At 70.3% G+C, this 57,671-nt stretch carries 45 protein-coding genes, 1 tRNA gene and 3 pseudogenes (1 of these 49 only partly in view); 17 read left to right on the top strand and 32 right to left on the bottom strand.

Translation table 11 applies throughout. The features are described 5' to 3' along the window. Positions 1 to 12: 12 nt before the first annotated feature. The 6 genes and pseudogenes from ACIQD6_RS14310 to ACIQD6_RS14335 form a co-directional block, all read right to left on the bottom strand. The gene (locus ACIQD6_RS14310) at positions 13 to 1,242 is read right to left on the bottom strand and encodes a beta-ketoacyl-[acyl-carrier-protein] synthase family protein (RefSeq protein WP_401881856.1); all 1,230 of its coding nucleotides are present in this window, start codon (positions 1,240 to 1,242) and stop codon (positions 13 to 15) included. Positions 1,243 to 1,385: 143 nt separating this feature from the next. Next, positions 1,386 to 1,610: pseudogene (locus ACIQD6_RS14315) on the bottom strand (acyl carrier protein); the annotation flags it as partial. An 87-nt stretch (positions 1,611 to 1,697) separates the two neighbouring features. Continuing rightward, positions 1,698 to 3,956, bottom strand: coding sequence for an acyl-CoA dehydrogenase (locus tag ACIQD6_RS14320; protein ID WP_401882857.1), 2,259 nt, complete (start codon positions 3,954 to 3,956; stop codon positions 1,698 to 1,700). Between the two features lie 147 nt (positions 3,957 to 4,103). After that, a complete protein-coding gene (locus ACIQD6_RS14325) occupies positions 4,104 to 5,468 on the bottom strand; it encodes a beta-ketoacyl-[acyl-carrier-protein] synthase family protein (protein ID WP_401881858.1) in 1,365 nt (454 codons plus the stop codon). Next, the gene (locus tag ACIQD6_RS14330) at positions 5,465 to 6,688 is read right to left on the bottom strand and encodes a beta-ketoacyl-ACP synthase 3 (protein WP_401882860.1); all 1,224 of its coding nucleotides are present in this window, start codon (positions 6,686 to 6,688) and stop codon (positions 5,465 to 5,467) included. Before ACIQD6_RS14330 ends, ACIQD6_RS14325 begins: the two co-directional genes overlap by 4 nt. A 203-nt stretch (positions 6,689 to 6,891) precedes the next feature. Continuing rightward, positions 6,892 to 9,150 carry a family 2 encapsulin nanocompartment cargo protein terpene cyclase gene (locus ACIQD6_RS14335; protein WP_401881860.1) on the bottom strand — a complete coding sequence of 753 codons (2,259 nt, stop codon included), beginning with the start codon at positions 9,148 to 9,150 and terminating at the stop codon, positions 6,892 to 6,894. A gap of 157 nt (positions 9,151 to 9,307) precedes the next feature. Between ACIQD6_RS14335 and ACIQD6_RS14340 the strand changes: the two genes are divergently transcribed. The 5 genes from ACIQD6_RS14340 (at position 9,308) to ACIQD6_RS14360 (ending at position 13,266) form a co-directional block, all read left to right on the top strand. After that, positions 9,308 to 9,931: an HhH-GPD-type base excision DNA repair protein gene (locus ACIQD6_RS14340; RefSeq protein ID WP_401881863.1), complete on the top strand. Its 624-nt coding sequence runs from the start codon at positions 9,308 to 9,310 to the stop codon at positions 9,929 to 9,931. Further along, a complete protein-coding gene (locus ACIQD6_RS14345; protein WP_401881865.1) occupies positions 9,928 to 11,457 on the top strand; it encodes a M28 family metallopeptidase in 1,530 nt (509 codons plus the stop codon). The genes ACIQD6_RS14340 and ACIQD6_RS14345 overlap by 4 nt, the downstream gene beginning before the upstream one ends. Before the next feature lie 182 nt (positions 11,458 to 11,639). Then, a complete protein-coding gene (locus tag ACIQD6_RS14350) occupies positions 11,640 to 12,026 on the top strand; it encodes a hypothetical protein (protein ID WP_401881867.1) in 387 nt (128 codons plus the stop codon). A gap of 202 nt (positions 12,027 to 12,228) precedes the next feature. Next, complete coding sequence (locus tag ACIQD6_RS14355; protein WP_401881870.1) at positions 12,229 to 12,531, top strand: type II toxin-antitoxin system VapB family antitoxin; 303 nt, start codon at positions 12,229 to 12,231, stop codon at positions 12,529 to 12,531. A 135-nt stretch (positions 12,532 to 12,666) separates the two neighbouring features. Continuing rightward, positions 12,667 to 13,266, top strand: coding sequence for a LytR C-terminal domain-containing protein (locus ACIQD6_RS14360; RefSeq protein ID WP_401882862.1), 600 nt, complete (start codon positions 12,667 to 12,669; stop codon positions 13,264 to 13,266). Between the two features lie 61 nt (positions 13,267 to 13,327). On the opposite strand, the gene upp is transcribed toward ACIQD6_RS14360, so the two are convergent. Then, positions 13,328 to 13,963, bottom strand: a complete 636-nt coding sequence (gene upp, locus ACIQD6_RS14365; RefSeq protein ID WP_401881873.1) for a uracil phosphoribosyltransferase — start codon at positions 13,961 to 13,963, stop codon at positions 13,328 to 13,330. Between the two features lie 260 nt (positions 13,964 to 14,223). Here upp and ACIQD6_RS14370 point away from each other — a divergent pair, with 260 nt between their 5' ends. The 4 genes from ACIQD6_RS14370 to ACIQD6_RS14385 all read left to right on the top strand — a co-directional run bounded on the left by ACIQD6_RS14370 (position 14,224) and on the right by ACIQD6_RS14385 (position 15,941). Further along, positions 14,224 to 14,466, top strand: a complete 243-nt coding sequence (locus ACIQD6_RS14370) for a hypothetical protein (RefSeq protein WP_401882865.1) — start codon at positions 14,224 to 14,226, stop codon at positions 14,464 to 14,466. Between the two features lie 257 nt (positions 14,467 to 14,723). Beyond that, the gene (locus ACIQD6_RS14375) at positions 14,724 to 15,284 is read left to right on the top strand and encodes a hypothetical protein (protein WP_401881874.1); all 561 of its coding nucleotides are present in this window, start codon (positions 14,724 to 14,726) and stop codon (positions 15,282 to 15,284) included. Positions 15,285 to 15,337: 53 nt separating this feature from the next. Beyond that, positions 15,338 to 15,766: a tRNA adenosine(34) deaminase TadA gene (tadA, locus tag ACIQD6_RS14380; protein ID WP_401882868.1), complete on the top strand. Its 429-nt coding sequence runs from the start codon at positions 15,338 to 15,340 to the stop codon at positions 15,764 to 15,766. Between the two features lie 90 nt (positions 15,767 to 15,856). Then, positions 15,857 to 15,941: transfer RNA gene (locus tag ACIQD6_RS14385), tRNA-Ser, on the top strand. Between the two features lie 426 nt (positions 15,942 to 16,367). Here the strand turns inward: ACIQD6_RS14385 and purU are convergent. The 4 genes from purU to ACIQD6_RS14405 form a co-directional block, all read right to left on the bottom strand. Beyond that, a complete protein-coding gene (gene purU / locus ACIQD6_RS14390) occupies positions 16,368 to 17,273 on the bottom strand; it encodes a formyltetrahydrofolate deformylase (RefSeq protein WP_401881877.1) in 906 nt (301 codons plus the stop codon). Between the two features lies 1 nt (position 17,274). Beyond that, complete coding sequence (locus ACIQD6_RS14395; protein ID WP_401881880.1) at positions 17,275 to 18,147, bottom strand: methylenetetrahydrofolate reductase; 873 nt, start codon at positions 18,145 to 18,147, stop codon at positions 17,275 to 17,277. A gap of 91 nt (positions 18,148 to 18,238) precedes the next feature. Then, positions 18,239 to 19,573 (bottom strand): aminomethyl transferase family protein, encoded by a 1,335-nt coding sequence (locus ACIQD6_RS14400; protein ID WP_401881883.1) that lies wholly within the window; start codon positions 19,571 to 19,573, stop codon positions 18,239 to 18,241. 193 nt (positions 19,574 to 19,766) lie between these two features. Then, complete coding sequence (locus ACIQD6_RS14405) at positions 19,767 to 21,422, bottom strand: MFS transporter (RefSeq protein WP_401881885.1); 1,656 nt, start codon at positions 21,420 to 21,422, stop codon at positions 19,767 to 19,769. A gap of 222 nt (positions 21,423 to 21,644) precedes the next feature. Between ACIQD6_RS14405 and ACIQD6_RS14410 the strand changes: the two genes are divergently transcribed. Further along, positions 21,645 to 22,637, top strand: a complete 993-nt coding sequence (locus ACIQD6_RS14410; protein ID WP_401882870.1) for an Lrp/AsnC family transcriptional regulator — start codon at positions 21,645 to 21,647, stop codon at positions 22,635 to 22,637. 7 nt (positions 22,638 to 22,644) lie between these two features. Here ACIQD6_RS14410 and ACIQD6_RS14415 read toward each other — a convergent pair. The 4 genes and pseudogenes from ACIQD6_RS14415 to ACIQD6_RS14430 form a co-directional block, all read right to left on the bottom strand. Next, a pseudogene (locus tag ACIQD6_RS14415) lies at positions 22,645 to 23,204 on the bottom strand (site-specific integrase); the annotation flags it as partial. Positions 23,205 to 23,624: 420 nt separating this feature from the next. After that, complete coding sequence (locus tag ACIQD6_RS14420; protein ID WP_401881887.1) at positions 23,625 to 24,203, bottom strand: TetR/AcrR family transcriptional regulator; 579 nt, start codon at positions 24,201 to 24,203, stop codon at positions 23,625 to 23,627. Positions 24,204 to 24,370: 167 nt separating this feature from the next. After that, complete coding sequence (locus tag ACIQD6_RS14425; RefSeq protein ID WP_401881890.1) at positions 24,371 to 25,762, bottom strand: amidase; 1,392 nt, start codon at positions 25,760 to 25,762, stop codon at positions 24,371 to 24,373. Further along, on the bottom strand, positions 25,749 to 25,958 hold the full coding sequence (locus ACIQD6_RS14430; RefSeq protein ID WP_401881892.1) for a hypothetical protein: 210 nt from the start codon (positions 25,956 to 25,958) through the stop codon (positions 25,749 to 25,751). The genes ACIQD6_RS14425 and ACIQD6_RS14430 overlap by 14 nt, the downstream gene beginning before the upstream one ends. Before the next feature lie 139 nt (positions 25,959 to 26,097). Here ACIQD6_RS14430 and ACIQD6_RS14435 point away from each other — a divergent pair, with 139 nt between their 5' ends. The 3 genes and pseudogenes from ACIQD6_RS14435 to ACIQD6_RS14445 all read left to right on the top strand — a co-directional run. Continuing rightward, positions 26,098 to 27,213 (top strand): MFS transporter, encoded by a 1,116-nt coding sequence (locus ACIQD6_RS14435; protein ID WP_401881895.1) that lies wholly within the window; start codon positions 26,098 to 26,100, stop codon positions 27,211 to 27,213. Next, on the top strand, positions 27,128 to 27,988 hold the full coding sequence (locus ACIQD6_RS14440) for an MBL fold metallo-hydrolase (RefSeq protein ID WP_401882873.1): 861 nt from the start codon (positions 27,128 to 27,130) through the stop codon (positions 27,986 to 27,988). Before ACIQD6_RS14435 ends, ACIQD6_RS14440 begins: the two co-directional genes overlap by 86 nt. Positions 27,989 to 28,291: 303 nt before the next feature. After that, positions 28,292 to 28,585 (top strand): annotated as a pseudogene (locus ACIQD6_RS14445) (type I-E CRISPR-associated endoribonuclease Cas2); the annotation flags it as partial. 25 nt (positions 28,586 to 28,610) lie between these two features. Here ACIQD6_RS14445 and ACIQD6_RS14450 read toward each other — a convergent pair. The 12 genes from ACIQD6_RS14450 to ACIQD6_RS14505 form a co-directional block, all read right to left on the bottom strand. Next, entirely contained in the window at positions 28,611 to 29,387 is a 777-nt protein-coding gene (locus tag ACIQD6_RS14450; protein ID WP_401881897.1) for a thioesterase II family protein, read from the bottom strand. Between the two features lie 172 nt (positions 29,388 to 29,559). Then, on the bottom strand, positions 29,560 to 30,534 hold the full coding sequence (locus tag ACIQD6_RS14455; protein WP_401881900.1) for an alpha-ketoacid dehydrogenase subunit beta: 975 nt from the start codon (positions 30,532 to 30,534) through the stop codon (positions 29,560 to 29,562). Further along, entirely contained in the window at positions 30,527 to 31,471 is a 945-nt protein-coding gene (locus ACIQD6_RS14460) for a thiamine pyrophosphate-dependent dehydrogenase E1 component subunit alpha (RefSeq protein WP_401881901.1), read from the bottom strand. The genes ACIQD6_RS14455 and ACIQD6_RS14460 overlap by 8 nt, the downstream gene beginning before the upstream one ends. Positions 31,472 to 31,547: 76 nt before the next feature. Beyond that, positions 31,548 to 37,862 carry an amino acid adenylation domain-containing protein gene (locus tag ACIQD6_RS14465; protein WP_401881903.1) on the bottom strand — a complete coding sequence of 2,105 codons (6,315 nt, stop codon included), beginning with the start codon at positions 37,860 to 37,862 and terminating at the stop codon, positions 31,548 to 31,550. Between the two features lie 179 nt (positions 37,863 to 38,041). Further along, entirely contained in the window at positions 38,042 to 38,977 is a 936-nt protein-coding gene (locus ACIQD6_RS14470) for an amidohydrolase family protein (protein WP_401881906.1), read from the bottom strand. After that, positions 38,974 to 39,222, bottom strand: coding sequence for a hypothetical protein (locus ACIQD6_RS14475; protein ID WP_401881908.1), 249 nt, complete (start codon positions 39,220 to 39,222; stop codon positions 38,974 to 38,976). Before ACIQD6_RS14475 ends, ACIQD6_RS14470 begins: the two co-directional genes overlap by 4 nt. Beyond that, the gene (locus ACIQD6_RS14480) at positions 39,219 to 40,220 is read right to left on the bottom strand and encodes an amidohydrolase family protein (protein WP_401881909.1); all 1,002 of its coding nucleotides are present in this window, start codon (positions 40,218 to 40,220) and stop codon (positions 39,219 to 39,221) included. Before ACIQD6_RS14480 ends, ACIQD6_RS14475 begins: the two co-directional genes overlap by 4 nt. A gap of 20 nt (positions 40,221 to 40,240) precedes the next feature. Continuing rightward, the gene (locus ACIQD6_RS14485; RefSeq protein WP_401881912.1) at positions 40,241 to 41,842 is read right to left on the bottom strand and encodes an AMP-binding protein; all 1,602 of its coding nucleotides are present in this window, start codon (positions 41,840 to 41,842) and stop codon (positions 40,241 to 40,243) included. Positions 41,843 to 41,880: 38 nt separating this feature from the next. Further along, positions 41,881 to 43,674, bottom strand: coding sequence for an aspartate aminotransferase family protein (locus tag ACIQD6_RS14490; protein WP_401881914.1), 1,794 nt, complete (start codon positions 43,672 to 43,674; stop codon positions 41,881 to 41,883). Further along, positions 43,646 to 44,302, bottom strand: a complete 657-nt coding sequence (locus ACIQD6_RS14495) for a GNAT family N-acetyltransferase (RefSeq protein ID WP_401881917.1) — start codon at positions 44,300 to 44,302, stop codon at positions 43,646 to 43,648. Before ACIQD6_RS14495 ends, ACIQD6_RS14490 begins: the two co-directional genes overlap by 29 nt. Further along, positions 44,299 to 45,261, bottom strand: a complete 963-nt coding sequence (locus tag ACIQD6_RS14500) for a fatty acid desaturase family protein (RefSeq protein ID WP_401881920.1) — start codon at positions 45,259 to 45,261, stop codon at positions 44,299 to 44,301. The genes ACIQD6_RS14495 and ACIQD6_RS14500 overlap by 4 nt, the downstream gene beginning before the upstream one ends. A gap of 154 nt (positions 45,262 to 45,415) precedes the next feature. Further along, positions 45,416 to 46,714, bottom strand: coding sequence for a condensation domain-containing protein (locus tag ACIQD6_RS14505; RefSeq protein WP_401881923.1), 1,299 nt, complete (start codon positions 46,712 to 46,714; stop codon positions 45,416 to 45,418). 395 nt (positions 46,715 to 47,109) lie between these two features. Between ACIQD6_RS14505 and ACIQD6_RS14510 the strand changes: the two genes are divergently transcribed. After that, complete coding sequence (locus ACIQD6_RS14510) at positions 47,110 to 48,339, top strand: MFS transporter (protein ID WP_401881926.1); 1,230 nt, start codon at positions 47,110 to 47,112, stop codon at positions 48,337 to 48,339. 59 nt (positions 48,340 to 48,398) lie between these two features. On the opposite strand, the gene ACIQD6_RS14515 is transcribed toward ACIQD6_RS14510, so the two are convergent. The 4 genes from ACIQD6_RS14515 to ACIQD6_RS14530 all read right to left on the bottom strand — a co-directional run bounded on the left by ACIQD6_RS14515 (position 48,399) and on the right by ACIQD6_RS14530 (position 52,290). After that, positions 48,399 to 49,130, bottom strand: a complete 732-nt coding sequence (locus tag ACIQD6_RS14515; RefSeq protein ID WP_401881928.1) for an SDR family NAD(P)-dependent oxidoreductase — start codon at positions 49,128 to 49,130, stop codon at positions 48,399 to 48,401. Between the two features lie 194 nt (positions 49,131 to 49,324). After that, complete coding sequence (locus ACIQD6_RS14520; protein ID WP_401881931.1) at positions 49,325 to 50,083, bottom strand: SDR family oxidoreductase; 759 nt, start codon at positions 50,081 to 50,083, stop codon at positions 49,325 to 49,327. A gap of 254 nt (positions 50,084 to 50,337) precedes the next feature. Beyond that, positions 50,338 to 51,291, bottom strand: coding sequence for an SDR family NAD(P)-dependent oxidoreductase (locus tag ACIQD6_RS14525; protein WP_401881933.1), 954 nt, complete (start codon positions 51,289 to 51,291; stop codon positions 50,338 to 50,340). Between the two features lie 180 nt (positions 51,292 to 51,471). Then, the gene (locus ACIQD6_RS14530; protein WP_401881936.1) at positions 51,472 to 52,290 is read right to left on the bottom strand and encodes an SDR family NAD(P)-dependent oxidoreductase; all 819 of its coding nucleotides are present in this window, start codon (positions 52,288 to 52,290) and stop codon (positions 51,472 to 51,474) included. A gap of 150 nt (positions 52,291 to 52,440) precedes the next feature. Here ACIQD6_RS14530 and ACIQD6_RS14535 point away from each other — a divergent pair, with 150 nt between their 5' ends. Next, complete coding sequence (locus ACIQD6_RS14535) at positions 52,441 to 53,013, top strand: TetR/AcrR family transcriptional regulator (protein WP_401881938.1); 573 nt, start codon at positions 52,441 to 52,443, stop codon at positions 53,011 to 53,013. 94 nt (positions 53,014 to 53,107) lie between these two features. On the opposite strand, the gene thpR is transcribed toward ACIQD6_RS14535, so the two are convergent. Continuing rightward, the gene (thpR, locus tag ACIQD6_RS14540) at positions 53,108 to 53,704 is read right to left on the bottom strand and encodes an RNA 2',3'-cyclic phosphodiesterase (RefSeq protein WP_401881941.1); all 597 of its coding nucleotides are present in this window, start codon (positions 53,702 to 53,704) and stop codon (positions 53,108 to 53,110) included. Positions 53,705 to 53,983: 279 nt separating this feature from the next. Between thpR and ACIQD6_RS14545 the strand changes: the two genes are divergently transcribed. Continuing rightward, positions 53,984 to 56,983 (top strand): LodA/GoxA family CTQ-dependent oxidase, encoded by a 3,000-nt coding sequence (locus ACIQD6_RS14545; protein WP_401881943.1) that lies wholly within the window; start codon positions 53,984 to 53,986, stop codon positions 56,981 to 56,983. After that, positions 56,980 to 57,671, top strand: the 5' portion of a protein-coding gene (locus ACIQD6_RS14550) for a tryptophan 7-halogenase (RefSeq protein ID WP_401881945.1). The gene runs 475 nt beyond the window's last position; the window shows 692 of its 1,167 coding nt (coding positions 1–692); it begins with the start codon at positions 56,980 to 56,982; its stop codon lies off the right edge, out of view. Before ACIQD6_RS14545 ends, ACIQD6_RS14550 begins: the two co-directional genes overlap by 4 nt.

Genomic DNA, 57,671 nt, shown 5'->3' on the forward strand with positions numbered 1-57,671 from the left:
GGCACGTCTGCGTCAGGCGCGTTGCAACGCCAGCACCGCGTTGTGGCCACCGAACCCGAACGAGTGGCTGACCGCCCGGTCGATCCACTCGTGCCGAGGCTGCTTGGTCACGCAGTCGATGTCGAACCTGACGTCCGGCGCGTCCAGGTTGGCGATCGGCGGTACGACACCGTGCTGGAGGGTGAGCACGGTCAGCCCCGCCTCGATCGCACCGGACGCCCCCATACAGTGCCCCAGCACCCCCTTGGGCGCCGTGACCGACGGCCGGCCCGGATACACCCGGCTGATCAACTCGGCCTCGGTCGCGTCGTTGAGCTGCGTCGATGTGCCGTGCGCGTTGACATGCTCGACATCGCCGGCCCCCCAGCCCGCGTCGCGCAGCGCCACCTCGACCGCGCGCTGGGCGATGGCTCCCGAAGGGTGCGGACTGGTGGGATGGTAGGCGTCGGTGGTGGCACCGGCGCCCGCCAGCAGCGCTCGCGGTTCCGCACCGCGCGCCCGCGCGTCCTTCTCCCGCTCCAGCACCATGATCGCCGCGCCTTCTCCCATGACCAGCCCCGCGCGGTCCGCGGCGAAAGGCCGGCACAGTACGGACGGATCGTCGTCCGGACCGGCCACGGCGGCGGCGCCGGACCGGGCGAACCCGGTCATCGCGACCGGGAAGACGATCGACTCCGTCGCCCCGGCCACCGCGATGTCGCACTGCCCCGTGGCCAGCAGGTCGCGCGCCACGGACAGTGCCGTGACGCCCGACGAACAGGCCGTGCAGGGCGCCATGCTGGGCCCGGTGGCCCCCATCTTGATGGCGATCTCGGCCGCCGGCATGTTGGGGATCGTCAGCAGGATGCCGGACGGTGAGGTGGCTTCGGGCCCACGCCGCTCGAGCACCACGGCCTGCTCGGTCAGGCCCGCCGACCCCCCGCTGCTGGTCCCGACCACGACGGCGACCCGGGTGCCCTCCCAGGTCGCCGGGTCGAGCCCGGCGTCGGCGACCGCCTCGCGCGCGGCGAGGAGCGCGAACTTCACGTACCGGCCCATCCGGAAGGCCGTACGTCCGCCGATCGCGGCATCGAGATCGATGCCGTCGACCGTACAGGCGAAGTCGACCGCGCAGCCGCGCAGTTCGGGGATCGTACGAGCCGGTGAGACGCCGGCGCACACTCCGTGCCAGGTGGATTCGGTGTCGTTCCCGGCCGGGGTGATCATTCCCAGTCCGGTGATGGCGATAGAGGGTCCGGTCATCGGCCGACGCCCACGGCTGCCTCGTACGCCTCGTTCGCCATGTCCGCGCCGCACGCCGTGCTCGCCATCGTGGCGTCGCACCTCATGCCCGCCGTGACGGCGCCTTTGGCCGTGCTCGCCGGCTGCGCTTCGTTCGTCGTACCGGCCCGGTGGAGGAACGTGGTGATCTCGTCCAGCGTGGCGCCCTTGAGGAGCGAGTCGGCGTCGGCGGTGACTCCCAGCGTCTCCTTGATGATGACGGCGAATTCGGCGACAGCCAGGGAGTCCATCTCCAGGCTGTCCATCGTGGCCTCGGGGATGATCTCCCCGACGGGCACCTTGAAGGTCTCGGTGAGCACCTCGGTGATCTTCGGGTGGATCTTGCTCATGACATGTCCTTTCGAGGGGGTAGCGGGTTCGAGGGGGGTCAATCGGTTGCGTCGCGCGGCCGCCGGGCCGGAAGGAACACCCCCGCTTCACGGCATCTGCGGTACGGGTACGGGCACGGGCGTGGGCGCCCGGTCCGAAGCCGATCCAGGTGCAGGTGCAGGTGCAGGTGCAGGTGCAGGTGCAGGGGATGGGGATGGGGCCAGTGCGGGTGGCGATGCCGGCACCGCGTGCCACGCGGCGTCCGCGTCGTCGTAGGCATCGGCGTAATCGGCTCCGGCGATGGGCCAGTCGGCGAGCATCTCCTCGGGCAGTGCGAAGGCCTCGACAAGGGTGGGGGCATGGCCGGCCAGCTCCGCGATCAGCCGTTCGACGGTCTCCGGCAGCTCGTCGAGATGCCGACGGGCCAGTCGGCCGCCTGCCAGCAGATCGCCGCTGTTCCGGTCGATCCACTGGAGCGCGAACAGCTGTTGGAGCGAGCACAGCAGGTCATGAGCGACATGAGCAGAGGCAGAAGCCGGGGGCGGTTCCTGAATCCGGCCCGGGAAGGAACCCGGTGTCCGACCCGGGATCCGGTCCGAAGACGGTTCCGGGCCGTCGGACATCACTGCGTCCACCGCCGTCGCGAAGGCCTCGGCCGCACGGCGGTAGGCATGGGCCTCGACGGCCCGCAGCGCGGCGCCGGACGCGGCGTTCCACCGTGCCAGCGGGTCGCCGTGGGGCGCCCGGCTCATCCGGCCGCGTGCGCGGGCGAGCCACAACTCCTCGACGGCGGAGAGGAGATCGCCCAGGAACCGGGGGTCGGAGAGCTCCCGCCCTTCGGGCCCGTACGAGCCCACCGCGGCCTCCCGGGCGGACCCGGCCGCGGATTCGGATTCGGATTCGGCCACGACCCCGGCCCCCGTCGTGGCCGAGAACAGCATCTCGGCCGCCGCCTTCGCGTAGATGGCGACGTTGTCACCCTCCGCCGTGATGACGCCCTCGATGCCCGCCAGCAGTTCGGTCATGCCGTTGTTCTCCAACAACCCTTGCGCTCCGCAGCGTTCCCGGGACTCCACGATGACGGTGCGCGCCTGCCAGGTGATCCAGCCCTTCGCGACGGCCACCAGCCGCTCGGCCTCGTCCTGGTCCCGCTCCGTGCGCGACTCCCATACGTCCAGCGCCATCCGGTGCAGCGAACTCATCGCGAATACCGTGGCCAACGCCCCCACCAGCGGCCCGTGGTGACTGCGGTGCGCGAACACCGGCACCCTCCGCGTGCCCCTGGACCCCGAGATCAGCCGGTGCCCGCCGTACCGCACGGCGAGCGCCAGGGTGACCCGCGCCGAACCGACGGCGCACGCGCTCATCGAGAGCTTGCCCGGAGTGACCCGGCCGATCGACGCCAGCAGCCGCCGCCTGCGATTGCTCAGCTCGCTCGTGAACACGCCGTCCTCGCCGAGCCGCCCCTGCGCCCCGCCCAGCAGCGCGTCCCGGTCCACGAAGACCTGGTCGAACGAGGTCAGGCAGTGGTCCACCGGGCTGCCGAGACGGGCGGGCAGCCGCCGCACCCGTACACCGGGCAGCGGGCGTTCGGCGTCGGTCAGCGGCGTCAGGAACAGGAAGACACCGTGGTCGGCGCCGTCCACCAGCAGCCGGGCCGCCACCAGCCCGGTCTTGGGACCACCGGCCGGGCTGGTGTTCGGCATGAACTTCTGCGCCCCGGCGTGCGGCGTGTGCAGGACAAACCCGTCCCGGTCACGGTCGTACGTCGCCGTCGTCTCCACGCCGACCGCGTCATTGCCGTGCGCCACCTCCGTACAGAGGAAGGTGCCCACGCGGCGCAGCGCCAGGAAGTCGGACAGATCCCGCCCGTCACACGCGCCGTGCCCGTCCCGCCCGCCACACCCACCGTGCCCATCACACCCACCACGCCCGTCGCGCCGTCCCGGGCAACCGTGGTCCAGCAGGCTGCCCAGGAACAGGTTGTAGTGAATGCCCGCGACCGTCGTGAAGGCCGGATCGACCGGGCCCAGCCACTCGTGCAGTGCCGCCAGTGCGCGCGGGTCAACCGCCGGCCCCGCCGCGCCCGCCGCCCGACCGTCGCGACCGCCGTCGCCATCGCCGCCCAGTGAGCCGTCGAGCGGTCCACCGAGTGTGTCCGGGGTGCCGTCAAGCGAGTCGTTGACGGCACGCAACCGCTCGTACGCCAGCGCCAACCGCTCCCCGGACGACGCCCCTGGCCTGCGACGGAACACTTTCGTGGCAGCGAGCCGACGCCAAAGCCCGTGCTCCCGGTGGAAGTCCGCACCGAAGAGCACACGCGCCAGACGGTCCACCGTGGAGTCCACGGTGTCGCTGTTGAGCATTATGGTCACGAGATAACAACGATCAAGGGTTGACGAAGAAACGACTTTTCCACGCGCGGGGACAGAAGACATTCGTTCGGTGAGCACCGTGGTGCTCCGGTGAGCGACCCAACTGCCCCACGCCTTCCAGGTCCTGTCCGGGCCCCCTCAGGCCCGCCGGAACGCCAGCGCCACGTTGTGTCCGCCGAACCCGAACGAGTGACTCACCGCCGTCTCCACCTCCTGCTTACGGGCCGCCTTGGTCACACAGTCGAGGTCGAACTCCACCGCGGGCGCGTCCAGGTTGGCGATCGGCGGGATCACGCCGTGTTCGAGCGTCAGCACCGTCGCCACCGCCTCGATCGCCCCGGCGGCCGCCAGCGTGTGCCCCACCACCCCCTTCGGCGCGGTGACCGGCGGACGGCGCGGGAAGACGCGCTCGATCAGCTTGGCCTCCATGGAGTCGTTGAGCGGGGTGGACGTGCCGTGCGCGTTGACGTGTTCGACGTCGTACGGACTCCAGTCCGCGTCCCGCAGCGCCGTCTCCACCGCCGCCTGGGCGCCCCTGCCCTGCGGCTCGGGGGCCGTCGGGTGGTGCGCGTCCGTACTGGATCCCGCGCCGGCCAGCAGCGCGCGCGGCGCCCTGCCCCGGGCTCGGGCATCCGCCTCCCGCTCCAGCACGACCATGCCCGCGCCCTCGCCGATGACGAATCCGTCCCGGTCAGCGGCGAACGGCCGGGACGCCCCGCCCGGGTGGCCGGTACGCGTCGACAGCGCGCCCATCCGCGCGAAGGCCGTCACCACCAGCGGGGTCAGTACGGACTCGGCGCCCCCGGCCACCACCACATCGCACTGCTCGCTGACCAGCAGGTCCCGGGCCACCGCGATCGCCGTGGCTCCCGAGGCGCAGGCGGTCGCCGGGGCCAGGCTGGGGCCCCGGGCCTTGAGCGCGATGGCGACCTCGCCCGCCGCCGCGTTCGGGATCATCATCGGCACCAGCAGCGGCGAGACCGCGTCCGGGCCGTCCGCGTGCATCTTCAGCGCGTTGTCGGCGAGTACGGACACACCGCCGACCCCCACGCCGAGCACCACACCCACCCGGCCGCCGTCCCAGGTCAGGGGGTCGAGTCCGGCGTCCGTCACCGCCTGCCGGGCGGCGATCAGCGCCAGCTTCACAAACCGCGCCATGCGCCACACCGAACGCCCGCCCACCTCGGCGTCCACATCCAGTTCTTCGATCGCGCAGGTGAAGTCGACCGGCATTCCCGCCAGTTCGGACCGCCGCCGGGCGACGGACCGGCCGGCGCACAGACCTTCCCAGAACGCCCGCTCGTCACTGCCCGCGGGAGTCACCACTCCGAGCCCTGTCACCGCGACCCCGACCACGCCCCGCCCTCCACACCGCTCGACCACGCCCCGACCCCCACGTTCGCCACGCTCCCCGACCACGCCCCGCCCCCCATGCATGCTGCTCTCCCCGGCCACGCCCCGCTCCTCGCGCTCGCCGCGCCCCCGCTCGGACCGCCTCGTCATGCTCCGTTCCCTTCGTAGGGCGCGGTTCCGGAGGTCGCGGTTCCGGAGGTCGCGGTTCCGGAGGGCACAGTTCCGGAGGGCGCGGTGCCAACGGCCGGGGACTCGACCCCGGCCAGGGACCCGGGCCAACTGAGCGCCGCCGACCCCCAGGTGAGACCTCCGCCGAAAGCGGTCAGCAGCACGCGGTCGCCCGCGCGGAACCGCCCCTGGGCGGCCGCGTCCGCCAGCGCCAGGGGAATGGACGCCGCGCCCGTGTTGCCGACCCGGTCGAGGTGCGTGACGCAGCACCCCGCGCCGATGCCCAGCCGTTCGGCGACGGCCCGCAGGATCCGGGCGTTGGCCTGGTGCGGTACGAAGTGGTCCACATCGGCCGCGTCCCAGCCCACCTCGCTCAGCAGGGAGCGGCACGAACCGGTCATCCGCTCGACCGCGTGCTGATAGACCGCCCGGCCCCTCATCCGGAAGAACTCGTCTCCCTCGGCGGGCGGTTGGGCCACGCTCCGGGCCCGCGCACCGCCCCCGTCCACCGTGATCAGGTCGTATCCCTCGCCGTCACTGCCCAGGTCGAAGGCGAGCAGTTCGCCCGCGGCCCCGGCCCGGCCCGCGCCGATCAGCGCCGCCCCGGCGCCGTCGCCGAACACCACGCCCGACGAACGGTCCCGCGGGTCCAGCCAGGTCGAGTACACGTCCGCGCCCACCAGCAGCACCCGGTCGTACAGCCCCGACACCACCAGTCCGTGGCAGACCGCGAGGCCGTACACGAAGCCGCTGCACACCGCGCCGATGTCGAACGCGGGTACCGTGCCCAGCCCCAGCCTGGCCGCCAGCGCGGGCGCCGTGCCCGGACACAGATGGTCCGGCGTGGCCGTGGCCAGCACCACGGCGTCCACCGCGCCCGCCACGCCCCCGGCGTTCACAGCGCCCACCGTCCCGGCCGACGCCCCGGAAGTCACATCGCCCGACACACCTCCCGACACTCCGGCCGTCATCCTGGCCGACACCCCGGCGGGCGCCGCCGTACGGGCCGCCCCCGCGCCGCCGACCAGCAGCCGGGCCGCTTCGTACGCGAGGTCGCCCGTCGACATCCCCGCACCGGCCCGGTGGCGGGCGGCGATGCCCGTGCGCGTACGCACCCAGGCGTCATCCACCTCCCACGCGGCGGGAAGCTCCTCGTTGAGAACCGGCTCCCCCGGCACCCATCCGGCGACGGCCTCCAGCACCGCCGTCCGCACACCCCCGCCCCGGCCCGTCCCCGGCGCGCCGGACCTCGCCGTGTCCACCCCCGGCGCGTCCGTCCCCGGGCGGGCGCGCGGCGCTCGCGCCTCCGCGCGCCCGTACAGTGCGTATCCTCTCGCCACTCACGGCCCCCATCCGGTAAACGATCACATCGACCGGATGACAAACGGCGCCGCCCGTGGGCCGGTTACTGCGCCATTTGGGGGACAGCCGACGAGGGCTTCCAACCCGGCAGGTGAATCCGCGCCGCGGAGGTGCCACGTCCGGTGGGTACGGGCGGCAGCCGGCGGGTGACGCCCGCGCGGTCCTCCAGCAGCTCGGCTTCCTTGTAACGCTTGCAGCCGTGGTGCCAGTTCAGGATTCCGGAGAGCCAGTTCTCCAGCTCCTTCACATAGCCGTCCAGCACCTTCCTGGCCTCCCCGTCCAGGTCGAAGTCGTCGTACAGCATGGGCAGTTCATTGGCGGCGACATGCTGGAACTGGCTCATCCGCGAGTTCATCAGGTCATCGACGACGGAGAGAGCGGTGGGGTAGTCGCAGTTGAAGAAGTTCTGCACGACGAGCACACCGTTGTGGACCTCGCCCTCGTACTCGATCTCCTTCTGGTACGAGAAGACGTCGTTCATCAGGCAGGCGTAGTCCTGGGCCGCGTTCTCCAACGACCGCATGGGGCCGCTGCGGTAGACCTCCGGCGGCACCTGGCGGCCGTGACCGATCCGGCACAGGCTCATCGTCATGGCCGAGCCGAACGTGTGCCGGCGCATCTCCATGTAGTCGACGGGGTCGGGAACGCGGTTCTGCGCCTGGTTGGCCAGCTCCCAGAGCCAGCTGGCGGTCATGTCCTCGACGGACTGACGGAACATGCGGCGGGCGTCCACGTCCATCGGTCCCGCCGTCCTGGTCCACAGGTCCGCCAGGCCCCGCTCCAGCGCGTTGGCCGGCGCCGGCGTCCCGGCGCTCTCGACCGGCATGAACAGCGAGAGCCGTTCGTTGCACGCCTTCGCGCCCGCCAGGTCACGGGTGTTGCCGTAGACGACCGGGAAATAGTCGTCGCCGTACGTCCCCCAGGCCAGCCAGTCAGAGGTCAGGTCGAGCTCCTCCGCAGTGGCGTCCGGATGGATACCGGCCGAGCAGAGCGGCAGGTCGATGCGCCTGATCCGCTTCTCGTCCCAGACGTCGGAGCCGGGCACGCCGGGCTGTGCCCGAAGGATCCCCATCCGGTGGGCCCACTCGACGGTGTGCTCCCGCGAGTGGTCCAGATGCGGGCTCAGCGACAGCGGGAACGGCATCCGGAAGTCGGGCAGCACGGAGGGCCCGACCTTCTGGAACGGCACATGGCTGTGGCTGCGCGTCCGCGCCGGGTGGCCGACGCCGATCGTCTTCGCGATGTCCGCCGCCGCCGTGCCGAGGCCGACCGGGGTCATCGAGAACGACGTACCCGAGCCGGAACCCGAACCGCCGCCGTTCATGTAGCGGCTGGAGCGCATGTGCCACTCATGGCCGCCCGACTGCCAGTCCTGGAGCCCCTTCACATAGGCGAGGGTGTCGGCGCACTGCCGCGGGTCGAGGCCGTTCTCCACGAAGAGCGGGCCCAGCTCGGTCAGCGCGGTGTTCTCGAACTGCTGGATGCGCGAGGTGATCAGATCGTTGACGGCGTCGGCCGCCTCCTGTGTCGTACAGCCCAGGAACGTCTCCAGGACGAGCACGCCGTTGCTCAGCTCGCCCTCCTCCTCGATCTCCCGCTGGTACGAGAACAGGTCGTTGCGCAGATGGACCGCGTCCGAGAACGAGTCCTTGAGGACCCGGAGCGGACGGGAACCGGCTATCGGCGCGGGGATCTCGGCGCCCGCCGCGTATTCGACGAGCCCGGCCGACCACGGCGCTCCGCCGACCTTCCGGCGCATCTCGATGTACTCGACCGGATTCGCCACCCGGTGCGCGTTGATGTTCGAGAGCTCCCAGTCGGACTCGTTGAGCAGATTCTCGGTGCTCTCCGCGAACCGCTCACGCCACCCCAGGGACATGCTCGGGACCGTACGCGCCCAGAGATCCGCCAGGCCCGCTTCGACCGGATTGGTCGGCTCGGGAAAACCGGCGGTCAGATCCATCGGCATGAAGGAGGCCAGCCGGTCGAGATACGCCTTGCCGCCCTCCCGGTCCTGAGGCTTTTTGTAGACCTCCAGGAAGTGGTCGTCGAAGAAGAACACCCACACATACCAGTCGGTGACGAGCGACAACGCCGGGCCGTCACAATCCGGATGGGTGTACGAACAGAGCAGCGCGTAATCGTGGGAATCGAGATCGCGCTCCTCCCAGACGCCCGATCCCTCCAGCATCCCCATGTCCCTGGCCCATATCTTGGAGTGCTCTCTGGCCTCCTCCAGATGGGGATTGAGTCGGGCCGGATACGCGAGGTAGAAATCCGGCAGGTCAAAGGGCTGAGTCACGGACACGCGGCCTTTCCGAAGGTTCCGGAGGTTTTTCGTTCCGCCCCGGTCTACCCGTCCCTCACCTCCCCCATCCGGACCATTGATTAGTCATATGAACTGACCCATGGCGCACGGTGGACATGCACGACCGGCGGCCCCGGGTGATCATCACGGAATGAGCACCACAATCCGGCTCGCACAACAGCCCGAGGCCGACGAACTGCTCGGCCGCAGCCCGCTGGCCGCCCTGGTCGGCATGCTGCTGGACCAGCAGGTCCCGATGGAATGGGCCTTCTCCGGCCCGTACACCATCGCCGTACGCCTGGGTGGTGACGATCTCGACGCCCGCGAGATCGCCGCGTACGACCCCGAGGCCTTCGTCGCACTGCTCTCGGACAAGCCCGCCGTGCACCGCTATCCGGGCTCCATGGCCAGGCGCGTACAGCAGCTCTGCCAGTACCTGGTCGAGCACTACGACGCCGATCCCAGCGCGATCTGGCGTGATGTCGCCACCGGAAGGGAAGTACTGGAGCGGCTGAACGCGCTGCCCGGTTTCGGGAAGCAGAAATCCCAGATCTTCCTCGCACTGCTGGGCAAACAGTTCGGTGTACAGCCGGAGGGCTGGCGGGCGGCCGCCGGCGCGTACGGCGACGTGGGGTCGTACCGCTCGGCGGCGGACATCACGGGGCCCGAATCGCTGGCCAAGGTCCGGGCGTTCAAACAGGAAGCCAAACGCGCGGCGAAGGCGGCGCAGACGTCAAAGACAGCGCAGCCCGAGAAAGGATCACCGTCCCCGTGAACGCGTCCCCTCCCCGATTCCTGGCCGTTGCGGCCGCCACCGTGCTCACCGTCCCCCTTCTGCTGTCCGCCGCCCCGGCCACCGCGCGAGCGCACACCCCGGCCGAGGACGCGGCGGACTTCTCCCAGAAGCTGGTGCACGCGGCATCCGCCCGGGGCGCCCACCGGCATCTGGAGAAGTTCCAGGCCATCGCGGACTCCGCCGACGGCAACCGGGCCGCCGGATCCCCCGGCCACGACGCCTCCGCCGCGTATGTGTACACCCAGCTCAAGGACGCCGGCTATCAGGTCTCGTACGACACCTTCGACTTCACCTATATCGAGACGCTCGCCGAGAAGCTCTCGGTCACCGCGCCGACCCCGCGCGAGGTCGAGATCGCGGCCATGTCGTACACCAAGTCCACCCCGGAGGGCGGCCTCAAGGCCGCACTCGCCCCCGTACCGGCGGACGCGACCACGGGCTGCGAGCCCGCCGACTACGCCGCCAAAGGCTTCACCGGCAAGATCGCGCTGATCCAGCGCGGCGGCTGCGACTTCGCCCAGAAACAGAAGCAAGCGGCAGCGGCGGGCGCGGTCGGCGCGATCATCTACAACAACGCCTCGGGCGCGCTCAACGGGACGCTCGGCGGCCCCGACACCGCCGTGATCCCCACCGGCGGCATCACCCAGGCCGAGGGCAAGGCCCTCACCGCCGAGGCCGCCAAGGGCGCCGTGACGGTCTCCATGGACGTCCGCCAGCTCCAGGAGAAGCGCACCACCCGCAACGTGGTCGCCGAGACCAGGGCCGGCGCCCCCGCCCGCACCGTGATGCTCGGCTCCCACCTCGACTCGGTCACCGACGGACCGGGCATGAACGACAACGCCTCGGGTTCGGCAGGACTCCTGGAGGTGGCGCTCCAGCTCGCCAAGAGCCACGAGAAGCCGACGAACAAGGTCCGCTTCGCCTGGTGGTCGGCCGAGGAACTCGGCCTGCTCGGCTCCAAGGCGTACGTCAAGGACCTCACCCCGCAGCAGCGCGCGGACATCGCGCTCTACCTCAACTTCGACATGATCGCCTCGCCCAACCACGCCGAGTTCGTGTACGACGGCGACAACTCGGACGCCACCGGATCGGGACCGGGCCCCGAGGGCTCCGCCCAACTGGAGAAGGACATCAACGACTTCCTCGACAGCAACAAGGTGCCGCACGAGGGAACGGACTTCGACGGCCGCTCCGACTACGGCCCCTTCATCGACGCGGGCATCCCGTCCGGCGGTACGTTCACCGGCGCCGAGGGCGTCAAGTCCGAGGCCCAGGCGAAGCGCTACGGCGGGACGGCGGGCACCGCGTACGACGCCTGCTACCACGCGGCCTGCGACGACCTCTCCAACATCAGCGGGACGGCCTTCGACATCAACATCGACGTGATCGCCGACGCCGTGGGCACCTACGCCCACCACCTCGGCGCTCTGAAGAAACAGACGACGGCGGCACGGCCCACGCGCGACACCGCCGTGCACTCCGCCGGCCACGAGCCCGCCTCGTAACACCCCGGCCGCACCCGCGCGCCCCACCGCCTCCGGGCAGTGGGGCGCGCGCCGTTCGTGGCGTCCCCTCGCGCGGGTACGCCGTGACCTTCCGGCCGTACCTCCAGTTGACCCGGACCAGGCGCGCGATTCCTGCTACTACAAGGGAGCGAGAGCGTACTCCGTCGAGGAAGGGTGACGTGATGACCAGAGCGACCATGCCGCTGTCGGACACGGACTGCCGCTACTGCGAGGCGTGTTGGACCAACAAGGTCGAGACGGCGCGCACGGGCGGCGACGGCGGGAGAGACCTGCTCTGCTTCGGCTGCGTCCGGGAGAACTTCCCCAGACGCGTCGACCTCTTTCCCCCGTACGGGATCTACGGACTCGCGACCCGGAAGGTCCTCCTGGGTCCTGTCCGGCCGGTCGTTGCCAGGCCCGTAACTCCCGGCACGGCAGGACCGACCGGACAGGACCTGGGCGACGGCAGACACGGGAAGCCGGGCGGCCCCCAACTGCCACCCGACCCCGGCCCGCACCCCCCGCCGCACCCGCGCCCCCAGTCCCCGCCCGGAACGCCGCCGGTGTGACAAGCGGCCCCACTCACCCTTTCGGGGGAATCATTTGTACGGCCCGGGTGATCAACTTCCCGGGATCCCGGCGCGAGGACACCGGGAGGACACCGGAAGGATGGCTTCCGCTCTCACTCGCTCCCCCTTTGATACCGAATGGCGCCTTTGCGCTCCACCACCATGGCTGCGCCCGGAGCCGCTCGCCCGGTAGGCTTTCCGTGTGATCTTCAAGCGCATCGGTAACGGGAAGCCGTATCCCGACCACGGCAGGGAAAGCACCCGGCAGTGGGCGGATGTCGCGCCGCGCCCGGTCCGCCTCGATCAGCTCGTGACGACGAAGGGTCAGTTGGACCTGGAGACGCTGCTCGCCGAGGACTCCACCTTCTACGGAGACCTCTTCGCGCATGTCGTGAAGTGGCGGGGCGACCTCTACCTGGAAGACGGACTGCACCGCGCGGTCCGCGCCGCGCTCCAGCAACGCCAGGTGCTGCACGCCCGCGTGCTGGAGCTTGACCTGGGCTGATGTGCCCCGTACGGGTGAACACTGAGCCTTTCGGGGCCTTTCCCTCCCCTGACAGCGCAACCTGCTGATCGTTTAGTAGGAATCATCACCAGGGCGCACTACGCTGCGCTTATGAGCATGCTGACTCCCCCCGGCATGGGTGGAAAGTACCGCGTCACGGGTGACACGTACCCGCGCATGCGCCGCCCTCGTCACCGCCGCAGGATCGCGCTCGCGGCCGTCGCCGGCGTCGTCTCCCTCGGCCTGGTCGGCTGGGGTACCACGCAGCTCATCGACGTCTTCTCGGGAGACGCCGACGGCAAGAAGAGCGCGGCCGGCCGAAAGTCCGGCTGCGCCCCCTCCCAGAAGCCCGCCAAGGCGCTGCCCAAGCCCGGCCAGATCACGGTCAACGTCTACAACGCGACCCCGCGCGGCGGTCTCGCCAAGAGCACCGCCGACGAGCTGAAGAAACGCGGCTTCGTCATCGGCAAGGTGGGCAACGCACCTGCCCCGTACGACAAGAAGGTCCCGGGCGCCGGGATGCTGCTGGGCGCACCGACGGCCTCGGACAGTTCCCTCACGGTCCTCGGCACCCAGCTGAAGGGCGCCACCCCGAAGACGGACGCGCGGAAGACGGCGGACGTCGACCTGATCATCGGAACGGCCTTCAAATCGCTGAACGTGCCGAAGGTCGCGGACCAGGCGCTGGCGACACTGGCGAAGCCCGTGACGCCGTCCTGCGCGGCGCGGCACTAGGACGGCCGGTCCTGCGGGGTGCACGGGATGCACCCCGCAGGACCGTCGGAGCGGCGAACCCTCAGTCCACCGTGCCGTACATACGGTCACCCGCGTCGCCCAGGCCCGGGACGATGTAGCCGTTCTCGTTCAGCCGCTCGTCGACCGCCGCCGTCACGACCGTCACCGGTGCGCCCGCCAGCTCGCGTTCCATCACCTCGACGCCCTCGGGCGCCGCGAGCAGCACGACCGCGGTCACATCGTCCGCACCGCGCTTGATGAGTTCCCTGATCGCCGCGACGAGCGTGCCGCCGGTCGCCAGCATCGGGTCCAGTACGTACACCTGGCGGCCCGAGAGATCCTCGGGCATGCGGGTCGCGTACGTGGACGCCTGGAGCGTCTCCTCGTTACGTATCATCCCGAGGAATCCCACCTCGGCCGTCGGCAGCAGCCGCACCATGCCGTCCAGCATGCCGAGGCCGGCCCGCAGGATCGGGACGACCAGCGGGCGCGGGTGGGAGAGCTTCACCCCCGTCGTGTCCGTCACCGGGGTGTTGATGTCGACCTGTTCGGTCCGCACATCCCGGGTGGCCTCGTACGCCAGCAGGGTGACCAGTTCGTCGGCGAGGCGCCGGAAGGTCGGGGAGTCGGTGCGCCGATCGCGCAGCGTGGTGAGTTTGTGCGCCACCAGCGGGTGGTCGACGACATGAATCCGCATGGCGTCCACAGTAACCGGGGGCCAGGGCTGTACGCGCTGGCATCAACCCCCCTCGCGGAGGGAAGGTGAGAGGAGGTCTCCCCGGTGCTGCCGCGGAGCCGGGAAACCCAGCCTTGGGTGGTGACACATCGATGCGGGACGGGGATCAGCAGGGACCCGGTCAGGGCCTTGAGCAGGCCGGATCCGATGCGCGGGCGCGGACGTGGGAGGCGCTGGCGCGGGGGGCCGAGGTGCGGGAAGCACGGGCGCGGGACGCCGAGGTGCGAGAAGCGCGGGCGCGGGGCGCTCAGGCTCAGGGGGCCAGGGCTCAAGAAGCCAGGGTTCAGGAAGCTCGGATCCAGGAAGCTCCGATTCAGGAGAGCGAGGCGCAGCGGCGTCGGCGCCGCGCGCAGTTCCTGCGGGAGCTGCACGAGGCCAAGGCCCTGCGCGAGCGCGTGAAGCCCCGGCAGGCCCGCGCCGCCCGGATGCGCCAGCAGATGCGGATGCGTACGTTCCGCTGGTAGCCACGCCGGTCCGTGTAGGCCATGTGCGGGCAGTGTGCCCGCCGCGTGTACGGCTCGGACGCGGGCCTCCGCCCGGTTCCTGGGCCGGTGAGGGGACCGCCCGGCACCAGGGCCGAACAGGGGCCTAATAAAATGGCCGCACGACGCAACGGTCGAAGACCTCTCGCGAAGCGTTCGTTTCTGCCACGATTCCGTGTGGGCGGGGCAGACCAGCGCACCGCCGGATCGTCACACCTCTGATCAGTGGGAGAGTCACGGTGTACTTCGCCGCACTGCTCGCGCGCACCGAAGACGGGTGGGAAGCGAGCGATACAGAGCTCGACGATGTGGAGACCTTGTCGGATCTGACCGACCTGGCCCGCGAAGCCTCGGTGGACGAGGACACGGTGCTCGTCTTCATCGAGCAGGAGGATGCCTGGTTCGGCATTCTCCGAGTGGAGGGCGAGGAGGACCCTCGCATCTACGTCTCGGACGCGGCCGCGGCCGCACGCTCCTCGTACGGGGAGATCCTCATTGACGAACTGCTCGGCAGGGACAACGACGACCCGGCCGACGATCTGGACACGCTGGACCTCGACGGTACGGAGGACGGCGAGCCGGACGGGAAGGACGAGGAGTACGAGCACGACGACAACAACGACATCGACGACAGTTCCGTGACGGACGGCGAGACCGTGCCCGCGGGAGCCGTGGGCGACCGCGAGATCCTCGCCGACCTCGGCCTGTCCGAGGCCGATCTGCTGGCGCTGGAGACGGACGCGATGGCCGAGATCGCGGACGCGCTGGGAGCAGCCGAGGTACTGGAGACCGTCCGCTAGTGATCCGGTACGACACGGTGCCCGACCCGGTGCGCGAACCGTGGCGGGCGCCCATGCTCCTCGCCCTGGACGAGGCGGCACGGGCGGCCCGGTCCGGTGACGTGCCGGTCGGCGCCGTCGTGCTGTCCCCGGAAGGGGCCGTACTGTCCGGTGGCCACAACGAACGCGAGGCGACCGGCGACCCGACGGCCCACGCGGAGATCCTGGCGCTCCGCAGGGCGGCCGAAGAGCTCGGCGAGTGGCGGCTGACCGGCTGCACGCTGGTGGTGACGCTGGAGCCGTGCACGATGTGCGCGGGCGCGATCGTGCAGTCCCGGGTGGACCGGGTGGTGTTCGGCGCGCTCGACGAGAAGGCCGGCGCGGCGGGATCACTCTGGGACGTCATCCGGGACCGACGGCTCAACCACCGGCCCGAGGTGATCCACGGGGTGCTCGCCAAGGAGTGCGCCGGGCTGCTGACGACGTTCTTCCGGGACCGCTGACCGGCTGCCCCGCCGCCTCGGAAGCCCTCTGATCGCCGTATCCCCGTATCGATTTCGGACCGCGGCCCACCTTGGGCTAAGCTCTCTCTCGGTAGCGTGTCCGAGCGGCCGAAGGAGCTCGCCTCGAAAGCGAGTGTGGGGAAACTCACCGAGGGTTCAAATCCCTCCGCTACCGCTCTCACACCCTCCTGACCTGCGGAAACGCGGCCAGGAGGGTGTTTTGCGTGCGGCACGTGCCTCACGTCCTGTGAGGCACAGGAGGTCGGCAAGAGCGGGAATGGCACATCCGCCAGGTGCGTCATACCGTCCACGGGGGGATCTGTCCCTGCCGGCCTCTTCGGGGTGTCTCCCACAGCCCGTCTCGTCGGGGTCTGTAAAACGTTCACTTGGCAGACGCGGACGGAGAGCGGCGCTTGTTGGCGACGTATACGGCACTGCCGGGGTTCGTCGCCGACCAGGATCGTGGCCAGGGTGGGCGCGGGTTCACCGGTGGCGATGTAGGAGGCGACACCGTCGGCGGCCTTGGAGCGGACGCCGTGGGCGATCTTCTTGCCGTCGATGACGGTCGTCATGGTCGACCCGTCTTCCTCCGAGGTGCCGGTCAGGCGAAGACGATGGTGTGGTTGCCGTTGCGGATGACGCGGTCCTGGCTGTGCCATTGCACCGCGCGGAAGAGGACAGCCCGTTCCACGTCCGCGCCGCGGCGCTGGAGATCGCCGGTGGTGTCCGCGTGGGTGACGCGGACGACGTCCTGCTCGATGATCGGGCCTTCGTCGAGGTCCTCGGTGACGTAATGGGCTGTCGCACCGATGAGCTTGACGCCGCGTTCCTTGGCCTTGGCGTAGGGGCCGGCTCCGATGAAGGCGGGCAGGAACGAGTGGTGGATGTTGATGATCGGGACGCCGGTGCGGGCGATGAACTCGCCGGAGAGGATCTGCATGTAGCGGGCGAGGACGATGAAGTCGACGTTGCCCGTCAGGAGCCGCAGGTGTTCCGCCTCGGCGGCGGACTTGTCCGGTCCGGACGAGGGGACGTGGAAGAAGGGGATGTTGAAGCTGCGCACTTCTTCCTCTGTGTCGGGGTGATTGGAGATCACCATGGAGATGGTGACGGGGAGCTGTCCGTTGCGGTGGCGCCACAGCAGGTCGAGCAGGCAGTGGTCGGATTTGGAGGCGAAGATCGCCGCCCGCTGGGGTACGGAAAGGTCGCGGAGGGTGAATTCCAGCCCGAAGTCCTTGGCGAGTCGGCGGGTGAGGTCTTCCTCGATCGAGGGAAGTTCGGCCTTGATGTGGTCGAGGCTGAACACGGTGCGCTGGAAGAACGCGCCGCCGCGCGGGTCGTCGGAGTACTGGTCGAGGGAGACGATGTTCGCGCCGTGACGGCTGAGGACCGAACCGACGGCGGCGACGATCCCAGTTCGGTCCGCGCCCTTGACGATCAGTGAAGCGTGCTGCGGTGCGGGCATGCGCGGGGTGGCACGCGCGGGGGTCTCCTGGGTCAGCGTCATGTCAATTCCCTTTCTGCGCGCGGAAATCGGTGATCCACTGGGATGTGGCCCGGATGCCGCCGAAGGTGTAGAAGTGCAGCTTGAGGACGCCGTGGAGGTCCGGTTCGTAGCCCTCGGCCAGGGCGCGGATGAAGCGGTCGGGGCCGGTGGTGCCCATCAGGTTGGTGAGTGAGAATCCGTATTTCTTGACGATGGATGTGCTGGTGCCGACACCGAAGCGGGTGGCGTAGGTCATCAGCCGCTTGATTCCGGCAGGGCCGGGGACCCCGATGCGTACCGGCGTGTCGATGCCGCGTCTGCGTATCTCCTCGACCCAGGTCAGGGCCGGGGTGACGTCGAATCCGAACTGGGTGATGATGTCGCCGGTCAGCCGTTGCTGGGCCAGGGCGGCGGTTTTGTCCTCGACCGCCGTCCAGAGCAGCGGGGTGGGGATGGCGGGGTGGCCTTCGGGGTAGCCGCTGATGCCGACGTGCCGTACGCCGTAGTCCTGGAGGAGCCCGGACGAGATGAGCGCGAGGGAGTCCTCGTAGGGGCCGTGGGAAGCGGTGGGGTCGCCGCCGACGACGAAGACGTTGTCGACGGTGTCGTCGGAGCGCAGTGCGGCGAGGAACTCCTCCAACTCCGCCTGGGAGCACAGTCGGCGGGCCGATATGTGGGGTACGGGAAGGTATCCGAGCCGCCGGACGGCGCGGGCTGCGGCCAGCCGCAGGGCGAGGTCCTCGTTGCCGAGGAAGGTGACGTTGATCCGGGTACCGGGGGGAATGTGGGCGCGGGCTTCTTCGAGCTTGGAGACGTCCTTGCCCGTTATCTCCAGGGAGAAGTCCTCCAGCAGCGGGGCGACGCCCGGGGCGGGGACCGTAGGAAGGGAATCCATGGTGCTCCTCGTTCTGTCGTTCTCCCCGGGCACAGGGGTGCCGTGCGCCCCGGGGTGGGGCGTGCGGGTTGCTGCCGTCGCGGGGGTGGGTTTAGGCGTTGCGCCGGTACTGGGTGCGTGCGTGGTCGTCGTAGGGCACGGGGTGGACGATGGCGCGGACGCGCGGGAGGTCGAGGTGGGCGTCGGGGGCGGTGCCCGGCCCCGGGTGCTCTCCCCACACGACCGTCACCTCGGTACCGGGCGCGGCGTGCTCGTGGTCGACCAGGGCCAGGGAGAGGACCGTGCCGGCCCGGTCGAGGGAATCCGACTGGAAGGTCACCCCTGCCAGCGCGGTACCCGCCTCCACCCGGCCGCGCGCGTAGGTGTGCACGAATCCCGGGTTCCGGCCCAGGGCCTTCGCCAGGTCCTCGGGGGCCAGGACGAGGGTGACCTTGGTGCGCCGGACGCTGTCCTTGGCCGCCTGGAGTGCCTCGCGGCCGATGAAGTCGTGGTTGAAGGAGATCGCCTTGCCGTAGCCCAGTTCGTATGGCGAGCAGTAGAAGTCCTCGATGTTCTCGGAGAAGAAGCTCCCGTGCAGCGGCTGCTGCCCCTCGATCCCGTACAGGGGCACGTGCTCGCGGTAGTCGGTCAGGGCCGGATCGGTGTAGATGGCCGGGGTCGGTGTCGCGATCCAGCCGCTCTCCAGGCTGGCGGTGGGGTAGGCGAGAGCTCCCACGTGTACGAGGCCGAACTGCTCGCCCGTGCTCATCAGTGCCTCCTTCACGGCCTTGGCGTGCTCCCACGGGCCGACGAACTCGAAGCCGGGCTGACCCGCCATGCCGTGCCGCAGGGCACGGAAGTGCATCGCGCCGAGCGAGACCGGGGAGGAGTGGAAGAACTTCGTCGGCGGTATCGGCCCGCCGAAGGCCTCCTCCACCAGAGCGCCCGCCAGCGGCCCCTGCACCTGGTAGCGGAAGAGCGTCGGGCAGGCCTCGCCGCGGTACGCCGAGGACGGGTCGGTGACGAACGTGACGTCGTACCCGCCCTTCTGCCCGTGGTACTTGACCCAGTTCTGTGCGGCAGGAACGCCGCTGAGGGTGTAGGTGTGCTCCGCGTCGCGCATGAGGATGCCGTCGGTGACGATGTTGCCGTCCGGGGCCACGGGGACGAACTGCTTGGCCTGGCCGACCGCGAACTTCTCGTAGTTGTTCGCACTCACCGCCGCCAGCAACCTGGTCGCGTCGGGGCCTTCGACACGCGTGTCGGACATGTGGTGGGACAGGTCCGAAAGCGCGACGCCGGTATGCCATGCGGCCTGCTCCTGACGCCAGCCCGCGTATTCGGGTTCGATGACCTCGGGGGTCCACGGGGCAGGGTCGGGCTTCCACAGCAGCTTCACGGGCGAGCCCGCCTGGTCGATGCCGTCCTGGAGACTGGGTTCTGACATGAGTGGTCCCTCTCGTGATCGCCCGTCCGCGAGCCGCGGTCCAGGCATGAGTTTCTGGTCGGCCGGGCCTCGGGGTATGGCGGGGCCCGGCAAGCGCAGGCGTCCGGGCCCTACCCGGCGGGTGCTGTCGCCTCCCGAGCGGCAGCACTCCCGGCTCACCCGCAGGGGCGAGCGGTCCCGTTCTCCTCCTGGGTCAGGCGCGGTGCCGCGCAAGGGCATGGCCGCTCCCCGGGCCGGCGGTGTCCGCGCCGGTGGCCGGGGTGCCGGGGACAGGCGGCGGAGTGGTCGCGGCAGCCTTGGCGGGGATGGCCGGGACGGCCGTATTGCGGGGGCGGCGCAGCAGGATCGCGGCGACGACGACAGCCAGCAGAGTGAGCGTTGCGGCAACGATCAGGCATAGGCGCAGGCCGTCGAGGAAGGCGTCTCCCACGGCTCCCAGCGCCTGTCCTGTTCCCGCGCCCAGATCCATCCCGGCCACCGCGCCCAGACCACCGGCCTGGGCACGCTCCACGATGTTCTGCCGGGCTTCTCCCTCGAACCCGGCGTCGGCGAGGTGGCCGGGGAAGGTGTGAAGGGCCCGGGAGGTGAGAAGCGCGCCCATGACGGCAGGGCCGAGCGCCGCGCCGACCTGCCGGAAGGCGTTGTTGCCCGCCGCCGCCATACCGGCCAGCTGGTAGGGCACGGACGCGACGGCGGTCGCCGTCATCGGCGTCAGGACGCCTCCCATACCCGCCCCCAGCAGCATCAGCCGCCATATGACGGAGAGGAACGAGGTGTCCGCGTCCAGGGTGGTCAGCGAGACCAGCGAACCGGTGACGACGAGCAGCCCGACCGTGATCAAGTTGCCCGGGGAGATCCGGTGCATGAGGCGCCCCACGGGGCCGCCGACGACGATCGCGGTCGCGGTGACCATCAGCAGGCGCCAGCCGGCCTGGAGGGTGTCGAGCTGCTGGACCATGCCGAAGTAGAGGCTCAGCAGGAAGAAGAAGCCGATCAGCGCCATGAACGTGATCAGCGCGACCAGAGTGGTGGCCGTGAACGCCGGACTGCGGAACAGCCTCAGATCCAGCATCGGGCTGTCGCTGCGCCGCTCGGCCACGATGAAGGCCGCCGAGCAGACTACCGCGATGAGCAGCGCCACCAGGACCTTGACATCGGTGAAGGACCCGGCGCCGCCCTCGATCACCCCGTACACCAGAGCGGTGATCGCCGGTGCGGCGGTGAGCTGGCCGGGCCAGTCCAGCCGCCGCCCGTGGGGGGCACGCGAGTCGGTCAGCAGCCGGACCGCGAAGGCCGCCGCGAGGAGGGAGACGGGGATAACGAGCAGGTAGATCCACCGCCAGGCGGCGTGCTCCAGGATGACTCCGGCGGTGAGCGGGCCCACGGCCAGTGCCGTCAGGAGGGAGGTGGCCCACAGGCCGATGAACTTGCCGCGCTCCCGGTGGTCGGGCACAGCGTGACTGATCAGGGCCAGCGTCGTGGGCAGAAGGGCGGCGGCGCCCAGCCCGGCGAGCGCCTGACCGGCCCACAGCACCTGGATCGACTGGGCGCTCAGCGCGACGGCGGCACCTGCGGCCGAGAGCAGCAGGCCCGCTTGGAACACCTTCTTGCGCCCGTGGACGTCGCCGAACACGCCGGCGGTCAGGATGAACGCCGCCATGGGCAGGACGAACGCGCTCTGCACCCAGGCCAGTTGGGATGTCGAGGCGCCCAGCGCCTCCTGGATGGCGGGCAGGCTCACCGAGACAGTGGTCACCGGCAAGTAGGCGACGAACACGCCCAGACAGGCCATGGCGAGCGTTGCCGCCCGTCGGCCGGTCGGCCCGCTCGCCGAAGGTGCGACGTTCACAGAACACTCCCTTGCGACGCAGCGCGCCGCGATCGATACCCAGCGGGGATGCCCCGTCCGAGCGCCGCCTTCCGGCCGTGGGCCCGAACCGGTCCGACGCCCACGCGGGCCGGACGACATCGCGTCCAGAATGAGCGAGGCCTGGGAGGATCAACGAAGCGAAGAATGATTCCGGGTAGAAATCCACACACGGCATGGGTCTCGTCTTAAGCTTCCGCCGTGATGGACGATGTCGACATGCAAATCCTCCGTGCCGTGCAGTACGCGCCGCGGGCTCCGTTCCGGCTCATCGGCGAAGTGAGCGGAGTGTCGGAGCAGACCGCCGCCCGCCGCTATCACGCCCTGCGGCGCAGCGGCGTGATGCGTGTCGTCGGCCTGGTCAACCCGGCCGTGCACGGAGCCGCCCAGTGGGTCGCCCGCATCCGATGTCGGCCCGACCGTGTCGGCCCGCTCGCCGGCGCCCTCGCCCGCCGCCCCGACATCGCCTACGCCAGCATCGCCTCCGGCGGCTCGGAGATCATCTGCATCATCCGTTCACCGCTCGACGCCCCGCGCGAGGACATGCTGCTCCACCAGCTACCCAAGTCCGCCGCCGTGCTCGATGTCAGCCTCGACCTGCTCATCCATCCTTTCGGCAGCACCGACACAGTCGGCTGGACCGGCTACGGAGGACAGCTCACCCCCGAGCACAGAAACCTGCTGACCGCCGGCCCGCGCCCTGTCCCGGTCGGCCCGCTGCTGGCCCCCAGCGCCGCCGACACCCCACTCCTCGAGAGCCTCGCCGAGGACGGCCGCTCCACCCACACCCAACTCGCCGAGCTCACCGGCTGGTCCAAAGGACGCATCGCCCGCCGCCTGGAGGCCCTGGAAAAATCCGGCACCCTCTCCTACGACATCGACCTGCTCCCCGAACGCCTCGGCTACCACCTCACCGCCACCCTCTGGCTACGCACCACCCCCACCCGCCTCCAGCACGTCGGAGAGGAGATCGCCCGCCACGACGAAGTCGCCTTCACCGGAGCCATCAGCGGCCACCACAACATCATGGCCATCGTCGTCTGCCACGATGCCGACGACCTGTTCCGCTATCTGACCACCCGCCTCGCCGCCGTTCCCGGCATCGACGCCTACGAGACCAGCATCCGCACTCGACGCCTCAAACAGGCCGCGTCCCTCATCTCTCACGGCCGCCTCGTCCGCCCAGCCCCCGCCTAGGGCCTGCACGCCACCGGGCGAAGAATTCCTTCATCGTCGTCTGCGACGGCGGGATCCGCAGACCGAAGTCGCCGCGGTGCCGAGGGCGGTTGAACGGGTCGATCGGCGACTCCAACGTCGCGCCGAACCGCCGCATGATCTCGCCGGCGTAGCGCTCTTCCAAGAACGCGAAGTGCCGTCGATCTTGTTGATCTTCTACCGCACGGTCGACGGGGCCCGTTTCCCCGGCCCTGCGAAGTACCGATCCACCTCCCTCGGCGTCAGCTGCCAGGGCAGCAGCCCGAAGAAGTCACAGACCTCGACCACCGGCTTCACCAGGTTGTCCAACGTCGAGGGAGCGAACCCCGCAGCGTCCCGCGCCCACTGGTACTCCGAGATCGTGTCGACGAAGAAGCTCTCCTCGTCCTGCGCGCTCGCCCGAGCCTGACACCGCCGCTGGAGCGTGACCACGTCCGCCGGACCAGCCTCCAGCGGCACCGACTCAGCCGGAGCGACAGGTGCCGACGGCACCAGAATCAGCCCACGGGTTTCGAGATCTGCCACGAATCCGCAGATCACTGCGATCATTCGCAGAATCCGCGAGTTCACACGGAAATCCCCCACCAACGAGTGGCAGCCCCATCTCGGGCGTCTACCTGCTCAGCCTGACCACTGTCCGGCCTTGTCCGCGCCTTGAAGGGGCACGACATGCCGATCCGGGCTCCTCAGCCCACACCACCCACACTTCAGGGACCATCCCCGCCCCTGGCCGACCAGGACCGCGGAATGACCTTGATGCTCAAGGTCGCCGAAGCCGAGGGGTACGCAGCCGCGATCTCCACGGTCAGCATCGCCGAAGGGCGGGGATGCTCCCTCGCCGACCCCAACCCGTGACGCCCGCGTGCCGTCGGCCCCGCGCCCGAGGGGGGACTTCGGGGATGAGCCCTGGATGCGTGTTAGCAGCGCTGGCCTTGGCGATCCTCCTGCGCGGGCCGCGAGGAATCTGGATCATGGGAGGGGGTGTTCTTCGCCCGCGTCGAGGAGCTCGGTCACGAGCCGACGGGCGTACGCGGCGTCGAGTCCGGCCGGGCGGAAGAGGATGCGGTACATCATGGGGGCGACCACGCGGTCCATCGCCGTCTCGACGTCGGGGGTGTTCTCCTCGCGGCCGATCGCGCGGGCAAGCATGACGTCGACTTGTTCGGCCGCGTAGGCCGAGCACTGACCGGCGTTGCTGCCGTCCGGGTCGCCGAGCAGAGCGTCACGGATGTAGGCGCGGCCTGAGGGGGACGACATCTCGTCGAGGAACTGTTCGGCCCAGGCCGTCAGGTCGGACAGCAGGTCGCCGTGGCTCTCCGGCGCGGTTTCGGGCCGCAGGCGCTCCACCGCGACGTCCGACAGCAGCTCCTGAAGGTCGCCCCAGCGGCGGTAGATCGTCGAGGGGGTGACTCCGGCGCGCTGGGCGACCAGCGGGACGGTCACCGCGTCGCGGCCCCGCTCCGACAGGATTTCGCGGACAGCGGTGTGCACCGAAGCCTGGACCCGTGCACTGCGCCCGCCGGGGCGCACCATCGGCTTACGACTCATGACTCCACCTTAAAGCACGGTTATTGCGTTTAGGAGGAGCATGCCGGCTTGACGGCCGCGCCAGGGCTCCCTCGCCGGTCTCCTCCCTGCGGGCATCCGGTCCTGATCCCGACCGGAGCCGAACGGCATATGGGCCGGGCCGGAACCGTCCGGCCCGCACGCCGCTGTCAGGCGGCCGGCGCGAGCGATCGGGCGGACTGCGTCCGCTCGTAGGCGTGGCCCACCCGCAGCAGCTGCCGCTCGCCGAAGGGCCGCCCGAGCAGCTGCATGCCGATCGGCATGCCCGCCGTGTCGTGGCCCACCGGGACGGACAGAGCGGGCACTCCGGTGATGTTGGCCGGGGAGGACAGACGCACGTAGGCGTCGGAGACGGCCTCGGTTGAGCCGTCGGACCAAGTGACGCTCTCCTGACCGGCCTTCACCGCGGTCATCGGGACCGCCGGGGCGGCGATCACGTCGACCTTCTCCAGAATGCGGGCCCATTCCTCCTGCATGAGCGTCCGGGAGCGTTGGGCACGCAGATAGTCGCCCGCGCCCATCAGCTCACCGGCCTCCAGGAGGATGCGGATGTCCGCGTGGTACAGCTCGGGGACCGTACGCAGCGTGCCCTCGTGGTAGGCGGTGGCCTCCGGCACCATCAGCCCCCACTGGGTGGCCTGGATGTACCGGGTCATCGGGATGTCGATCTCGACGAGATGGGCGCCGAGCGTCTCCAGCTGCGCGATGCCCCGGCGGACGGCGGCCTCCACCTCCGCGTCGACATGGTCGAAGTAGTAATTGCGCGGCACCCCGACGCGCACGCCCGCCAGGTCCGGCTCCCGTTCCGGCCGGTGGTCGACGGTGGGGGTGTCCAGCGAGGCGGGGTCACGCGGGTCGTGCCCGGCGAGGACGGTCAGGACCAGGGCCGCGTCCTCGACGGTGCGGGTGACCGGGCCGACGTGGTCCAGCGACCAGGACAGCGACGTGACGCCGTGGCGCGGCACCAGCCCGTAGGTCGGCTTGAAGCCGACGACCCCGTTCAGCGCGGCAGGAACCCGGATCGACCCACCGGTGTCGGTGCCGAGGGCGAAGGTCGCCGCCCCGGCCGCCACCGCGACGGCGGACCCGCCGCTGGAGCCTCCCGCGACCCGGCCGCGGTCCCAGGCGTTGCCGGTCTGCGGGGTGGTCAGGCCGTAGGCGAATTCGTGAGTGTGGGTCTTGCCGACCAGGACGGAGCCTGCGGCCCGCAGCCGGGCGGCGACCGTGCTGTCGGCGGCCGCGCGGTGGCCGGCTCGGACCCGGGAACTGGCGCTGGTGGGCGAACCGGCGACGTCGATCAGGTCCTTGAGCCCGGCCGGGACGCCGTGCAGCGGCCCCCGGAACACGCCGCGGGCCGCTTCCCGCTCGGCCTCCCGCGCCACGCCGCGGGCCTGCTCCGCGGTGACCGCGACGTACGCCTCGACGTGCGGGTCCACCTGGTCGATGCGGTCGAGGACCGAGTCCACCAGCTCGACGGGGGACAGCCGGCGGGCCCGGATCTGCTGCACGGCGTCGGCGAGGGGCAATTCATACGGCTGCATCGTGCTTCTCCTTTCCGGCACGGTAGGCGCCGGCGGGCGGGATGTCCCCGAAGTCCAGCTCACGCAGTACCGCGACGACGGAGTGGATGTGGTTGGCGGTGGCGGCGACCGCGGCGTGGCGGTCATCGGGCAGTGGAAGTCCGGCACGGGCGGCCCAGCGGGCGGCCTCGGGCGGCGTGAGCTCAACGGAGGGCACGGGTTTCTCCTGATCAGGGGGCGTGGCAACAAAGCGGCCCGCATTAAAAGCCAACAGTTTGCGTTAACCCGATCGTAGGCTCTACGGTTCCTTAAAGCAACTGAATTGCATTTACGGAAGGAGCTCTATGCCCGGCGTCATGTCCGACGCCCCCGCGGTGGCGGACGCACCCGCGCATTTCGCCCATCGGGCCGCCCGCGCACATACGAAGCGCCGCACGGCTTCCTTCGCCCTCGATGTGTCGATAGTCGCGGCCCTCCTGGCCGCGTCCAGCGCTCCGACCCCGCTCTACCCTCTCTACCAGGACCAGTGGGGCCTCTCCGCGCTCGCCGTCACCGTGGTCTTCAGCGCGTACGCTCTGGCCCTGTTGCTGGCTCTGCTCACCGCCGGAGCGCTCTCCGACCACCTGGGGCGACGCCCCGTCCTGGCAGGCGCCCTGCTCATGGCGGCCGCCTCCATGGTCCTCCTGGCCTCAGCGGACGGCGCGGGCTCCCTGACCATCGCCCGGGTCCTGCAAGGAGCGGCCACCGGCGCGGCCACCAGCGCCGCGGGCGCGGCGCTCCTCGACCTGGAAAACCCCCGGCGTCCGGGCCGATCCGCCCTGGCCAACAGCGTCACCCCGGTCGCCGGCATGGCCACCGGCGTGCTCGTCTCCACCCTGCTCGTCCGTTTCGCCCCCGCCCCCACCGTCACCGTCTACGTACTGCTGGCGGCGTTGTTCCTCGCCCAGGCGATCGCGGCCACCTTCACCACGGAGACGGCCCACCGCCGCGCGGGAGCGCTGCGGTCGCTGCGCCCGCGGGCCGGCGTCCCGCCCCCGGTCCGCCACACCCTGCTGGCCGCGGGCGCCACCGCCGCGCTCACCGTATGGACGCTGCGGCGCAGGCCGCCCGGCGCCACGGCGATCGGCGGCTGCCTGTCCGTCCTGCCCGCCGCGGCCCTGACCCTGAGCGGTCTGCACGGCGCCGGGCACACGCCTACGCCATCACCGCCGCTCTTCTCACCCTGGCGGCCCTGGCGGCACTCACCGCGTCCCGACGCGGGGCGGCCCGCCCCGAAGCCGACCGCTCCCACTGAAGAGAACAACCGACCGCTTCCGCTGAAGAGGACAAAGGGAACGACACACCATGCACACCTCCCCCGCCGCCACCCGCATCCCCTCCTGGACCGTGGGCGGCGTCACCGTCCACCGCATCGACGAAGTCGCCCTGCCGCCCGCGACCGGACCCTGGCTGCTGCCCGACGCCACCCCTGAGGTGGTAACCGCCCAGGACTGGCTGCACCCCCACTTCGCCGGCCAGGACGGGATTCTGCACATCGACAGCCACAGCTTCGCGTTCGTCGTGAACGGGCTGCGCGTCCTCGTCGACACCGGCATCGGCAACGGCAAGGAGCGGGCCAACCCGGCCTGGCACAACCTGCGGACCGACTTCCTGGACCGCCTCACCGCCGCCGGATTCCCCCCGGACTCCGTCGACCTGGTGATCCTCACCCACCTGCACGCCGATCACGTCGGCTGGAACACACAGCAGGTGAACGGCGAATGGGTCCCCACCTTCCCCCACGCCCGCTACCTCACCTCCCGCGCCGAGCGGGAGTTCTGGGCCACGTACGACATGGAGGAGGCACGCGAACAGATGTTCAGCGACTCCGTGATCCCGGTCGAACAGGCGGGTCTGCTGAGCACGGTCGACGTCCCGCACAAGGGGGCCGAAATCGCCCCCGGCCTGCGCTTGATCCCGACACCCGGCCACACCCCCGGCCACGTCGCCGTGGAACTGACCAGCAAGGGTGAGACGGCGCTGATCTCCGGCGACTGCGTCCACCACCCCGTCCAGCTCGCCCACCCCGTCATCGGCGCCTGCGTCGACTTCGACCCGCGGCAGTCCGAGGCCACCCGCCGCAAGCTGCTCGGCTCCCTCGCCGGCACGGACACCCTCCTCCTCGGCACCCACTTCGCACCGCCCACCGCCGGCCGCGTGGTCGCCCACGGGGACGCCTACCGGCTGGAGCCCGTCCCCGCTTCCTGATGCCGTTGCCACGCCGTCTCGGTCACCGCAGGTATGGCCAAGCCCCTCGGCCCCCTCCGATCCCTCGGGGCCCGGCCAGTGCATCCGTTCCTGGACAGCACCGTCGTGCGGGCCTGTCCACGGTGCGGAGATCGCCGGAGGCGCAGACCGGGCTGCTCGACCGCTGCGTCCAGGACATCAACGGACTGCTCGGCTACGACGGCACGCGCGACACAGGCGATGTTCCCCAGGACCGCGTCACCTCCAGTCCGACGGCGACCTCCACATCGAAAGTGGCCGCAACCACGGTGACGAGATCATCTGGTGACCGTCATCGTCCTCACCCACTGCCCCGTCGGGCTGCGAGGTCTCCCCACCCGCTGGCTGCTGTAAGTCTCCCCGGGGGTCTTTCTGGGCCAAGGACGGGCCCTGCTCATCCACCAGACCAACAACGAACGGGGCCACACCCTCGAGACCCACGATCACGCATGGCACCCCAAGGACCACGAAGGGCTGACACTGATCCACCGCCCCAATAGTGGTCCCCGCACCCGCGGGGATGTTCCGACCTCGCCGTCCGGGGTTCCCGGGTACGGCACGTCAGCCCCGCGCCCGCGGGGATGTCCCGCAGAGTCCGGCCATGTCAGAAAAGGTCTTCCAGAAGGGCGGCGAGCACAGCGTCAGTGCGCTCGTTCAGATAGAAGTGGCCGCCCGGAAAGGTGCGCACCGAACACGCCCCGCGGGTGAGTTTCGCCCAGTCCGCCAGCTGCGCGGCGTCGGCGCCCGGATCCTCGGTCCCGCCGAACACCGATAGGGGTGTGGGCAGATGTCCCCGGCTTTTGTGGGTGTGGCGGTGCATCATGGCGAAGTCGGCCCGGAGCAGCGGAATCGTCAGCTCCAGGAGTTCAGGGACGTCCAGGATCTCGTCGGGGATCCCGCCCAGTTTCCGTACCCGCGCGATCAGTTCGGCCTCGGGGAGCAGGTGCAGGGGAGGGGTCGGCCGGCGCCGGTGCGGTGCCGCCACCGCCGAGAGCGCGAGGAGCCGGGGGACGTGGTCGCCCCGCTGTACGAGTTCGACGGTGGTCTCGTAGGCGGCCAGCCCTCCCATGCTGTGTCCGAACAGCGCGAACGGAACACCGCCGGCGTCCTTGAGGACCGCCGTCGCCGTCGCCCGGGCCAGGTCGGTCAGGGAGGTGAACGACGGTACGTCCATGAGGTGGGGCCGCCCGGGCAGTTGGACGCCGCGCAGGGCGACGCGGGCAGGCAGCCGACGCAGCCAGGGATGGTACGACGTGCAGCTTCCCCCGGCGTGCGGGAGGCAGTACAGCTTGAGTTCGGCTTTCGGGCGGGGCTCGAACTCCTGAATGCTCACCCTGGCTCCCGGCCGTGGGGGTCCCGTCGTCTGCTCTGCGAGGCTCACGCGGCGCTCCTCATCAGGGGGACGGGCGGACTGCCGACTCCGGTGCCGATGTGTGGCTCCAGCCGGTGGACGGGGACCGTGAGCTCCGTCGCCGCGGCATCCGTGCGGAGCGTGCCGAGCGTGCCGTCCCTGGTGGAGGTGCAGCACCTGGCAAACCTGTCCGGCCACAGCATTAGCGGTTCGCCTTGCAGACCTGCTGGATCGCCGTCGCCAGCTGGTCGCGGTGCGGTTGCACCGCCCGGTCGAGGTCGAGGGCGAACGGCAGCACCGCGCCGTCGGGGCGGGTGATCCGGCGAGGCGGCGCCACCAGTCGCATCTCCTCGGACGCCACGGCGACGACCTCGGCGCCCAGGCCGCAGAACCGGTTGGAGTCGTCGATGACGACGAGGCGGCCGGTGCGGTTCACCGATGCGGCGAGGCCTTGCCAGTCGAAGGGGTAGACGGTGCGCGGGTCGAAGACCTCCACGGAGATGTCGTCCGCCAGTTCCGCGGCCACGTCGAGGGCCTGCGCGACGAAGTGGCCCACCGCCACGACCGTGACGTCCGACCCTTCGCGCGCCACATGACCGACCCCGAGCGGCAGCGGAGCGAGGTCGGCGAGGTCGACGCTCTCGAAGCTCATCGACGACGCCGCGGGCGTGAGCACCACCACCGGGTCGTCGTCACGGATCGCGGAGATCAGCAGACCGTAGGCGTCAGACGGGCTCGACGGCACGACGGTCTTGAGGCCGACGTGCGCGAACAGGCTGTACGGCTGGTCCGAGTGCTGGCCCGCCCAGCCGGTGCGCGAGCCGGAGCCGGGGACCAGATAGGTGACGGGCACCTTGACCTGGCCGCCGGTCATGAGGGAGAACTTGTGCGCCTGGTTGGCGATCTGCTCGAAGACCAGGAACATCAGCGAGGGAATCTGGAACTCGATCACCGGGCGGTGCCCGGACAGCGCGGCGCCGGTCGCGAAGCTGGTGAACGCCTGCTCCGACAGCGGCATGTCCACGATCCGCTCCGGGCCGAAGCGCTGTACGAGCCCCTTGGTGACATTGGCGACGCCGACACGGATGTCCTCGCCGAACACGCAGACCCCGGGGTCCCGTTCGAGTTCGTCGTCGAGGGCTCGCGTGAGCGCGGTGAGATAGCCGAGCTTAGGCACTGGTGGTCACCCCGTCCCGGGGGCGCAGCCCCGTCGCGTAGAGATGGTGGAGAGCGTCGGCGGGATCGGGCTTGGGGCTGTCGAGGGCGAACCGCACGGCGGACTCCAGTACGGCCTCCACCTCCTCGTCGACGCGTACGCGGTCCGCGTCCGGTATCCGCTCGCCCTGAATCCGTACGGGGTCGCGGCGGCGGCCCTCGTCCACCTGCTCCTTCGTGCGGTAGCGCACGAAGGAGCGGTGCTCCCAGGTGTGGTGGGCTTCGAAGCGGTACGTGCGGCACTCGACGAACGCCGGTCCTCCGCCCGCCCGGGCCCGCTCGGCGCACTCGCGGGTGGCGGCGAACACGGCCTCGGCGTCCATGCCGTCGACCGAGACCGCAGGCATGCCGAAGGCCTCCGCGCGGCCTGTGATCGAGCCCGCGACCAGGTCCTCGACCGTGACCGTCGAGGAGTACCCGTTGTTCTCACAGACGAAGACGACGGGAAGGCTCCACAGCGACGCCAGGTTGAAGGACTCCAGGACCACGCCCTGGTTGACCGCGCCGTCACCGAAGAAGCTGACGGCGACCCGGTCGCTGCCCGCGCGCACCGCGGCCCACGCCGCGCCGGTCGCGATCGGCGCCCCCGCGCCGACGATGCCGTTGGCACCAAGTACGCCGAGGCTGACGTCGGCCGCGTGCATGGAGCCGCCCCGGCCCTTGTTGAGCCCGGTGGCCCGCCCCGCGAGCTCCGCCATCATTCCGGCCGGGTCGGCGCCTTTGGCCAGGACATGGCCGTGGCCGCGGTGGGTGCTCGTGATGACGTCGTCGGGGCGCAGAGCCGCGCACACGCCGGCGGCCACGGCTTCCTGTCCGATATAGGGGTGGATGCCGCCGATGATCTCCCCCGCCTTCACGAGCTCGATGCAGCGCTCCTCGAAACGGCGGATCAGTCTCATGGTGCGGTACAGAGACACGTCGGGCGCACTCTCGCGGGTCGTCGCGGGTTCAGTCGTCGCGGGTTCAAGAGGGCTTTCAGGAGAATTCGGCATGGCCTCGCTCCCTTCCCTTCCGGGACAGCCGCAGGGCCAGCGCGGCAACAGTGGGGGCCTCGAACACCGCCCGGATGCCGACGTCCGCGTCCAGGGCGGCGCGGATGCGGGACACGAGCTTGACGGCGAGCAGGGAGTGTCCGCCGAGGTCGAAGAAGCTGTCGTCGACGCCGATGCCCGGCAGCCCGAGGGTCTCGGCGAACAGGTCGCACAGGGCCGTCTCGGTCGCGGTGCGCGGCATCCGCCCGGACGACCGCGCCGCCGTGTCGTCGGGGGCGGGCAGGGCTCGCCGGTCGAGCTTGCCGCTGGGGTTCAGCGGCATCCGCTCCAGCCGCACGAAGGCGGACGGGATCATGTACTCGGGCAGGCGGCGGGCCAGGTGGTCGCGCAACTCGGCGCCGTCCCCGAAGTGTTCGGTGCTGTCGGCAGGTACGTAGTACGCCACGAGGCGCGGGTCACCCTGCCGGTCCTCGCGCACGGCGGCGGCGGTCTGCGTCAGGCCGGGGTGCGCCGCGAGGACGGATTCCACCTCGCCCGGTTCGATGCGGAAGCCGCGGAGCTTGACCTGGTCGTCGGTGCGCCCGAGGTACTCCAGGTTGCCGTCGGCGCGCCAACGGGCCAGGTCGCCGGTGCGGTACATCCGTTCCCCCGGCCCGCCGAACGGGTCGGGCACGAACCGCCCGGCGGTCAGCCCCGGCCTGCCCAGGTAGCCGCGTGCCAGGCCCGCGCCCGCGACGTACAGCTCGCCCGGCACTCCGGGCGGTACGGCTTGCAGGTGTGCGTCGAGGACGTAGGCACGGGTGTTGCGGACGGGGCGGCCGATGGGCGGGGCCGCTGTGCCGGTGCCGTCCGGGAACCACGCGGTGGTGTACACGGTCGCCTCGGTGGGGCCGTAGATGTTGGCGACGCGGGCTCCGGGCACGGCGGCGCGGATCTCCGCCAGGGTGTGCGCGGGCAGTGCCTCGCCGGCGAGCGCGACCACGTCCGCCCGCAGGTCCACGTCGTGCCGGTTCACCAGGTGCGAGAGGGCCGACGGCACACCGCAGACGAGACTTCCGGTCCACTGTCCGCCCGGGCGCTCGGCGAGCGCGAGTATGTCGGTCACGACCTCGGCGGCGCCGCCTGTGAGCAGCGGGCCGAAGATCTCGAAGACGGACACGTCGAAGGTCAGCGGCGTGGCGGCCAACGTGTACGCGTACCGCTCGTCCCCCAGGGTCTCGCGCCCCCACAGCACGAGGTCCACCACGTTGGCGTGGGGCACGAGGACGCCCTTGGGACGACCGGTCGACCCCGAGGTGTACAGGACGTACGCGGCGTTCGCCGGTGTCAGCGGCAGCGTCCGGTCGGTGTCGCGGGGGGCGCCCGGCGCGCCGCCGATGGCGTCGGCGCTCCCGCCCGGGTGGACGCGCGGCACGGAGGCGGGAAGCTCGCAGGGGGCGGCGGAGGTCGTCACGACGCAGGCGGGCGCCGCGTCCCGGAACATGAACGCGATCCGGTCGGCGGGGTGGCGCGGATCGATCGGCAGGTAGGCGGCGCCCGACTTGAGGACGGCGAGGAGTGCCACGACCAGGTCGGCCGACCGGGGCAGGGCCAGGGCCACGATGTCCTCCGGTCCCGTGCCCGCGGCGATGAGCCGGTGGGCGAGGCGGTTCGCGCGGGCGTTGACCTCCGCGTAGGAGAGACGGACGTCGCCGCAGACGACGGCCGTGGCGTCCGGCGTACGCGCGGCCTGCTGCTCGAACAGGTCCGGCACGGTGACGGGCGGGATGGGCCGCTCGGTGTCGTTCCACTCCTCGAACAGCAGGTGCAGTTCCTTGGCGCTGAGGACGTCGAGCCGTCCGATCGGCGTGTGCGGGGCGTCCGCCGCCGCGCTCAGGAGCCGGGCGAGCCGGGTGGCGAGGGTGGCTACGTCCTCCGGGTCGAACAGGTCGGTGCTGTACTCGAAGAAACCGGTCAGGCCCGCCGGTTCGCCGTCGCCGGAAAAGCGCTCCTCGATGTTCAGGAGCGCGTCGAAACGGGCCGAGCCCGGATGGAGCAGGTCGGTGGTGATGTCGAGGCCAGGGGTGTCCAGGCGGGGCGCGGGCGCGTTCTGCAGGGCCAGCGAGAGCTGGAAGAGAGGGTGGCGGCCGATGGCGCGGGGCGGGTTGAGATCGTCGACCAGGTACTCGAAGGGCACGTCCTGGTGGTCGTACGCGCTCAGAGCGACGTCACGCACCCGGTGCAGCAGGTCGCGGAAAGCGGGGTTGCCGGAGGTGTCGTTGCGTATGACCAAGGTGTTGACGAAGAAGCCGACGGAGCGGTCGAGGCCCTGGTCGGTGCGGCCCGCGACGGGTGAGCCGATGGGGATGTCGTCTCCCGCACCGAGCCGGGTCAGGAGTGCCGCGAGACCGGCCTGAAGCACCATGAACAGGCTCGTCCCCGTCTCCTGGGCGAGCGCGGTCAGGCGCCGGTGCAGGTCGGCTTCCCAGGCTACGGAGAGGGTCTCGCCGCCATGGGTCGGTTCGGCGGGGCGCGGCCTGGCGAAGGGCAGGTCCAACTGGTCGGGCAGGCCCGCCAGTTGCCGCCGCCAGTAGGAGAGCTGGTGGGCGAGAGGGCTGGCCGGATCGTCCGGGGCGCCGAGGAGCTTCCGCTGCCACAGGCCGTAGTCGGCGTACTGAACGGCGGTGTCACGGCCACCGTCGTTCCCGTCGCCGGGCGCACCTGTCCTGCGGGCCTCGTACGCGGACATCAGGTCCTCCGCCAACGGCGCGAACGACCAGCCGTCGCAAGCGATGTGGTGCACGAGGAGCAGCAGCACGTGGTCGGTGTCGGACACCGTGAACAGGTGTACCCGTAACGGGATGCCGGCGGCCAGGTCGAAGCGGTGACCGCTCGCCTCGGCGAGCGCGCCCGGCAGCGCCGCCTCGGTCGTGCGCGTCTCCTCGGGCCGCGGCCTGGCGTCGGGGGGCGCGAGGATCCGCTGGTACGGTTCGCCGTCCCGCTCGGGGAAGAGGGTGCGCAGGGATTCGTGGCGTGCGACGAGGTCACCGATGGCGTCGCGCAGCGCGGCGGCATCCAGGTGGCCGGTGAACCGCAGCGTCCACGGCACGTTGTACGCCCGGCTCGTCCCTTCGAGGTGGTGCAGGAACCACAGCCGACGCTGGGCGAAGGACAGCGGCAGCGGGTCGGGGCGCCGCGCGGCGCGCAGCGCGGGCCGGACGACGGCGGCGTCCGGTGCCGGGGTGTCGAGCCGGCGCGCCAGAGCGGCGGCGGTGGGGTGCTCGAAGAGGGTGCGCACGGCGAGCTCCGCGCCGAGCCGGGCGCGGATCCGGGAGGCGAGCCGGGTGGCGAGCAGCGAGTGGCCGCCGAGCGCGAAGAAGTCGTCGTCGATGCCGATGCCCTCGACACCGAGGATCTCGGCGAACAGTTCGCACAGCGCCTCCTCGCGCTCGGTGCGCGGGGCCCGCGTCGACCGCGCCTCGACGACCGGCGCGGGCAGAGCCGTGCGATCCAGCTTGCCGTTGACGGTCAGTGGCAGCCGTTCCAGAAGCACCACGGCCGAGGGCATCATGTAGTCGGGCAGCCGTTCGCGCAGATGCTCGCGCAGGGCCGCGGTGAGCTGCGTGCCGCGTCGGGCCGCCACCGGGCTGTTGGCGTACGCCAGGGGGTCACCGGGCGTGCCGTCCGGCTCGTGCGCCGCCAGGACTCTGCCGCCGGAGCCCGCGCCGCGCACGAAGACCGCGTCCACCGCGTCCACGGCTCTCGCCGTCGGCGTGACGGCGACGCGGTAGCCGAGGCGCTCGCCGAGCCGGTAGAGGTCTTCGGGATCGATGCCGTGGGGGTCTTGCGCGAGGGTGCGGCGCACGTCCGCGATGTCGGCGCCGTTGTCGAACTCCCTTGTCGCGGACGCCTCTTGGGCGACGCGGCTGTTGGGGACGGACAGCACCCGCAGCCGGTCGGGACGGTGCCGCCGCAGATACGTCTCCAGCTCGTCCGCGCCGGGCAGCTCGTCGAAGCGCAGCCGCGTCCCGGCCCGCGGTGCCGTCTCCACGGGTGCCTTGCACAGCACGGCGTCGTAGCGGTACCGGGTCATCTCGTTGTGCAGGGCGCCGCGGCGCACCTGGATGCCGACGGCGCCGACCGCGTTCCCCCGGGCCGCGAAGGCGTGGAAGAAGTCGGGGGCGAGCAGCAGCTCCTCTTCGAGCACCAGGGCGCGCTCGACGGTGTGGCGCACCGCGTCCCGGTCGGCCTCGGGTGCGGCACGGCGCAGGTGGGTGGCGGTGGTGAAGGAGCGCAGGGCCCGAAGGTCGCGTACGTCGCCGACGAAGACGGCACCGCCCGGTGCGGTGAGGCCGAGGGCCCGGTCGAGAACGTCGAGGAGGTAGCCGCCGCTGGGGAAGTACTGGGCGACCGAGTTGACGACCACCACGTCGAAGTGGCCGGGCGGCAGGCCGGTGGTGTCGTGCGCGGCCTGGTGGCGCAGGCGGATCCGGGCGGCCAGGGCGGGCCGCGCGGCGATCTCGTCGGCGAGGGTCTCGACGGCGACCGCGGAGATGTCCGTGCCGTGGTACTCCTCGCAGTCGGCGGCGAGCCGGGACAGCAGGAGGCCGGTGCCGCAGCCGATCTCCAGGACGCGGCGGGGCCGGAGCTCCCGGATGCGACGGACGGTGGTGTCGCGCCACTCGCGCATGTGGTCCGGCGCTATGAGCGTCCGTTCGGCGTAGCTGTCGTACCAACCGGTGAAGTTCTCGCCGAAGCCGAGGCGCCCGGTACCCGTCGTGTACTGGGCGTCGAACACCTTCTCCCAGTCGTGCACCTGCCGGGCGGCAGTGACGTCCGCGCCGCCGCCCGTCCGCGGGGGCGCCTCCGGGACGACGTAGGCGACCAGGCGTCTGTCCCCGGGGGTGTCCTCACGGGCGACGACCGCGGTCCGGCGCACCCCGGGGTGGGCGGTGAGCGCCTCCTCGATCTCGCCCGGTTCGATCCGGAAGCCGCGGATCTTGATCTGCTGGTCGGCGCGGCCGAGGAACTCCAGCTCGCCCCGCTCGTTCCGGCGGACCACGTCGCCGCTGCGGTACATCCGGCCGCCGGGCGGCCCGAAGGGGTCCGCCACGAAGCGCTGGGCGGTCGGTCCCCGCCTGTCGAGGTAGCCGCGGGTGACCCCGGCCCCGGCGACGTACAGCTCTCCCGCCACTCCGGGCGGAGCCGGACGCAGAGCCTCGTCGAGGACGTACAGGGACAGGTCGCGGATGCCGACGCCGACGCGGCTCGCGGTGTGCGGCACGGCATCTCGCGCGGTGAGCCGCGTGAGCGTGGTGTGCACGGTGGTCTCGGTGATGCCGTACATGTTGACGAGCACCGGGGCGTCGTCGGCGTGCCGCTCGTACCAGGGTGCGAGCTTGCCGAAGTCGAGCCCTTCCCCTCCGAACACCACCAGGCGCAGGGCAAGTTCACCGCTGAGGGCGGTGTCCCGGTCGGCGTCCATCAGCGGGTGGAACGCCGACGGCGTCTGGCTGAGGACGGTCACCCGCTCCGCGGCCAGCAGCGCGCGGAAGCGCTCGGGCGCCCGGCTCGTCTCGTACGGAACGACCACCAGGCGGCCGCCGTGCAGCAGCGCTCCCCAGATCTCCCAGACGGAGAAGTCGAAGGCGTACGAGTGGAAGAGGCTCCACACGTCGTGCTCGTCGAAGCGGAACTCGCCTGCCGTTTCCGTGAACAGACGGATGACGTTGTCGTGCGAGACCACCACCCCCTTGGGGCGGCCTGTGGAGCCGGACGTGTAGATCACGTATGCCGTCGTCCCGGGCAGGAGGCGGATCGTGCGGTCGGCGTCGGTGGGGTTGGTGTCCGGCCGTGCGGCGAGTTCCTCGGCGGTGCCCCGGACCGACAGGACGAGACGGGGCACGTCGGCCGGTACGTCCATCGGGTCCTGGCTGAGCAGCAGCGCGGGGCGGGCGTCCGCGAGGGTCCGGTTGATCCGTTCCGGAGGTTGGTCCAGGTCCAGTGGCAGGTATCCGGCGCCCGACTTGAGGACGGCGAGGATCGCGACCACGGTGTCGACGGACCGGGGCAGGGCCAGGGCGACGAGCTTCTCGGGGCCCGCGCCCCGTGCGAGGAGCATGTGGGCCAGACGGTTGGCACGCGCGTTGAGCAGGGCGTAGTCAAGGTGTTCGTCGCCCAGGGTCAGGGCCGTGCGGTGCGCGTGCCGGGCCGCCTGGGCTTCGAACAGTTCCGCGAGGGTGGCGGACACGCCCACGGGCGGCCCGGCCTGTCGGTGCCGATGGTCCGTGAAAGCACTGTCCGATCCGGTGGTTGCCATGGCCCAGCCCCTTGATCCTTTGCCCAACGCCCATCGCGTTCTGCCGTTTTGGCGGTGCTCGTTCCGTTCATCGCGTTCGTGTGTGCGCTGCCGCGTGTGTGCCTCGTGGCTCGTGCGTGCCTCGTGGCTCGTGGCTCGTGGCTCGTATGTGCCTCGTGGCTCGTATGTGCCTCGTGGTCTCACGCCACAGGGCGGCTGCGCGGCGCCAGGACACGGAGCAGGTTCTCGTGCAGCAGCAGTGACCGGTCCTTCCGTGACACTCCGGCGAGCACCGTCGCACCGTCCAGGACCTCCGCCATCAGCAGCTTGAGCCCGTTCAGGCGGCCGAGCGGCCAGTCCGTACCGAAGATGATCTTGTGGTTGATGCCCAGCCGGAACAGCCGGTTCAGGTGCTCGGGCCAGGAGGGCAGGCTCGGCCCGCTCGCGAAACCCCCGGTGTCCAGGTACACGTTGGGCCGGTACGCCGCCAGGTAGGCGCACGTGTCGACGTGGATGAGCCCGCCGTGCCCGAGGATGAAGTTCACCCGCGGGAAGTCCCGCGCGGCCTTGTCGACGCGCAGCGGGTGCGCCGGTTCGTAGTCGAGGCTGCGGGCGGTGGGACCCGTGTGCACGAGCACGGGCAGGCGGCGGGCCGCGCAGATCTCGTAGTACGGGTACAGGCCCGGGTCCGACGGCGAGTAGCCGCACGGCGGATAGAGCTTCACGCCGTCCAGGCCGTAGGCGTCGGCCATGTGCTCGAAGGCCTGTACGCCCTCGGGTCCGCGCCGCGGGTCGACGCCGATGTAGACCCAGAAACGGCCGGGGTGGCGCAGCCGGATCTCGTGGTGGCGGCGTGCCGCCTCCGCGGGCTCCAGCGTGCCGGACATCCGCAGGCCGAAGTCGGGCACGAGCAGCACCGAACGGTCGATCCCGGCCGCGTCCATCTCCTTGACCAGGCCGTCGGCCAAGTGGTCCTCCTGCTGGGCCACCATGCCGGCGGCCACGCGGTCGGGACGCGGGGCCGCCCCCATGGAGCCGAGGCGGCCGCACACGTTGCTCGCCACGTCCTCCACGAAGGCCCGCGGAATGAAGTGGGTCGATGCCACGTGGCAGTGACCGTCGTAGACCGTGGTCATCCGACGCAGTGCTTGATCAGACTCTGGACGCTGACCCCGGACAGGGGGTCGTACGTCGCGAAGTCGAACTCGGCGTCGGCCTGTTCCTCCAGGTACGAGATGAGGCCGACGACCGCCATGGAGTCGAGGAGCCCGGTGTGGCTGAGGTTGGTCGTCGCGTCGACCGGCGTGTGCGCCTCCCCCTCGATCCACCGCTCGACCCACTCGACCATCAGTCTCTCCAGCGCTGCGACGTCCGTGCTCATACCCGGCCTCCCCGGTCTGTGTCGGTGACGTTCACCGTGGTGCTCTTCGGCGCTCGGGCGACCAGGCGCAGGCTGTTGCCGCCCATGATCATGCGCCGGTCCGGTTCCCTCAGCCCGGCCACCGCGGGCTGCCCCTCGGCGAAGTCGCTCACCAGTCCGGTCAGCGACTCCGAGAGCCGGTACGAGGGCCAGCAGGTACCGAAGAGGATCTTGTGGCTGATGCCCAGGCGGAACAGGCGGTTGAGGTGCGCCTGCCGGCCGTCCGCCGCCAGAACGGAGTGGAACTGACTGATGTCCAGGTACACGTTGGGCCGGTGCGAGCACATGTAGGTCGCCTCTTCGACATGAGTGACCCCGCCGTGCCCGAGGATGAAGTTCACCTGCGGGAAGTCGCGCGCCGCCGTGTCGAGCAGCAGCGGGGTGCCGTACTCGAACTCCAGCCGGCCCCAGCCCGGCCCGGTGTGGCTCAGCACGGGCAGGCCGTGGAGCGCGCAGACCTCGAAGTACGGATACAGGCGGCGGTCGCTCGGCGAGTAGCCGCACAGCGGATACAACTTGAGCCCGGCGAAGCCGTACTCGGTGACGCACCGCTCGAACAGGTCGATGCCGTCCTGCCCGCCGCGCGGGTCGACGCCCCAGAAAACCTTGAAACGGCCCGCGTGCCGGCGGCTCACCTTGTCGATGTGCCCGGCGAGCTCGGGCGGCGTCAGGGCGCAGCGCGCCACGTGCGAGTAGTCCGGGATCACCAGGAACGCCTGGTCGACCCCTGCCTCGTCCATCTCCGCGACGAGCCGGTCGGCGTCGTCGTCCTGGTGGACGGACAGCACCCGGTCCAGCATGCGCTCGCGCCGCACCGAGTGGCCGTAGGAGGTCATGCGGTGGTGGGCGTTGTCCGCCTGGTACTCCAGGAAGTCCCGGGGGATGGCCAGTTGGCTGCCGAGCTGCACCTGCGCGTCGACGACGGGCGGCGGCGACGGGTCGCGTCCGGTGCTCGACACGCTTTCGGGGGCCGTCCTCATCAGCGCCCCGAACCGGAGTCGGTGGGCGCCACCGTGTCCGGAGCCGGCGCGCCCGAAGCTCGCGCGTCCGAAGCCCGCGCGCCCGAAGCCCGCGCGCCCGCGGCGATCTCGCCGGAAGCGGACTCTGTCCCGACCGCCTCCGCGAAGCGCGCTGCCGCGAGGCCCCGGCTGAGCTTCATGTTCGCGGTCATGAACACCGGGTCGGACCGAAGCGGCGTGTCGGAGAAGACCAGGGACATCACGCGTTCGTGGGCGTCGAGCGTCGCGTTGGTCTCCTCGATCCGCTTCCTGATGTGGTCGCGCAGCACGGTGTCCGCCGGGTCGGTCGCGGTGACGATGGCGCCGAGCCGGTTGGACTGCGGGGTCGGGACCACGATGATCTCCGAGACGCCGTCGATGCCGGTGAACGCGGCCTCGATCTCGGCCGGGTGCACCTTGCGGCCACTGCCGAGCGCGATGACGTCCTTCTTCCGCCCGAGCAGAGTCAGGAACCCGTCCGGGTCGAGGCGACCGTAGTCGCCGGTCAGAATCGTGCCGTCCGGCTGGAAGATCTCCGCGGCGGACGGGTCGCCGTCGGTGTCGAAGTAGCCGCGCCCGAGCGGGGCCGGACGGTTGATCAGCACTTCGCCGTCGTCGAGGAAGGTCACCGCGTCCGGGTCGATGAGGCGGCCGACGGTGCCGGGGCGGTTCTCGTCCGGGGTGTTCCAGGCGACCATGCCGGTCTCGGTCAGGCCGTACACCTCCAGCAGGGTGACGTCCCGCTCCCGGAACGCGTCCAGGGTCTGACGGCGGATCGGAGCCATGCCCGTGATCAGGAAACGGATGCGCCCGCCCAGGAAGTCGGCGAGCGAGGCCGCGCCTCCGCTCTTCATGTAGAGCTGGAGCGTGGTGTCGTAGAAGACGGGTGGTCCGATCAGGAACGTCGGGCTCTCCTTGCGCACCGCCTGGAAGACCCGCTGGTACGAGGCGAGCACCAGGTCCGCACCGAGCCACAGGCACAGGTAGACGGACAGCCGCTGCTGATAGTTGGCGAGTGGCAGGAAGATCAGGTGCCGGTCGCGACCGGTCACGCCGAAGTCGCTCATGAAGCGGTTGATGACGTACTCGGTGCCCTTGACGCTGATCTCCAGGCCTTTGAGGCGGCCGGACGTGCCTGAGGAGTAGACCAGACTGTGGACATCGTCGGTCTCGACGACGGTGGCGGTGGGCGGCACGGCATCCGGGCCCGGGGCACCGTCGGGCCGGAAGACGGCGGGGGTGGTCGCGGGCACGTCGGCTATCAGCAGGGCGAGACGGTGCCGCGCGACGAAGTCGTCCGGGTCGGGGATCTCCGTGGTGTCGGCGAACGCCTTCAGCCGGGCACCCGTGGCCAGGGCCGCCAGGTCCCAGGCGAGCCAGTCGAGGCTGTTGGCCGCGCGGATACCGATGAGGTGGCCGGGGCGCACGCCCGCGGCTGTCAGCTGCCGCGCCCGGGTACGCGCAAGCTCCGTCAGCTCGCTGTGTGTGAGTTCGCGCCGCTTGCCGGTGATGTCGATCTCCACGACACGGGCGGTGGTGTGGTTGCTGGAGCGGTCCAAGAGGCCCGCGAGGTTGATGCTCACCTGTCGGCCGACTTCCTTTCCGAGTGCGATGGACGTGCCTATGCCACGTGCTGTCGAGGGGCGTGTGCCGTCTGGGGGCGACCGTCGGGTTCCGCCGGCGCGGCCCCCGGCGCGGACTCCAGCGCGGACTCCAGCGCGGGAATGAGCCCGGCGAGCCGCTCGCCCGCGAGGAACCCGATCCGGCCACCGAGCATGTCCTCGTACGCCCCGCTGTCGGTGTGCCAGGCAACGCGGACCTCAAGGTGGCTGCCGCCGTCGCCGGGCGTGACCGTCATGCGGCGTTCAAGGGTGTGCCACAGCCAGCCGGGATCCGCGGACAGCCGCACGCCGTCGTCGAGGAGTTCGGCGCGGTCCGCCCACACCACCGCGTCGCCGCCGAGCCGCCCGGCGAACTCCGGTTCGTGACCCGGTGCCGAGGGCGCCGTGGGGTCCGCCGCGAAGGGGTCGAGCAGACGGGGCCGGGACCGCAGCAGGTCCAGGACGCGCCCGGCCGGGTACGGCAGCGTGACGGTCCGGGTCACCGGGGACAACTCGGCTGTGGGCTCACCGCCATGCGCGGAGGCCGCGGCCCCGTCGCGTGCGGAGGTACGGCTCCTCCGGTGGCCGTCGGTCTCCGTGAGGATCCCTTCGAGTACGGACAGGCCGTGGTCGAGGTCGTCCTCGGAGACGACCATGGGTGGCTGTACACGCAGGACGCTCGGGTTGTAGAGCGAGTACGTGGAGGTGACTCCCTCTTCGAGGAGCCGGCCGAGGACGAGCCCGGCCGTCGCCCCGTCGGTGAACTCCAGGCCGTGCATCATGCCCAGGCCGCGGTGCTCGGCGATGAGCCCGGGAAAGTTCGCCGCCGCCGCGGTCAGCCGCTCGTCGATCCGCAGCGATCTCTCCTCGACTCCGGTGAGGAACGCCTCGTCGGACGCGATCGCGATGGCCTCGAGGCCGACCCGGCAGGACAGCGGGTTGCCGCCCAGGCTGGACCCGAAGGTCGAGGGCAGCACCCGCAGAACCTCCCAGACCCGCTCCGTACCGAGCACCGCCGACAGCGGGAGCACCCCGCCACCGAACGCCTTGCCCACGCACACCATGTCCGGGGTGATGCCGAACCGATCGTGGGCGAAGAAGGCGCCGCAGCGGCCGAACGCCGTCTGCATCTCGTCCAGGATGAGCAGCGCGCCCGCCTCGGTGCACAGCTCGCGTACCTCCTGGAGATAGCCGGGCGGCGGCACGATCACCCCCGCCTCGGCCTGCACGGGCTCCAGGAGTACGGCGGCGACCGTGTCGTCGAGCGCCGCGGCGAGTTGGTCCACGTCGCCGAAGTCGACCTGCCGGAAGTGCTCCATGAACGGGCCGAGCAGCGCGCGGTGTTCGGGCCGGTCGGAGGCGCTGAGAGTGGCGAAGGTCTTGCCGTGGAAGCAGCCACGGGCACTGATCACACCAGGGCGGCCGGTAGCCGCGCGGGCCAGCTTGAGCGCGTTGTCGATGGTCTCGCCGCCGCCGTTGGCCAGGTACGAGTACGGCAGGCGCTGCCCGGTGGCCTGCGCGAGCCGCTCGGAGAGCCGGATCTGCACCTCCTCGAACATGATCTTGGTGCTGTTGAGGACGCCGGTGTCGAGCTGTTCGCGCAAAGCGGCGACGATCCGTGGGTGGGAGTAGCCGAAGGACTGATTGCCGTACTGATCGAACAGCGCGAGGTACGAAGTGCCTTCGTCATCCAGGACCCGGCTGCCCTCGCCCTTTCCCTGGACGCCGCAGCCCATGACGAACGCCATTTTGGCGTAGGCCGGGTGATTATGGGCCGCCTTCGCCTCAGCGAGGAACTGCCGCCGTGTCCGCATCCGCCGCCTCCCCCCGTTTGTAGCTGTCGTAGTCGCCGAAGAAGTACCGCAGCAGACGGCTCTTCTTTCCTTCCGGCGTGCGGGCCCGGCTCACCGCGTCGGCGACGTCGAGGGCCGCGACAAGGCTGAGGGGCGATCCCTTGAAACGAATGTCCTCGTACGGCTCGTGCAGGGCGGCGAAGCCGATTTCCTTGTAGAAGCCGCGCAGCCCTTCCGAGTCGTCCACGAAGAAGTCGCCCAGGATGTGCGTCACGTCGTGCTTCCGGGCGCTGTGGATCACGGCTTCACGCATCAGCGCCATGCCTATTTCGCGGTGGCGTACGTCCGGCAGGGTCATCAAGTGCCCGAATTCCACGAGCCGGTTTCCCCTGCGGAGTCCGGCGAGGTCCACGCTGTCGTCGCAGGGCAGACCGACCGCCGTGTCGGGAACGACTTTGACGGTGCCCACCGGCCTTCCCCCGTCGTATCCGACGATGTACTCGGCATAGGGATCGAAGCGGTCGAAGGTCGCGGCCGTGTCCCCGGCGTCGGCGAGCCGGCCCTGGTCGCCGACATACACTGCCTGGCGGAGCCGCAGCACGTGGGCCTTGTCGGCCTCGGTGCGCGCCAGTCGGAACGTCACGTTCACCTGCTCCTCCTCTGCAACAGCTTTCCGAAATACTCGAGATAGCCGCGGTTGAAGTAGCGAATACGGTCCCGGACCTCGGAGTGCAGATCCGGCAGCCGCTCCAGCGGAAGATTGGGCATCAGGTGGTGCTCGACATGGAAGTTGTTGCTGTTGGTGAACCACGTCAGGATGCGATTGGAGCGAATGGTCCGGGTATTGGCGAACGGGTCACGGTTCAGGGTTTCGCAGCCATAGTGCTCCGGCACTTCGATGAGAGCGTGCACCGGTCCCGCCACAAGGGCGAGCGGGAGGAGCCACACCCACACGATGACCCCTGACTCCAGCGACCAGGACAGCACGGAAAGCGTGAGCAGCATGGCGAACGCGAGGCAGTGGTCGCGGCGTATACGGCGTGAGACCCGCGCACTTTCCCCGCCGAAGTCCGAGACGATCAGGGAGCGGCCGAGATTCGCCACGAAGAGTACGTAGTGGTGAACCATGGTGAACCGCACGGTCCAGTCGACGAAAGTGCCGAATTTCGAGCGTTCCTCGACACCGTACTGGTCGCCGTAGTCGAAGAACTCCCGATTCATGGAGGTGCCCAAGTCACGATGGTGGCGCAGGTGCGCCGCCTTGTAGGCCGCGAAGGAAATGAGCATCGGCAGGCCGAGGACGATCCCGGCCACCGCGTTCGCCCGGCGGCTGCGGTAGGCGAGATTGTGCAGTGTCTCGTGCTGGAGTTCCGCGGCGTGCGCGAACATGCATCCGATCAGTACGACACCGGTGACACGGCACCACCACTCGGGCTGCAGCACCACGCCGACTCCGACCGCGGTGAGCAGCACACAGAGGGCGAATTTACAAGAGAACACCCACCCCCGGGGCTGCGCGCGCAGATGTTTCAGCGCCGCTCTGAGTTCGGCCGCCTCCTGGGGATTCGGTAAGGCCGATTCGACGGCACCATCCGCTGCCAGATCCATCGGCGTTCCCTCGCTTTCCCGGTAACTTTCCAGTACCGCTTCCCGGTGGTCGTTTCGGGGTATGGCGACGCAGCGGCACGCCGTCGGCCGACGTGCCGTGTCGCTGGTGCGTGGAATACAGCTGGTGTGCCGCCGTGCTTTCACGGACGAAAGATCAGGCCGGGATGTCACCGACGGCGAGGTTCGGGTCGGCCGTCTCGAGCGCGTGCAGCAGGGAGAGCAAACCGTCCATGTGCCGGTCTGTTTCCTGCGGGCTGTAGAGCTCGGGGTGCGCGTCGAGAATGACTTCGGTCGTGCCGTCGGCCGAGGTCTGGAAAAAGTACACAGTCAGGTCGACGGTGAGGGGAATCGACATGGTGCGCATGACGGCCTGGGACCCGGCGAAGTCCAACTTGTAGTCGAACTTCATGACGTTGACCATCGGTCCCCACAGCCGCGCCCCGCCGCCCTTCTCCACGATCTCACGGGAAATCTCGGCGGTGGGATAGCGGGAATGCAACAGCACTTCCCGCACCTCCAGCGACACCTTCCGCGTGAACACGTCGAGCGGGGACGCGGTGTCCACGGTGAGACGCAGCGGCAGGATGTTGATCGTCATGCCGGGTACGTGGCGCACCTGCGGGCTCAGGCGGCCGCTGGTGGGCAGGCCGATCAGCAGCTCACCGGCGCCCGTGGTGCGGGCCACGTACGCCGCCACGGCGCTGACGACCAGGTCGGACCAGGTCGCCCCGAGACCACCCGCCGCGCGCTCCAGGCGTCCGACGGTGTCCGGCGTGAGTTCGGCGGTGCGGCGGCGCCCGATGGCGAGCCCCGCCTTCCGGCCGGCGAGGCTCTCCGGCTCCGGATGGTCGGCCATTTTCCGCAGCCAGTGCTCCCGGTCGCGGGCGCGGCTCTTTCCGTCCCGGTAGGCCGCCTCGCTCTCCAGCAGTCGTGCGTACGGGGGAAATCCGCCCTCACCGGGCGGGAGTCCTCGGGCGAGCGCGGTGTACACAGCGGCGGTGCGGTTGAAGACGAGCGCGAGACTGTAGCCGTCGACGACGGCGTGGTGCACCCGCCGGTACAAGAGGAAGTGCTCGTCGGCGACTTTGATGAGCGCTGCGGTACACAACCGGAGCGGGTCCACCGGACGGTGGGCGTCGGATTCCATCCAGGACTTCGCTGCCGCTTCCGGTACGGATTCCGCGCTCAGATCCAGGAAGGTCAGCGGGGCCGTATCGTCGCGCAGGAACTGACGGTGTTCGCCCTCCGAAGTGACGATACCTATGCGCAGCGCCTCGGCTTCTCGCTCGACGTGCTCATGCGCGGCATTCATCAGAGCAAGATCGACTCGTCCCCGGATTTCGAGGTAGTCGCAAATACAGTAAACGGGGTTGCCCAAGTCTTCCCATTGAGCTGCCCAGGTGCGCAACTGCGGAGCAAGTAACGGAAATTCTGTTCTCTCGCGACTAAGCAACGTTCACTCCTTGCGGGGACGCTGTGCTTAAATCGACGCCATATCACATGGACGGAAGGGGACGGGAGAGGCGGGAAACAACTGCACCCTGAATCCAACATGCCACCCAATGGAACACCCAGGATCCAGCGGAAGCATGTGCCAACGTCACGGCATGCAAGAGTAAGCAGCCCCTCATCCATGCGTCAACCGGCCTTTTGCCATCAATCGGCCGCCCGATATGAATCAGCCAAACCGAAGCGCTTCGGCCACTTCTCACCAACGAGAGTTTAGGCTGGCCTACGGCCGTTCTTCCCAATCTCCCAAAACTCACTCATACTTCCCTGAACCGCTCCCTTTTGAAGGGAAAGGGCTATATCGCGTTTTGGTGCACTCGCTGTGAACATGGAGGACGGATGGCAACGGAGAAGCCGACGAACCGGCGTGGTGTGGCCGTGGTCGGTGCGCTCATGCTGGGCGCGTTCGCCTTCAACACCACCGAGAACCTGCCGATCGGCATCCTCAAGCTGATCTCGGACGACCTGGGCCAGTCGCTGTCGGCCGTCGGTCTGCTGGTGTCCGGCTACGGCCTTACCGTGGCCCTCGTTTCGGTGCCGATCGCCAAGGTGACCCACTCGGTCCCCCGTCGCCTCGTTCTCTGCGCCCTGCTGGCCGCGCTGCTCCTGGCGAGCGTCGCGGCAGCCCTGGTCTCCTCGTACTGGGTGCTGCTGTCCAGCCGGGTGATCACCGCGGTCGCCCAGGCGCTGTTCTGGGCGGTGATGGGGCCGGTCGCGGTCGGCCTGTTTCCCCCGCACGTCCGCGGTCGCGTCATCGGAGCGCTGTCCGTGGGCGGTTCGCTCGCCCTCGTCCTCGGGGTGCCCGGCGGCGCCTGGCTGGGCCAGCACACCAGCTGGCAGGTCCCGTTCCTGGTGGTCGGCGCGCTCGCCATCCCCTCCTTCGTCGTCATCGCCACCTTGTTGCCGACGTCCCGCCCGGAAGAGGGGCACGCCGTGCGCGGCGTCGTGCCGGACACCCGCCGGTTCGCGGTCGTGCTGACCGTCACCGGGCTCACGGTCACCGGCGCCTTCGCCGGGTTCACCTACATCTCCGACTTCCTCGTGGACGAAGCCGGGTTCAGTGAGTCCTCCGTCAGCACCCTGCTCCTCGTCCTCGGCATCACCGGCATCATCGGCGTGACGGTGTACGGGCGACTCCTCGACCGCTTTCCGCGGGCGACCCTCACCCTCCCCGTGACGACGCAGGCAGTGGCGCTGCTCGGCCTGTACATGACGGGTGATTCACCGACCGTGGCGGTAGTCATGATCGTGTTCCTCGGCGCGTCGCTGGGCCCCATCTTCATGGCCACGCAGAGCCGCGTCATGCACTTCGCGCCGGGCCGCACGGAAACGGCCATCGCCGCGAACGGTGCCGCCTACAACTCGGGAGTGGCCGTGGGCGCCCTCGCGGGCGGCCTGCTGCTCCCCTTCTTCGACGTGCGCGGCATGTTCCTGATCGGCGGCCTGATGACGGTCGCCGCACTGTTACTCCTGCTCGAGGAGCAATTCCTGTCCCTGGGCCGCAAGGCACGGTTGACCGACAGCCCCGACCGGGCCGAGGAGAGGGACGATGTGAGCGCCACGCCCTGAGCAGGGCAATCCGTGCCGGGCGCGCTGCTCACGAATCCGGGTGATGACCGCCGTGCACATCACCAGGGCACTTCGCCGGCGTCCTCGAAGAACCTGCCGGTCGGGCCGTCGTCGGGCAGGGTCGCGAGTCTGACGGCGATCGCCGCGCCCTGTTCGGGGGTGCGCACGCCGTGGAAGTCGTTGAGGTCGGTCGCGACATAGCCGGGGCAGCAGGCATTGATCAGGATGTCCGTGCCGCTCAGCTCCCGGACGTACTGGAGGGTGACGGCGTTCAGGAACGTCTTCGACGGCGAGTACGCCGCGGACACCGGACCCACCGTCTGCTCAGGGTCGGTTCCCGACTGCCGGGTGAGGGAGCCGACGCTGCTGGACATGTTCACGATCCGGGGTGAGGCGGAGCGGCGCAGCAGCGGCAGCATCGCGTTGGTGACACGGATGACGCCGATCACGTTGGTCTCCACGACCGTCCGGATGGTGGCGGGGTCGACCCGGGTGGGCTCCTGCGGCATGCCGCCGGTGATGCCGGCGTTGTTGACGAGTACGTCGAGGCGCCCGGCCTGTTCCTCGATCAGCCGTGCGGCGGCGGTCGCGCTCGCGTCGTCGGTCACGTCCAGCGGTACGCCGAACGCGTCGGCGCCGACCGCGCGCAGTCGCTCCACCGCCGCCGTACGGCGCTGATCGTCGCGGGCGCCGACGCCGACGCTCCAGCCGAGGGCGCCCAGGCCCGCGGCGATCTCGTAGCCGATTCCCTTGTTCGCGCCGGTGACCAGCGCAATCGTCTGTTCACTCATACGAACCATGCTGCATGCCGCCTCGGACCCCGGCGAGGGGACCACCATCGAAAGAGCGCTGGCAGCGATACCGCCCGGGTATGAATCCGAAGCGCCGTGGCCGTACGGGACCCGGGAACCGCGATACGAAAGCCGGTGCGTCCGGCGAACTGCCGGCGAAACCGCTCGGCGCGTCGCCGCCGAGCCCGACGCGGTCACTGCAACGCGCCACCGGCCACTATCAGTCCCTGCCCGCTGACCCAGCCGGCCAGGTCCGAGGCCAGGTACTCGGCTGCGTCGGCGACGTCGTCCACGGTCCCCATCCGCCGGCCGATACGTCCGGGCCCGCCGGTGACGAACTGCCGGATCGGGTGATCCGGGTCGGCCGCGGTGAAGACGCCCGCGCCTTCGATCGCCGTCGGCATGATGGTGTTGACGGTGACGCCCCGGTCAGCGAGCTCCTGCGCCAGCACCCCCACGACGTAATGCGGCGCCACCTTGCTCGATCCGTACAGCGCCTCACCGGCGAACGGAAGGGCCGTCGTGCTCGAACTGATGTAGATGATCCGGCCGTTGTCGACGACGTGACGGGCCGCTGCCTGAAGGGTGAAGAAGGTGCCCTTGGTGTTGATGGCGAACTGCCGGTCGAACTGATCCTCGGTGATCTCGACGAAGGGAACGCCGATCAGCTCGATGCCCGCGTTCGCGACGGCGATGTCGATCTGCCCGAATCGCTCAAGGGCCTGGGCGAAGAGCTGCTCGATGTCGGACACCTTGGACATGTCGGCCCGCAGGGAGAGCGTTTTGACGCCCAGCTGCTCGATCTCCGCGACCGTGGCGTCCGCTGCCTCCCGGTTGGCGGCGTAGTTCACGACGATGTTGGCACCGCGGCTCGCGTAACGCAGCGCGATCGCTTTGCCGAGACCTCGCGCAGAGCCTGTGATCAGGGCTGTTTTGCCTGTCAGATCGGTCATTTCTCACTCATTCCAGGTCGGTTCGGACGTGTCGTTACCCGTGCCGGAAGTGCCCGTGCCTGACGCCGCGACGCTACTTCGGACTTACTCATCTAGGGTCTTTCGTTTGGATCAGGCCGGATCAGGGAGCGGGGTCTGGTGCCGTGGATCGCAAGGCGGAGGAGTGAGGCGACGCGGAGCGTCGTGGAGTGACGACAACGCGGCGAGGCGCGGTGCCAGGGCACGCGAGCCCGGCAAGATCCAAACGAGAGGCCCTAGATCAAGGACGCGGATACGGCCCAGAGGCGCGCGGCGTTGTCGCGGTCGAGGGCGTAGGGGGCGACACCGGTGGTGGCTCCGGCGCGTCCGGTGACGGGTTCGGCCTCGGCGCAGTCCTCGTAGTAGCGGCCGGTGACGCCGGCCACGGCCGGGGAAGCGGCCATCAGGACGGAGGTCGCGGCGCCCTGCTGGACGGTCTTGCCCGGCGGCAGGGCGAGTTCGCCGGCGGCCATCATCCCGGCCACCGCTTCCATGTCGGTGTTGCGGGACAGGCCGGTGTCGCCGATGTTGCCCGGCATCACGGCGTTGACGGTGATCCCGTCGTCGGCCCAGCGTTCGGCGGCGGCCACGGCGAAGTGGACGACAGCCGTCTTGGACTGGCCGTAGGAGGTCCACGGGTCGTAGGGGCGATAGCGGTAGTCGAGGTCGTCGAAGACGACCGGGGAGAAGAGGTGTCCGATGGAGCTGACCGCGACGACCCGGGCGCCGCCCGCCGCCGCGAGCGCCGGGTGGAGGCCGGTGGTGAGGGCGAAGTGGCCCAGGTGGTTGACACCGAACTGCCATTCCCGGCCGTCAGGTGTGCGGGCGATCCGGGGCGGCGCCATCACTCCGGCGTTGTTGACGAGGATGTCCAGCGGGCCGTCCCAGGCCGCCACGAACGCGGCCACCGTCGACCGGTCGGACAGATCGAGCCGGCCGACCGACAACTTCCCCGAGCCGGACGGAAGTTCCGCCTCCAGGCGGGCCGCCACCTGCGCGCCCGCGTCGGTGTTCCGGACGGCCAGGGTGACGTCGGCGCCTGCGGCGGCGAGTGCCCGGGTCGTCTCCACTCCGATCCCGGAACTGGCTCCGGTGACCACGGCGCGGCGGCCGTGCAGGTCGACGCCGTCGATTACTTCGGCGGCAGTTGTGGTCGCACTGAACGTGCGGGGAGTCCGAGGTGCGGACATGAGCTGTGTCTCCTGATGCGTGAGGTGCCGAGGGCCACGTCATGTGTGGTCACTGTCGAACGAGATGTGTGGTCACTGTCGAACGAGTTCGACGCTCGGCGAGGGCGGGCCGCCAGGCCCAGGGGTGGAACCGCCGGACCCGGGATGCGGGTCCCGCGCCGTCGGGCTGTGACGGGTTGGTCAGCCCTGCGCGATCCGGGAGACGTGCTGCCAGTCGGCCCAGGTCTTGAGCCGCTCGGTGTAGAGCGGCTCGATGATCTCGATGGGCTCGGTCCCGAACAGCACACGCAGCGGCGGGTTCTCCGCGTCGACGATCTCCAGCAGGGCGGCGCCGGCGTTGCCCGCTTCGCTGTGGCGGGCCTCGCCCATGCGGGCCGCCATGGCTTCGCGGACCGCGTCGTAGGCGGGGTTCGACTCGGCGCGCGCGGCCGAGGGGCCGGCCCAGTCGGTGCTGAAGCCGCCCGGCTCGACAATGGTGACCTTGATACCCGCGCCGGCGACCTCCTGGGAGAGGGAGTCGCTGAAGCCCTCCAGGGCCCACTTGGATGCCTGGTACGCGCCCAGCGACGGGAAGGCGGCGACGCCGCCGACGGACGAGATCTGCACGATGTGGCCGCTGCCCTGCGCGCGCAGGATCGGCAGCACGGCCTGGGTCACCCAGAACGCGCCGAAGAAGTTCGTCTCCATCTGGTCGCGCACCTGCTGCTCGGTGACCTCTTCGACCATGCCGAACAGTCCGTAGCCGGCGTTGTTGACCACGACGTCGAGGCGGCCGAACTTCTCGTGCGCCGCGGCCACCGTGGTGGCGACGGCCGCCTTGTCGGTGACGTCGAGCGCCAGCGGCAGGACCGCGTCGTCGCCGTACTTGGTGACCAGATCCTCCAGCGTCGCCGCGTTCCTCGCGGTCGCGGCGACCTTGTCCCCGCGCTCCAGCGCGGACTCGGCGAAGGCGCGGCCGATGCCGCGGGACGTACCGGTGATGAACCAGACCTTGCTCATGACTTCTCCTTGGGGGGGTTGGCCTCCCGGGGCTGCCCCCGGTGACGGCTTCACCGTACCCCACAAAGTTAGACCCGTACAAAATTAGCCTCATCCATAAATGCATCCGTCCAGAAATCGCACGTAGTATGGACTCATGGGAGGAACCACATGAACCTGCGCGAACGCAAGAAACTGGCGACCTGGCGTGCCATCCGGACCGCCGCGCTGCGGCTCTTCGACGAGCAGGGCTACGAGGCCACGACGGTCGAGCAGATCGCGGAGGCGGCGAACGTCTCGCGCGCCACCTTCTTCAACTACTTCGCCGGCAAGGACGCCGCGGTCCTGGACCAGGATCCTGAGGAGCGGCTCAACTGGCAGGCTCTGATGGATGAGCGCCCCGCGGACGAACCACTCTGGGACTCGCTCACCGCGATCCTGACGGGGTTCTGCCAGAGCCTGCGCGACCGCATGCCGCTGCAGCGCCGCATCAAGGCGCAGTCACCCGCCTTCGCGCAGTCGGCCCAGCGCTTCGGCGAGCAGTTCTTCAGCGACCTGAGGCGCTGGGTGGAGTCCCGCATCACCGGCGCCGACGAAATGACTCCCGTCCTCCGGCTGAACCTCGCGGTGGCCGCCACGATCACCGCCTACGAGACCTGGCCCGCGGAAGAGTCCTTCGACGGGTTTCTGCGACGCCTGGAACGCTGCCTGCGGCAGGCCGGCCCCGGCGCGCCCGACGAGTGACCGAGTGACCGGCGGGGGAAAAGCTTCCGCCTGTGGCGGAGGCGGGCCGTCCGTCACCTGCGGTCCGGGTTCGTCACCTGCGGTCCGGGTTCGTTCAAGATCCTTCGCGGTTCCCCTCGCCGAGGGGCCAGGCCTCGATGTCGCGGTAGTGGATCGGTCCGCGGCTACGGCCGACGTTGCTGCCGACCAGGTGCAGACGTTCGGCATGCCAGCGGCGGCCGGTGAATCCGGCGAGTCCTTCGGCGATTTCTCCTGTCGTGGACCGATCTCCCCGGCGTGCGCGGGCCAACGTCAGATGTGGGTGCAGGGGCCGCTCCTCGAAGGCGACACCGCAGCTCTTGACCGCGGCACGCACATCGGCGGCAAGCATGTGCAGCTCATCGAGGTCTCCGTCGATTCCGCTCCACAGCACCCGGTCGTCGAAGTTTCCGCTGCCGCGAAGTGCCAGACGAAGTGGTCGGCGGTCCGCCGCGAGGTCGGCGAGGGGCGGGCGCAGGAGCGGAACGGTCCCGGCCGGTAGCTCCCCGAGGAACGCCAGGGTGATGTGCCAGTCCTCGACGCGGTTCCACCGCAAGTCAGGGTGCGTGTCATATGCGGGGCGCAGCTCCCGGGCCAGTTCTTCTTTCGCGTGGTCGGGCGGGGCGAGGGCGATGAACACGCGAACGGTCGCGGGCTGAGTCTGTTCGTTCACACCGGACTTCGTACCGCACCCGGGTCGCGGACGCGGCGGCGGGCCGGGTTCACATCCCTCCGCGCCCACACCGGCGCGTGGACGGCCTCAAACCCGTACACCCCGGGCCGTACGGGCCTGCTCCATCGGGCAGAGCGTCCCGGCGCTCCATGCCACCATCTGCGTGCCTTACTCCCTGCCAGACATATTTGGGTCGGGTTTGTTCCAGTCATGTACGGAGAACACCGAACCGGCTCGACCAGCACTCGACCAGCACTCGACCAGCAGGAGAGCGCGACCATGACTGGGACACCCGACCCGCACCGGAACTCCCCGGAGGCCCTGCCCGACTGCGCCACCGAGCCGATCGCCGGGATCGTGGCCGAGTTCGTGGGCGAGCGCATGGGGGACCGGATCGCCCAGGGGCAGGATCCGGCTCTGCGACCGGTCTTCGTCAAATATCACGGCGCTGCCCGTGGCGTTCTCACCGTCGCCCCCGATCTGCCACCGGACCTCCGTACCGGATTCCTCGGCGCCGCGCATGGACAGGAAGGGGGCCTGACCGCCTGGGTCCGCTTCTCCAGCGACACCCTGCCGGACCGGACCGATTTTCGCCGCACGATCGGCATGGGCATCAAGCTTTTCGGTGTGTCCGGACCGAAGCTGCTGGAGGAGGAGGGCCGGGCGGACACGCAGGACCTCGTGGTGCAGAACCACGACGTCTTCTTCGTCGACACCGCCCGGGACATGTGCGAATTCCAGCAGGACCCCGTGGCGTACCAGAACGCCCACCCGCTCACCCGCCGCATTCTCGAAGAGATGCGAAAGCCGGAGGAAAGCACGCTCAGGGCCACGTACTGGGGTGTGCTGCCGTATGCGTTCGGGCCCGACCGGTACGTGAAGTACAAGCTCGTACCGGTCGACTGCCCGCCCGGTGACCCGCGGGCGACGCCGCCGGACGAGGATCCCTCGTTCCTCCGCGGCGACCTGCGGCATCGGCTGTCCGCCGGCGAGGCCGCCTTCGATCTGATGCTGCAGTTCCGCGCGGACCCGGACCGGATGCCGCTGGACCGCGCCACCGTGCGCTGGGAGGAGGCGCAGAGCGCCCCCGTCCTCGTCGCGAGACTGACCCTGCACCAGCAGGACATCACGGCACGCGGCCAGGAAGCCTACGGCGACAACCTCGCCTACAACCCCTGGCACAGCCTGCCCGAGCACCGGCCGATCGGCAGCATCGCCGAGGCACGCGGAATCGTGTACCGCTTGTCAGCGGCACGACGCCGCGACGCCAACGGCATTCCGGCGACGGAACCCGGTCCCGCACGGCCGCCGTCCGTCGAACCGCACGGGCGCGACGCCCGAGTCGTACGGGCCGCGATCCATCCCGCGATCGGGGTGGCCCGGGTCGGTGACAGCGCCGACCAGTTCTTCTTCGCCCCGGAGGTCGACGATCCGCCGCCTCTGCCCACCGGCACCTACAAGGACGCGACGGGCGCCCTCAAGCGTCAGGCGGCGCGTTTCCGCGTCTACGGCTACAACGCCGCCGGCGAGCCGGTCGCCGAACTGACGGCGGACAACGCGGACCTCCGCTGGACCGTGCACGTGGCCAACAAGAAAGCCGCCTGGTACCAGTTCCAACTGGCCCTGGACATCCCCGAGGCGGCCCAGGCGGCCCAGACCACCTTGCGCAACTCCACGGTTCCGGCCGGAGATCGCGGCAAGCTGATCATCGACCCCGGCCCCCGGTCGATCCGCGGCAGGGACCGTGCGGAGCGACCCGAGTACCGCTTCGACACCGGCTCCTTCCTGGGGAAACCCGTCTATCTGGGTGAGCTGCGCACCGACGGCGCCGGCCGGTTGATCTTCCTCGGCGGGCACGGTGTCTCCGCTTCCAAGGACAACACCCAGGCGACGAATTTCGCCAACAACGACGGCTGGCACGACGACGTCTCCGACGGGCCGGTGACCGCGCAGGTCCGTATCGACGGCCACGCGGTACCGGTCGAGCCGGCCTGGGTGGTGGTGGCTCCCCCGAACTTCGCGCCGGAAATCAAGTCGGTGCGCACCATGTACGACCTGATGCTCGACACCTTCGTGTCCGCCGGTACGCTGCCGACTCCGCAGCGGGTCTCGTTCACCCGTGACGTGCTGCCCATCCTGCGGCGCCTGTGCGACTTGCAATGGGTCAACCGCGGAATCGCGGCCCAGTTCGGACACGGCGGGCGCGAACACTTCCTGGCCCCCGACCGGCTCGCCGGACTGGCCGACCCCGGTCCACGCCACGGCGAGCTGCGTCAGCAGATCTGGGCCACGATGCGGGATCCGGACCGCGACGGGCTCTCTCCCGTGTCATGGCCACCGGTCTACGGCGACGCGATGAGCGTCCGCCCCGTCTCGGCACGGCAGCATCTGGCACTGTCCCCGTTGCAGTACGAGTTGCTGGCCCGCTGGGCCGCCGGGGACTTCGACGCCGACCTCGACCCGTCGGCGGTGGCGCCCGGGGTTCTTGACGACGTTCCCCTCCCGGAGCGTCCCCGGACACTCGACCGGGCCGCCCTGTCCTTCTGTGTCGCCGACGCCTTCCATCCCGGCTGTGAGCTCACCTGGCCGATGCGCCACCCCACCATGTACTCCGCACCGTTCCGGCTGCGGCACCGCGATCCCACCGAGCCCGAACCCGCGTACGCCAGTGTGCTCACCCCTCAGACGGCGCTCGCGGTCGACGGTCCGCTGTACGCGCAGGGGCCGGGCGATCTGACCCGCTGGATGGCCGTGCCCTGGCAGACCGACACCGCCCGCTGCCGCTCCGGCTATTACCTGGGCTACGGGCCGCGGTACGACCCCTACCTCCCCACGTTCTGGCCGGCGCGGGTGCCCAACCAGGTCCTGACGGAAGAGGACTACGAGAAGGCCATCGACCCCGGCCTCACCCCCGAGGAACGCCAGACCGCCTTCGAGCGCCGGGCCGTCTGGGACAGGTGGCTTCCCCCTGACCGTATCGAGCAGATGAACGCCATGGTCAAGGACTTCGGCAAGCTCGGGCTCGTCGAACGGCGTGTGGCGCCCACCGCCGGTCCGGACCTGCCCGCGACGATGCTGGTGGAGTCCGAGGTGAGCTTCCACCCTGAGCAACCCCCGCCCCCTCTGCGGAATCTGCGGTGCCTGCACGTGCCGGAGGCCGCCGACCCCGAACTGGGCGAGGCCGCCGTGGCGGCCGCCATCTCCCAGACCGACGTGCCCGACGAGGAGGTGATGGCGGGCTTCTTCGACAAGGTCGTGCGCTTCCCGGGCGAAGGGTGAACGCCGGCACCCGCCCAGCGGCTCCCGCCAAGGCAGGCCAGCGCTCCCAGGCGGTCGAGCGCTTCGAGGCGGTCGTGGCCGGAGGCGGCCCGGCAGGCGCCGTCGCGGCCCTGGTCCTGGCGCGGGCCGGCCGTCGCGTCCTGCTCGTCGACCGGCACACGGACCGGCAGGGGCCCTCCCCGTTCAAGGTCGGGGAGACTCTGCCGCCCGCGGCCCGGCCGTTGCTGCACGATCTGGGCCTGTGGCCCGGCTTCGCCGCCGACGCGCACCTCCGCTGCCCGGGCACCTACGCGTCCTGGGGGTCGCGGAGGCTCCACGGCCAAAGCCACCTCTACGACCCGAACGGACATGGCTGGCACCTCGACCGGAGCCGGTTCGACGCGTTCCTGCGCGACGCCGCGGTAGCCGCCGGCGCCCAGCTGCGGAAGGGCGACGTCGTACGGCACGTCACCGACGCCGGGGAGCCCCGCACGCTGATCCGCGAACAGGGCCTCGTGAAAGAGCTGTACTGCGACTGGGTCGTGGATGCCACCGGCCGCCGCGCCGTCATCGGCCGCCAACGCGCCCTCCGCCGCAGGCAGGACCGGCTCGTGGCCGTATTCGCCCTGTTCAGCCACCGCCTGCCCGGCCGGCGCACCGAGGACGTGGAGCTTCGTACGCTGCTTGAGGCGGCACCCCAGGGCTGGTG

This window comes from Streptomyces sp. NPDC088400, from assembly GCF_044753355.1.
Lineage (GTDB): Bacteria > Actinomycetota > Actinomycetes > Streptomycetales > Streptomycetaceae > Streptomyces.

Excerpts from the sequence above, each read along its gene's own strand:
- ACIQD6_RS14500 (WP_401881920.1), bottom strand. The coding sequence starts at position 45,261 with ATGGATCTGGCAGCGGATGGTGCCGTCGAATCGGCCTTACCGAATCCC.
- ACIQD6_RS14310 (WP_401881856.1), bottom strand. The coding sequence starts at position 1,242 with ATGACCGGACCCTCTATCGCCATCACCGGACTGGGAATGATCACCCCG.
- ACIQD6_RS14360 (WP_401882862.1), top strand. The coding sequence starts at position 12,667 with ATGGGTGGAAAGTACCGCGTCACGGGTGACACGTACCCGCGCATGCGC.
- tadA (WP_401882868.1), top strand. The coding sequence starts at position 15,338 with ATGCTCCTCGCCCTGGACGAGGCGGCACGGGCGGCCCGGTCCGGTGAC.
- ACIQD6_RS14425 (WP_401881890.1), bottom strand. The coding sequence starts at position 25,762 with ATGCAGCCGTATGAATTGCCCCTCGCCGACGCCGTGCAGCAGATCCGG.
- ACIQD6_RS14420 (WP_401881887.1), bottom strand. The coding sequence starts at position 24,203 with ATGAGTCGTAAGCCGATGGTGCGCCCCGGCGGGCGCAGTGCACGGGTC.
- upp (WP_401881873.1), bottom strand. The coding sequence starts at position 13,963 with ATGCGGATTCATGTCGTCGACCACCCGCTGGTGGCGCACAAACTCACC.
- ACIQD6_RS14410 (WP_401882870.1), top strand. The coding sequence starts at position 21,645 with ATGGACGATGTCGACATGCAAATCCTCCGTGCCGTGCAGTACGCGCCG.
- ACIQD6_RS14460 (WP_401881901.1), bottom strand. The coding sequence starts at position 31,471 with ATGAGACTGATCCGCCGTTTCGAGGAGCGCTGCATCGAGCTCGTGAAG.
- ACIQD6_RS14325 (WP_401881858.1), bottom strand. The coding sequence starts at position 5,468 with ATGACGAGGCGGTCCGAGCGGGGGCGCGGCGAGCGCGAGGAGCGGGGC.
- ACIQD6_RS14515 (WP_401881928.1), bottom strand. The coding sequence starts at position 49,130 with ATGAGTGAACAGACGATTGCGCTGGTCACCGGCGCGAACAAGGGAATC.
- ACIQD6_RS14465 (WP_401881903.1), bottom strand. The coding sequence starts at position 37,862 with ATGGCAACCACCGGATCGGACAGTGCTTTCACGGACCATCGGCACCGA.
- ACIQD6_RS14320 (WP_401882857.1), bottom strand. The coding sequence starts at position 3,956 with ATGCTCAACAGCGACACCGTGGACTCCACGGTGGACCGTCTGGCGCGT.
- ACIQD6_RS14490 (WP_401881914.1), bottom strand. The coding sequence starts at position 43,674 with ATGCGGACACGGCGGCAGTTCCTCGCTGAGGCGAAGGCGGCCCATAAT.
- purU (WP_401881877.1), bottom strand. The coding sequence starts at position 17,273 with ATGACGCTGACCCAGGAGACCCCCGCGCGTGCCACCCCGCGCATGCCC.
- ACIQD6_RS14435 (WP_401881895.1), top strand. The coding sequence starts at position 26,098 with ATGTCCGACGCCCCCGCGGTGGCGGACGCACCCGCGCATTTCGCCCAT.
- ACIQD6_RS14395 (WP_401881880.1), bottom strand. The coding sequence starts at position 18,147 with ATGGATTCCCTTCCTACGGTCCCCGCCCCGGGCGTCGCCCCGCTGCTG.
- ACIQD6_RS14535 (WP_401881938.1), top strand. The coding sequence starts at position 52,441 with ATGAACCTGCGCGAACGCAAGAAACTGGCGACCTGGCGTGCCATCCGG.
- ACIQD6_RS14520 (WP_401881931.1), bottom strand. The coding sequence starts at position 50,083 with ATGACCGATCTGACAGGCAAAACAGCCCTGATCACAGGCTCTGCGCGA.
- ACIQD6_RS14350 (WP_401881867.1), top strand. The coding sequence starts at position 11,640 with ATGACCAGAGCGACCATGCCGCTGTCGGACACGGACTGCCGCTACTGC.
- ACIQD6_RS14470 (WP_401881906.1), bottom strand. The coding sequence starts at position 38,977 with ATGACCACGGTCTACGACGGTCACTGCCACGTGGCATCGACCCACTTC.
- ACIQD6_RS14400 (WP_401881883.1), bottom strand. The coding sequence starts at position 19,573 with ATGTCAGAACCCAGTCTCCAGGACGGCATCGACCAGGCGGGCTCGCCC.
- ACIQD6_RS14525 (WP_401881933.1), bottom strand. The coding sequence starts at position 51,291 with ATGTCCGCACCTCGGACTCCCCGCACGTTCAGTGCGACCACAACTGCC.
- ACIQD6_RS14530 (WP_401881936.1), bottom strand. The coding sequence starts at position 52,290 with ATGAGCAAGGTCTGGTTCATCACCGGTACGTCCCGCGGCATCGGCCGC.
- ACIQD6_RS14510 (WP_401881926.1), top strand. The coding sequence starts at position 47,110 with ATGGCAACGGAGAAGCCGACGAACCGGCGTGGTGTGGCCGTGGTCGGT.
- ACIQD6_RS14545 (WP_401881943.1), top strand. The coding sequence starts at position 53,984 with ATGACTGGGACACCCGACCCGCACCGGAACTCCCCGGAGGCCCTGCCC.
- ACIQD6_RS14475 (WP_401881908.1), bottom strand. The coding sequence starts at position 39,222 with ATGAGCACGGACGTCGCAGCGCTGGAGAGACTGATGGTCGAGTGGGTC.
- ACIQD6_RS14340 (WP_401881863.1), top strand. The coding sequence starts at position 9,308 with ATGAGCACCACAATCCGGCTCGCACAACAGCCCGAGGCCGACGAACTG.